At 44.1% G+C, this 57072-nt stretch carries 58 protein-coding genes (1 of these 58 running past the window's edge); 7 read left to right on the top strand and 51 right to left on the bottom strand.

The annotated features are described in order from the left end of the window. Positions 1–40: 40 nt before the first annotated feature. From HMPREF1150_RS04650 to HMPREF1150_RS04770, 26 genes are all read right to left on the bottom strand, one after another. Positions 41–1585, bottom strand: coding sequence for a peptide chain release factor 3 (locus HMPREF1150_RS04650; protein WP_002915665.1), 1545 nt, complete (start codon positions 1583–1585; stop codon positions 41–43). A 529-nt stretch (positions 1586–2114) separates the two neighbouring features. After that, positions 2115–2801 carry a TIGR02206 family membrane protein gene (locus HMPREF1150_RS04655; RefSeq protein ID WP_009659869.1) on the bottom strand — a complete coding sequence of 229 codons (687 nt, stop codon included), beginning with the start codon at positions 2799–2801 and terminating at the stop codon, positions 2115–2117. Between the two features lie 18 nt (positions 2802–2819). Further along, on the bottom strand, positions 2820–3506 hold the full coding sequence (locus HMPREF1150_RS04660; protein WP_032905505.1) for a TIGR02206 family membrane protein: 687 nt from the start codon (positions 3504–3506) through the stop codon (positions 2820–2822). Positions 3507–3613: 107 nt separating this feature from the next. Continuing rightward, positions 3614–4225: an NUDIX hydrolase N-terminal domain-containing protein gene (locus HMPREF1150_RS04665; protein ID WP_009659904.1), complete on the bottom strand. Its 612-nt coding sequence runs from the start codon at positions 4223–4225 to the stop codon at positions 3614–3616. Further along, the gene (gene murF, locus HMPREF1150_RS04670; protein WP_009659973.1) at positions 4215–5585 is read right to left on the bottom strand and encodes a UDP-N-acetylmuramoyl-tripeptide--D-alanyl-D-alanine ligase; all 1371 of its coding nucleotides are present in this window, start codon (positions 5583–5585) and stop codon (positions 4215–4217) included. Before murF ends, HMPREF1150_RS04665 begins: the two co-directional genes overlap by 11 nt. A gap of 75 nt (positions 5586–5660) precedes the next feature. Further along, positions 5661–6707, bottom strand: coding sequence for a D-alanine--D-alanine ligase (locus HMPREF1150_RS04675; RefSeq protein WP_009659926.1), 1047 nt, complete (start codon positions 6705–6707; stop codon positions 5661–5663). 218 nt (positions 6708–6925) lie between these two features. Further along, positions 6926–7522, bottom strand: a complete 597-nt coding sequence (gene recR, locus HMPREF1150_RS04680; RefSeq protein ID WP_002897999.1) for a recombination mediator RecR — start codon at positions 7520–7522, stop codon at positions 6926–6928. A gap of 104 nt (positions 7523–7626) precedes the next feature. Next, entirely contained in the window at positions 7627–9693 is a 2067-nt protein-coding gene (pbp2b, locus tag HMPREF1150_RS04685) for a penicillin-binding protein PBP2B (RefSeq protein WP_032905503.1), read from the bottom strand. 209 nt (positions 9694–9902) lie between these two features. Continuing rightward, a complete protein-coding gene (locus tag HMPREF1150_RS04690) occupies positions 9903–10595 on the bottom strand; it encodes a phosphoglycerate mutase (RefSeq protein WP_002896114.1) in 693 nt (230 codons plus the stop codon). A 149-nt stretch (positions 10596–10744) separates the two neighbouring features. Continuing rightward, positions 10745–11488 carry a hypothetical protein gene (locus HMPREF1150_RS04695; protein WP_009659913.1) on the bottom strand — a complete coding sequence of 248 codons (744 nt, stop codon included), beginning with the start codon at positions 11486–11488 and terminating at the stop codon, positions 10745–10747. Between the two features lie 473 nt (positions 11489–11961). Further along, the gene (locus HMPREF1150_RS04700; protein ID WP_002896119.1) at positions 11962–12405 is read right to left on the bottom strand and encodes a Fur family transcriptional regulator; all 444 of its coding nucleotides are present in this window, start codon (positions 12403–12405) and stop codon (positions 11962–11964) included. A 223-nt stretch (positions 12406–12628) separates the two neighbouring features. Then, the gene (locus HMPREF1150_RS04705) at positions 12629–16450 is read right to left on the bottom strand and encodes an LPXTG-anchored SHIRT domain periscope protein (protein ID WP_009659934.1); all 3822 of its coding nucleotides are present in this window, start codon (positions 16448–16450) and stop codon (positions 12629–12631) included. A gap of 332 nt (positions 16451–16782) precedes the next feature. Continuing rightward, complete coding sequence (locus HMPREF1150_RS04710) at positions 16783–17058, bottom strand: HU family DNA-binding protein (RefSeq protein WP_002896125.1); 276 nt, start codon at positions 17056–17058, stop codon at positions 16783–16785. A 112-nt stretch (positions 17059–17170) separates the two neighbouring features. Further along, entirely contained in the window at positions 17171–18004 is an 834-nt protein-coding gene (locus tag HMPREF1150_RS04715) for a DegV family protein (protein WP_002907029.1), read from the bottom strand. A gap of 283 nt (positions 18005–18287) precedes the next feature. Beyond that, positions 18288–19016 (bottom strand): metallophosphoesterase, encoded by a 729-nt coding sequence (locus tag HMPREF1150_RS04720; RefSeq protein WP_002907030.1) that lies wholly within the window; start codon positions 19014–19016, stop codon positions 18288–18290. Positions 19017–19068: 52 nt separating this feature from the next. Then, the gene (gene recN, locus HMPREF1150_RS04725; RefSeq protein WP_002900883.1) at positions 19069–20727 is read right to left on the bottom strand and encodes a DNA repair protein RecN; all 1659 of its coding nucleotides are present in this window, start codon (positions 20725–20727) and stop codon (positions 19069–19071) included. An 8-nt stretch (positions 20728–20735) separates the two neighbouring features. Beyond that, positions 20736–21167 (bottom strand): arginine repressor, encoded by a 432-nt coding sequence (locus tag HMPREF1150_RS04730; protein WP_002902614.1) that lies wholly within the window; start codon positions 21165–21167, stop codon positions 20736–20738. Then, entirely contained in the window at positions 21160–21975 is an 816-nt protein-coding gene (locus HMPREF1150_RS04735) for a TlyA family RNA methyltransferase (protein WP_002907031.1), read from the bottom strand. The genes HMPREF1150_RS04730 and HMPREF1150_RS04735 overlap by 8 nt, the downstream gene beginning before the upstream one ends. After that, complete coding sequence (locus HMPREF1150_RS04740) at positions 21968–22843, bottom strand: polyprenyl synthetase family protein (protein WP_002907032.1); 876 nt, start codon at positions 22841–22843, stop codon at positions 21968–21970. Before HMPREF1150_RS04740 ends, HMPREF1150_RS04735 begins: the two co-directional genes overlap by 8 nt. Then, a complete protein-coding gene (locus HMPREF1150_RS04745) occupies positions 22840–23052 on the bottom strand; it encodes an exodeoxyribonuclease VII small subunit (protein ID WP_002896137.1) in 213 nt (70 codons plus the stop codon). The genes HMPREF1150_RS04740 and HMPREF1150_RS04745 overlap by 4 nt, the downstream gene beginning before the upstream one ends. Beyond that, complete coding sequence (gene xseA, locus HMPREF1150_RS04750) at positions 23030–24370, bottom strand: exodeoxyribonuclease VII large subunit (RefSeq protein WP_002907033.1); 1341 nt, start codon at positions 24368–24370, stop codon at positions 23030–23032. The genes HMPREF1150_RS04745 and xseA overlap by 23 nt, the downstream gene beginning before the upstream one ends. After that, the gene (locus HMPREF1150_RS12285) at positions 24315–24551 is read right to left on the bottom strand and encodes a hypothetical protein (protein WP_002896141.1); all 237 of its coding nucleotides are present in this window, start codon (positions 24549–24551) and stop codon (positions 24315–24317) included. Before HMPREF1150_RS12285 ends, xseA begins: the two co-directional genes overlap by 56 nt. Continuing rightward, entirely contained in the window at positions 24527–25369 is an 843-nt protein-coding gene (locus tag HMPREF1150_RS04755) for an NAD(P)H-hydrate dehydratase (protein WP_002907034.1), read from the bottom strand. Before HMPREF1150_RS04755 ends, HMPREF1150_RS12285 begins: the two co-directional genes overlap by 25 nt. 94 nt (positions 25370–25463) lie before the next feature. After that, positions 25464–26237, bottom strand: a complete 774-nt coding sequence (locus HMPREF1150_RS04760) for an HAD hydrolase family protein (protein ID WP_002907035.1) — start codon at positions 26235–26237, stop codon at positions 25464–25466. After that, positions 26234–27088 carry a bifunctional methylenetetrahydrofolate dehydrogenase/methenyltetrahydrofolate cyclohydrolase gene (locus HMPREF1150_RS04765; protein ID WP_009659972.1) on the bottom strand — a complete coding sequence of 285 codons (855 nt, stop codon included), beginning with the start codon at positions 27086–27088 and terminating at the stop codon, positions 26234–26236. Before HMPREF1150_RS04765 ends, HMPREF1150_RS04760 begins: the two co-directional genes overlap by 4 nt. Before the next feature lie 198 nt (positions 27089–27286). Continuing rightward, positions 27287–27517 carry a DUF1797 family protein gene (locus HMPREF1150_RS04770; RefSeq protein WP_002896146.1) on the bottom strand — a complete coding sequence of 77 codons (231 nt, stop codon included), beginning with the start codon at positions 27515–27517 and terminating at the stop codon, positions 27287–27289. A gap of 249 nt (positions 27518–27766) precedes the next feature. Between HMPREF1150_RS04770 and HMPREF1150_RS04775 the strand changes: the two genes are divergently transcribed. After that, on the top strand, positions 27767–30037 hold the full coding sequence (locus HMPREF1150_RS04775; RefSeq protein ID WP_032905501.1) for an ATP-dependent Clp protease ATP-binding subunit: 2271 nt from the start codon (positions 27767–27769) through the stop codon (positions 30035–30037). A 48-nt stretch (positions 30038–30085) separates the two neighbouring features. Here HMPREF1150_RS04775 and HMPREF1150_RS04780 read toward each other — a convergent pair whose 3' ends face one another. Next, positions 30086–30700: a GyrI-like domain-containing protein gene (locus tag HMPREF1150_RS04780; protein WP_009659879.1), complete on the bottom strand. Its 615-nt coding sequence runs from the start codon at positions 30698–30700 to the stop codon at positions 30086–30088. A gap of 59 nt (positions 30701–30759) precedes the next feature. Next, positions 30760–31659: a YafY family protein gene (locus HMPREF1150_RS04785; protein WP_009659884.1), complete on the bottom strand. Its 900-nt coding sequence runs from the start codon at positions 31657–31659 to the stop codon at positions 30760–30762. Between the two features lie 224 nt (positions 31660–31883). Between HMPREF1150_RS04785 and HMPREF1150_RS04790 the strand changes: the two genes are divergently transcribed. Both HMPREF1150_RS04790 and HMPREF1150_RS04795 read left to right on the top strand, forming a co-directional pair. Beyond that, the gene (locus HMPREF1150_RS04790; protein ID WP_002900905.1) at positions 31884–32333 is read left to right on the top strand and encodes an NUDIX hydrolase; all 450 of its coding nucleotides are present in this window, start codon (positions 31884–31886) and stop codon (positions 32331–32333) included. A 67-nt stretch (positions 32334–32400) separates the two neighbouring features. Continuing rightward, positions 32401–32703, top strand: a complete 303-nt coding sequence (locus HMPREF1150_RS04795; RefSeq protein WP_002898025.1) for a DUF1827 family protein — start codon at positions 32401–32403, stop codon at positions 32701–32703. Between the two features lie 25 nt (positions 32704–32728). On the opposite strand, the gene HMPREF1150_RS04800 is transcribed toward HMPREF1150_RS04795, so the two are convergent. Then, positions 32729–33163, bottom strand: a complete 435-nt coding sequence (locus tag HMPREF1150_RS04800) for a GNAT family N-acetyltransferase (RefSeq protein ID WP_009659940.1) — start codon at positions 33161–33163, stop codon at positions 32729–32731. Between the two features lie 22 nt (positions 33164–33185). Here HMPREF1150_RS04800 and HMPREF1150_RS04805 point away from each other — a divergent pair, with 22 nt between their 5' ends. Next, a complete protein-coding gene (locus tag HMPREF1150_RS04805) occupies positions 33186–33641 on the top strand; it encodes a MarR family winged helix-turn-helix transcriptional regulator (protein ID WP_002900910.1) in 456 nt (151 codons plus the stop codon). Positions 33642–33778: 137 nt separating this feature from the next. On the opposite strand, the gene ileS is transcribed toward HMPREF1150_RS04805, so the two are convergent. The 13 genes from ileS to typA all read right to left on the bottom strand — a co-directional run bounded on the left by ileS (position 33779) and on the right by typA (position 48776). Next, positions 33779–36571 (bottom strand): isoleucine--tRNA ligase, encoded by a 2793-nt coding sequence (ileS, locus tag HMPREF1150_RS04810; protein WP_009659876.1) that lies wholly within the window; start codon positions 36569–36571, stop codon positions 33779–33781. A 283-nt stretch (positions 36572–36854) separates the two neighbouring features. Continuing rightward, positions 36855–37649 carry a DivIVA domain-containing protein gene (locus tag HMPREF1150_RS04815; protein WP_004187864.1) on the bottom strand — a complete coding sequence of 265 codons (795 nt, stop codon included), beginning with the start codon at positions 37647–37649 and terminating at the stop codon, positions 36855–36857. A gap of 9 nt (positions 37650–37658) precedes the next feature. Next, the gene (locus HMPREF1150_RS04820) at positions 37659–38444 is read right to left on the bottom strand and encodes an RNA-binding protein (protein ID WP_009659860.1); all 786 of its coding nucleotides are present in this window, start codon (positions 38442–38444) and stop codon (positions 37659–37661) included. Beyond that, positions 38441–38716 carry a YggT family protein gene (locus HMPREF1150_RS0111225; protein ID WP_032905498.1) on the bottom strand — a complete coding sequence of 92 codons (276 nt, stop codon included), beginning with the start codon at positions 38714–38716 and terminating at the stop codon, positions 38441–38443. The genes HMPREF1150_RS04820 and HMPREF1150_RS0111225 overlap by 4 nt, the downstream gene beginning before the upstream one ends. A 5-nt stretch (positions 38717–38721) precedes the next feature. Further along, on the bottom strand, positions 38722–39309 hold the full coding sequence (locus HMPREF1150_RS04825) for a cell division protein SepF (protein ID WP_002896164.1): 588 nt from the start codon (positions 39307–39309) through the stop codon (positions 38722–38724). 9 nt (positions 39310–39318) lie between these two features. Beyond that, positions 39319–39990 carry a YggS family pyridoxal phosphate-dependent enzyme gene (locus HMPREF1150_RS04830; protein WP_009659853.1) on the bottom strand — a complete coding sequence of 224 codons (672 nt, stop codon included), beginning with the start codon at positions 39988–39990 and terminating at the stop codon, positions 39319–39321. Between the two features lie 8 nt (positions 39991–39998). Then, positions 39999–41276 carry a cell division protein FtsZ gene (gene ftsZ, locus HMPREF1150_RS04835; RefSeq protein ID WP_002900919.1) on the bottom strand — a complete coding sequence of 426 codons (1278 nt, stop codon included), beginning with the start codon at positions 41274–41276 and terminating at the stop codon, positions 39999–40001. A 16-nt stretch (positions 41277–41292) separates the two neighbouring features. Continuing rightward, positions 41293–42651, bottom strand: a complete 1359-nt coding sequence (gene ftsA, locus HMPREF1150_RS04840; protein ID WP_009659888.1) for a cell division protein FtsA — start codon at positions 42649–42651, stop codon at positions 41293–41295. Between the two features lie 121 nt (positions 42652–42772). Further along, the gene (locus tag HMPREF1150_RS04845; protein WP_009659968.1) at positions 42773–43984 is read right to left on the bottom strand and encodes a cell division protein FtsQ/DivIB; all 1212 of its coding nucleotides are present in this window, start codon (positions 43982–43984) and stop codon (positions 42773–42775) included. Further along, positions 43981–45051 carry a UDP-N-acetylglucosamine--N-acetylmuramyl-(pentapeptide) pyrophosphoryl-undecaprenol N-acetylglucosamine transferase gene (locus HMPREF1150_RS04850; protein WP_009659874.1) on the bottom strand — a complete coding sequence of 357 codons (1071 nt, stop codon included), beginning with the start codon at positions 45049–45051 and terminating at the stop codon, positions 43981–43983. Before HMPREF1150_RS04850 ends, HMPREF1150_RS04845 begins: the two co-directional genes overlap by 4 nt. Before the next feature lies 1 nt (position 45052). Beyond that, positions 45053–46405 (bottom strand): UDP-N-acetylmuramoyl-L-alanine--D-glutamate ligase, encoded by a 1353-nt coding sequence (murD, locus tag HMPREF1150_RS04855; RefSeq protein ID WP_009659859.1) that lies wholly within the window; start codon positions 46403–46405, stop codon positions 45053–45055. Positions 46406–46635: 230 nt separating this feature from the next. Next, positions 46636–46905 carry a DUF3165 family protein gene (locus HMPREF1150_RS04860; protein WP_002898040.1) on the bottom strand — a complete coding sequence of 90 codons (270 nt, stop codon included), beginning with the start codon at positions 46903–46905 and terminating at the stop codon, positions 46636–46638. Between the two features lie 23 nt (positions 46906–46928). Further along, complete coding sequence (gene typA / locus HMPREF1150_RS04865) at positions 46929–48776, bottom strand: translational GTPase TypA (protein ID WP_002932699.1); 1848 nt, start codon at positions 48774–48776, stop codon at positions 46929–46931. A gap of 180 nt (positions 48777–48956) precedes the next feature. Between typA and HMPREF1150_RS04870 the strand changes: the two genes are divergently transcribed. Then, positions 48957–49682 carry a pseudouridine synthase gene (locus HMPREF1150_RS04870; protein ID WP_009659933.1) on the top strand — a complete coding sequence of 242 codons (726 nt, stop codon included), beginning with the start codon at positions 48957–48959 and terminating at the stop codon, positions 49680–49682. A gap of 61 nt (positions 49683–49743) precedes the next feature. Here HMPREF1150_RS04870 and HMPREF1150_RS04875 read toward each other — a convergent pair whose 3' ends face one another. From HMPREF1150_RS04875 to HMPREF1150_RS04885, 3 genes are all read right to left on the bottom strand, one after another. Then, positions 49744–50124, bottom strand: coding sequence for a rhodanese-like domain-containing protein (locus tag HMPREF1150_RS04875; protein WP_002900929.1), 381 nt, complete (start codon positions 50122–50124; stop codon positions 49744–49746). Between the two features lies 1 nt (position 50125). Further along, positions 50126–50344 carry a YqgQ family protein gene (locus HMPREF1150_RS04880; protein WP_009659925.1) on the bottom strand — a complete coding sequence of 73 codons (219 nt, stop codon included), beginning with the start codon at positions 50342–50344 and terminating at the stop codon, positions 50126–50128. Between the two features lie 92 nt (positions 50345–50436). Next, on the bottom strand, positions 50437–50952 hold the full coding sequence (locus HMPREF1150_RS04885; RefSeq protein ID WP_009659868.1) for a DNA starvation/stationary phase protection protein: 516 nt from the start codon (positions 50950–50952) through the stop codon (positions 50437–50439). 166 nt (positions 50953–51118) lie between these two features. On the opposite strand from HMPREF1150_RS04885, the gene HMPREF1150_RS04890 reads away from it, so the two are divergent. Then, positions 51119–51775, top strand: a complete 657-nt coding sequence (locus tag HMPREF1150_RS04890; protein ID WP_009659873.1) for an A24 family peptidase — start codon at positions 51119–51121, stop codon at positions 51773–51775. A gap of 53 nt (positions 51776–51828) precedes the next feature. After that, positions 51829–52521: an EcsC family protein gene (locus HMPREF1150_RS04895; RefSeq protein WP_002907054.1), complete on the top strand. Its 693-nt coding sequence runs from the start codon at positions 51829–51831 to the stop codon at positions 52519–52521. A gap of 39 nt (positions 52522–52560) precedes the next feature. On the opposite strand, the gene trpA is transcribed toward HMPREF1150_RS04895, so the two are convergent. The 6 genes in view from trpA to HMPREF1150_RS04925 are tightly spaced (at most 10 nt apart) and all read right to left on the bottom strand, a layout consistent with a single transcriptional unit that may run on beyond the window. Then, the gene (trpA, locus tag HMPREF1150_RS04900; RefSeq protein ID WP_002907055.1) at positions 52561–53340 is read right to left on the bottom strand and encodes a tryptophan synthase subunit alpha; all 780 of its coding nucleotides are present in this window, start codon (positions 53338–53340) and stop codon (positions 52561–52563) included. Further along, entirely contained in the window at positions 53333–54556 is a 1224-nt protein-coding gene (gene trpB / locus HMPREF1150_RS04905) for a tryptophan synthase subunit beta (protein WP_002907056.1), read from the bottom strand. The genes trpA and trpB overlap by 8 nt, the downstream gene beginning before the upstream one ends. Then, a complete protein-coding gene (locus tag HMPREF1150_RS04910; protein ID WP_009659854.1) occupies positions 54546–55133 on the bottom strand; it encodes a phosphoribosylanthranilate isomerase in 588 nt (195 codons plus the stop codon). Before HMPREF1150_RS04910 ends, trpB begins: the two co-directional genes overlap by 11 nt. Further along, positions 55120–55887 (bottom strand): indole-3-glycerol phosphate synthase TrpC, encoded by a 768-nt coding sequence (trpC, locus tag HMPREF1150_RS04915; RefSeq protein WP_002910344.1) that lies wholly within the window; start codon positions 55885–55887, stop codon positions 55120–55122. Before trpC ends, HMPREF1150_RS04910 begins: the two co-directional genes overlap by 14 nt. Continuing rightward, entirely contained in the window at positions 55884–56888 is a 1005-nt protein-coding gene (trpD, locus tag HMPREF1150_RS04920) for an anthranilate phosphoribosyltransferase (protein WP_009659935.1), read from the bottom strand. Before trpD ends, trpC begins: the two co-directional genes overlap by 4 nt. A 10-nt stretch (positions 56889–56898) precedes the next feature. After that, on the bottom strand, positions 56899–57072 hold the 3' portion of the coding sequence (locus HMPREF1150_RS04925) for an aminodeoxychorismate/anthranilate synthase component II (protein ID WP_002900940.1). 390 nt of this gene lie beyond the right edge of the window; the window shows 174 of its 564 coding nt (coding positions 391–564); its start codon lies beyond the right edge, outside the window; its stop codon occupies positions 56899–56901.

Raw genomic sequence — 57072 nt, 5'->3', positions numbered from 1 at the left:
ACTATCATGATATTACAAAGCAAACTATTTCCTATTAGAATCACATCTTCTCTTCCAATTTAACATCTGGATATTTGTCCGCGAACCAGCGCAAGGCAAAGTCATTTTCAAAGAGGAAGACAGGCTGATCAAAGCGGTCTTTGGCTAGGATGTTACGGCTAGAAGACATACGCTCGTCCAGGTCATCTGGTGAAATCCAACGGACAGTCTTTTTGCCCATAGGATTCATGACCACTTCAGCATTGTATTCATTTTCCATGCGGTGCTTGAAGACCTCAAACTGAAGTTGACCGACAGCGCCCAGCATGTACTCGCCCGTCTGGTAGTTGGTATAAAGCTGGATGGCTCCCTCTTGCACCAGCTGTTCAATCCCCTTGTGGAAGGATTTTTGCTTCATGACATTCTTAGCTGAAACCTTCATAAAGATCTCTGGAGTAAAGGTTGGCAGAGGCTCAAATTCAAACTTATTCTTGCCTACAGTCAAGGTATCACCGACCTGATAAGTCCCCGTATCATAAACCCCGATAATATCACCAGCCACAGCATTGGTCACATTCTCACGACTCTCAGCCATAAACTGGGTAACATTAGATAGCTTGGCAGACTTGCCAGTGCGAGGCAGGTTGACACTCATACCGCGCTCGAACTCGCCAGAAACGATACGGACAAAGGCGATACGGTCGCGGTGGCGCGGGTCCATATTAGCCTGAATTTTAAAGACAAAGCCTGAAAAGTCTGGGCTGAGTGGCTCGACTACCTCGCCATCAGTCTTCTTATGGCCATGCGGTTCCGGAGCAAACTTAAGGAAGGTTTCCAGGAAAGTCTGGACGCCAAAGTTGGTCAGGGCTGAGCCAAAGAAAACAGGTGTCAGCTTGCCAGCCAAAATTGCTTCTTCTGAGAATTCATTTCCAGCTTCGCTCAAGAGCTCAATATCTTCTTTGACCTGCTCATAAAAAGGATTGGAAGCAAAAAGTTGGTCACCTTCTGCCAGAGTTGCAAAGCGCTCCTCACCCTTATAAAGCTCCAGCCGCTCATTGTAGAGGTCATAAAGACCTTCAAAGCTCTTCCCCATCCCAATCGGCCAATTCATCGGGTAGCTGGCAATACCCAAAATCTCTTCCAGTTCTTCTAGCAAGTCCAAGGGCTCGCGACCGTCACGATCCAGCTTGTTCATAAAAGTGAAGACTGGAATGCCACGATGCTTGACAACCTCAAAGAGCTTCTTGGTCTGGGCCTCAATACCCTTAGCAGAGTCAATAACCATAACCGCAGCATCCACCGCCATCAAGGTCCGATAAGTATCTTCTGAGAAGTCCTCGTGCCCTGGTGTATCCAGGATATTGACCCGCTTGCCATCGTAGTCAAACTGCATGACAGAGGAAGTCACTGAAATCCCCCGCTGTTTCTCGATATCCATCCAGTCAGACTTGGCAAAATTACCCGTCTTTTTCCCCTTGACTGTCCCAGCTTCACGAATCTCGCCTCCGAAGTAGAGCAACTGCTCCGTGATGGTCGTCTTCCCCGCGTCCGGGTGGGAGATAATGGCAAAGGTCCGGCGTTTCTTAATTTCTTCTTGTAAAGTCATTTTCTTCTCTTTCTTTTATTTAGGATAATGGTGAATCTTAGTATTTTTTTATTTTACATCGGAGTATTCCAATCCTTTCAACCTACCTATTATAGCGGATTTAGCGCTTTTTTTCAATGATCTAAAGAAGATAAAAATCGCCCTTTCGAGCGATTCTATTCTCCTATGTCAATGAAATTTCCTTTAAAATCTTACAATGACACTGTTAAAGAGGAAAATTGTAAAGATGAAGATTAAACCCAGTAAATAGAGCAGGCGTTTTTCTGATTTCCAGTTCTTCTTTCTCTTCAGCTGTCATGGAAAAAATGGCCTTATTCCGTTTCAAGAGATAGAGGATCAAGCCATCCGCCAGTTGTTAAGAAAGCCTAAAATTTGGGATGTTTCATTCCGCTAATAAAATCGTCTAGTTGAACTAGCTTAAAGAGTTGATAGACAAACCGTCCATTTGTTACTAGAAGCAAGGCAAGTCATGATAAAACTGAAAACTCCTGCCACATTAAATTGACAGGAGCTACAAATTCGAAGTGAACTAACTGCGGACCAGACTCAACTGCTTTTTCCACCGTTTCTTAAACAATATATCAAAAAGAACCAGAGCCAGAGAAAGGATGACCGACACAAGAAGATACTTTATCCATAGGGGGGCATCAGGGATGAAAGGCGGACTTTTTAGCAGACCGTAATTACCTCCCGTCACTTGATTAACGCCGACTAGGAAAAGATTGAGCCCAAAGGTGTAGGCTACAATCATGTATTTCTTGAGCAGGCTCTTGTCGTAGTGATTCATCAGATAAATCAAGGAATTAACCAAGAGGGCATAGTGGCCAATCAGGAAAGAAAAGCTGGTAATATGTGGGAAATCATAGGGGTCAAAGACTGGATAGCCCAAGGCAAAGACCGCTCCGCTGGCTCCTAATAGAGCAAAATACTGCTTACTGCGCCATTTGTCTGGCAGAAAGACCACCGCAAACATAGCTAGGCGGCAATGATAAAAAGGCAAGCTGTTGGTAAAGGGAATCCGAAAACCAAAATACCAGCTATAAAGCATCAGCAGCTGAGCAATCTGAATCCACTTAAAAGCCTTGACAAAACGCGGATTATCATGGTATTTGAGCGAGCTCCAAATAGACAGCAAGACCAGAGCAATCATCACAGCATACCATAAAATCGAGATAGGCGGTGCCACCGTTTTTGTCGTAGTTAAAAAATCTTCCATAAATCCTCCATGAGATAATTAAGTTAGGGTGACTGTCTTGGTTTGCTCCACGCGCTTAAAAATTTCAGAAACCAAGCTGACTGCTGCACTTAAGACGATTGATACAAGCAGATAATTGAGCAGGAGTCCGTGATTGCCAACAAGCGGCGGATCTGTAAGAAATCCATAAGAACCCTTTGTCAACATATTGATAACGAGCAAAAAAGCATTCATCAGAAAGGTCGTCCACACCACTCGCTTCCAGCTCATAGAGAAAGTATGATAATATCTGAAAAGATAAATCAAACAATTTCCCAAGAGCGCTAGATGTCCAATGATAAAGGACAAAATAGTGATATGGGGAAAAGGATAGGGATCAAAAATCGGATAGATAAAGGCTACAATCGAGCCAAAAGTCCCCAAAAGTGCAAAATAAAATTTATACACTGAGCGATTAGGCAGAAACATCAAGGCAAACATAGCCATTCTGCAATGATAAAAAGGCAGACTCTCAGACAGCGGGGCAGCAGTCAGCATATACCAAGAGTAGAGGCCTATCAGCTGACAAGCTTGCATCCCGACAAATAGCTGCTGGTAAGGCTTCCGATTGTAGTAGCGATAGGAAAGCCAGATAATCGCAAAGACCAGCCCCAAAAGAACAAAATACCAAAGTCCCAGTTGAGGCGGTTCGGTTTTATAGGTTGTAAACATATCTCTTATTCCCATCTCCTAGGCTCCCATTCTAATATAAGGTTTGAACAAGGCTGAGTTTGCCTGTTTTTGCAATAATTTCTAGCTTTTTCAGACAAAAAGTATCCCAGAAACTTACTTCACTAATCCAAATACTGTTCTCTATCTCCTTGATAAATCTCCCAAAGGATTTCCAACTGTTCTTTTGTCGTCCGCTTAGAGGATAATTCTGGTAAAGATTGGATATCAAAGAAAGCTAACTCTTCTATTTCTGTATTAGGCTGAAAATCTCCATCCTCTATCTGACACTCGAAGACTAGTTTAGCATATTGCTTACTCTGAAATTGAAATTTATTAGTATCAAAGATTGCAAGCAGACGAGAAACTGAAGCATTAAATCCCGTTTCTTCTTGGACTTCCTTGACGATATTTGCCTTAGGAGATAGTCCGACTTCACAAAAGCCGCCAGGTAAAGCCCAAGTTTTCTCATTTTTACCCTTGACCAAACAGATTTTTCCGTCTCGAACCAGTACAGCTCGGACATCAATCAAAGGAGTGGCATAAAAATCCGTTGGGCGCAACAGCTCTGCCAATTCTTTCCCATCCAAATCTGACCAATCAGCCAGGAGGTGTCCCAAAAGCTGACGGAGTTCTAAGTAACGTTCTCGATCAAATTCATCACAACTAAATGCTAGACCTGTCTCTGTAATAGAAAGGAGACGTTGAATGGTTTTTGCAATTTCTTTAGTTTCCATCTTCCAAGTCCTCTACCAGCTTAGCCAGATTCATAGAATTGCTGCCTTTAAGAAGGATTTGGTCGGCAGGAGTCAGCTTGTCTCTGACCGCTTTGGTCAGCTGTTCAAACTGGTCTTTCTCGTCATTTTTGCTAAAGTAATGGACCTTGCCTGGCGGGTAGATTTCCTTGGCATAGTCATAGAGGGCTTCCATGTCCTGTCCATAGAGGAAAAGGTCGGTCACAATTTCTGGATTGAGACTGGTAATCATAGAGCCGTGCATGGACTTAGAGTCCGCTCCCAGCTCTTTCATATCCGCCAGCACTGCCAATTTTCGTCCGCCTGGATTAGCCGGAATGGTCGAGAAAGTCTCAAGAATCAAGCGCATGGCTGTTGGATTGGCATTGTAGACATCCGATAGGATATCTGCGCCATTGCCAGCTTTCTTCCACTCCGTTCGATTGCGGGTCAGCTCCAGCTCAGAAAAGGCTTGAGCAATAGCCGCCTCAGATACACCCTCCTGCAGAGCTGCATAGGCTGCAATCATGGCATTGGTCGCATTGTACTTACCGGTCACAGGCAGATCAATCCTTTGCCCTAAAAAGTTACATTTAAAGCTCAAGCTGTCCTTGCGCTCTTCCAGACGCGTCAGGAAGATATCCGCATCAGGACCAAAGCGAACCAGTTTGCAGTCTGCTGGCAGAAATTCATTGACAATCTTATCCGCCGGCACGATCAAGAGACCATCTTTTCTCAAACCGTCCGCAATCTGCATCTTGCCTTGGGCAATCTCAGCTCGGCTGCCGAAAAATTCCAGATGGGCTTCTCCGACCAGAGTTACAATGCCTGTCTTAGGTTTGGCAAGTTCAGACAGGAGATGGATATCGCCCAAGTGGTCCTGCCCCATTTCTAAGACAAGTTTCTCTGTGTCCTCAGGCATGTGAAGAACCGTGTAAGGCAGACCGATTTCGTTATTGTAATTACCTTGTGTCTTATAGGTCTTGTAGCTGGTTGCTAGTAGCTGAGCCAGCATATCCTTAGTTGTCGTTTTACCGTTGGAGCCTGTCACCGCCAGCACATCCACCTGCATCTTTTCCAGATAATACTGAGCCAAGCGCTGAAAGTCCGTCAGGACATCATCGACCAAGATATAAGCCCCCTCTGCCACTGGACGCTCAGATAGGGTGGCAGCAGCTCTCTGGGCAAAGGCTGTTGGGATAAATTCGTGGCCATCACGCGCCCCCTTGAGTGGCACAAAAAGGTCACCCGACTCAATCAAACGGCTGTCAAACTCAGCATTTCTAATCGCAACATTTTCAAACTGAGTCACATCATTTTTCGCAGATAGGACTTCTGCTATTTCATATAAATCTAATTTCATACTTCTTCCTCGTTTTTCGGTTTGCTCACAAAAAGAAAGGACCGAAAATTTTCAGCCCCTCTATTATATCATATTTTAGAGAAGATGCGCCTCTCTCTTGGCAAATGCCTCTTCAGCTAGGCCAACTAGTTTCTCAATCAAGTCAGGATAGGCCAGCCCCATATTTTCCCAAAGCAATGGATACATAGACCACTGGGTAAAACCTGGCATGGTATTGAGCTCATTAAGGAAGACCTGACCATCTTCTGCATAGAAGAAATCACAGCGGGACAGCCCCAGACCGCCCAGAGCTCGGAAAGCGGCCTCTGCATTTTGACGCATCAGGCTCACCACTTCTTCTGGAATCTTGGCCGGAATATCCATAGTAATTTTATTATCAATGTATTTGGCTTCGTAGTCATAAAAGGCTACGTCCTTGACGACTTCTCCGGGCAGGGTACTCTTGACATCAACATTGCCCAGAAGCCCAACCTCAATCTCGCGAGCCGTCACTCCTTGTTCGACCAGTACCCGGCTGTCATATTTGAAAGCCAGGTCCAGAGAAGCACGCAGTTCTGCTCGGTTCTCCGATTTAGAAATGCCGACACTGGAGCCCATATTGGAAGGTTTGGTGAAGACTGGATAGGTCAATTTCTCCTCGATTTCCTGGATTTTTTGCTCTAGATCCTCTCCATCGACCAGCGCCACATAAGGCACTTGGGCAATGCCTGCCGATTCCAGCACTCGCTTGGTCGTAATTTTATCCATAGCCAGGCCAGAAGATAAAATATTACAGCCGACATAAGGCATTTTGAGCACTTCTAGGAAGCCTTGAATAGAACCATCTTCGCCCATGGGACCATGCAGGACCGGAAAGACCACTGCTCCATCTTCGTAAATATCGCTGGGCTTGATCTTCTGAGATATATCAACTGTGGCATTAGTCATCAACTTCTCATCAGCCGCCGGCTTTGCTTCAAATTCCTGAGTTTGGATAAAATCTCCGTTCTTGGTGATGAAGTAAGTCTTCACCGAGAATCTATCATAATTGACAGCCCGCATGACGCTCTCAGCTGATAAAACTGAAACTTCCCGCTCTGCACTGCGTCCGCCATACAATAAAATCAATCTTTGTTTTGCCATGATTTTTCCTATCATTTTCTAAAAATAGTACGATTTACAAAAGCTGCCAGCCCGAGAAGAATCAGGCTCAAAAGCTTGGTTTTGCATCTACCTAGCCGGTCAATTCTTTCAAGCAGAAGCTTCTGTATCAGTCCGTTTTAGTATATCACAATTCCCAGCATTTTTGAACAGAAAAAAGGACTCTTCCAGCCAGCTAGAGCCAGAAAAATCCTTGACGTTTACAATTCCGTTCGATTTTCGATAGCGCGAATCAGCGTAACCTCATCCGCATACTCAATATCGGAGCCAACCGCCAAACCACGCGCTAGGCGAGTCACCTTAATCCCAGCAGGTTTCAAGACCCGTGAAATATACATGGAAGTCGCTTCGCCATCCGCTGTCGCATTGGTCGCGACGATAACCTCCGTCACCTCACTATCCATCAGACGAGTGATTAGACTCTTGAGATTGATATCATCCGGTCCAACGCCGTTCATAGGTGAAATCAAGCCATGCAAGACATGATAAAGTCCATGGTATTCCTGGATATTTTCCATGGCTGACACATCCCGGCTGTCCTCAACAATCAAAATAGTTGATTGATCGCGCGACTGGTCTTGGCAGATTGCACAAGGGTCTTCGTCCGTCAGGTTGCCGCAGACAGAGCAGTAGCTCAGTTCACGCTTAGCAGCCAGCAGGTTCTTGGCAAATTCATTGACATCATCATCACTCATGCCAATAGTGTAAAAAGCCAGTCGAGTGGCTGTTTTGATGCCAATGCCGGGCAGCTTTGAAAAACTGTCAATCAGCTTGGCAATAGGGGTTGGGTAAAGCATAAAATCCTTTCTCTATTCTCAAAAAATCTCCTCAAACCAGATTGCTCTACTTGAGCACTGACAGCTCTTAGCTTTCTCCGTTTGCTGATGATTTTCATTGAGCACTAATTCATAGGGTGTTGTTGATTGTAAAGATTAATAATATCGCGAGTGATACTGTGGCTGACAGTAGAAGATAGGTCCGTATTGTGAGGGAACACCACCGCCACCGCAATCTGCGGCTTCTCACTCGGTGCATAGGACACGACATTGGTATTGATGGCTTCTTTCTTGCCCTTGTCCACAAAGGTCTCAGCCGTACCAGTCTTGGCACTGATTGGCACGCTCTCTCCCTGAGAAATGGTCCGGCCAGTCGTAAAGCCACTGCTGCCATGAACCACTTGATAGAAGCCTTGCTTGATAATGCTCATATCCTCGTCAGAGATATTAACCTGGTTCAGCTCCTTGGTGTCAATTTTCTGCACCAAATCACCGAGTCCTCCTTGGTCACTGTTGCCGTAAATGCCTTCAACAATATGCGGAGCTATACGCTTGCCGTTATTAGCTACTGTTGAGGCATACTGAGCCAGCTGAAGCGTCGTATAGTTGTCAAACTGGCCGAAAGAATTGGTCAGATAGTTGGCAAAGGTAAACTTGTCTGGAAGATAGCCTGTGGACTCATTTGGCAGGTCAATCCCTGTCGAAGTGCCCAGACCATATTCTGCAAAAGTCGACCGCAGCTTTTTCATGGACGGATCTAGCTCATCAAAATCCAGTTTCATATCCGCTGAGTAAGGCGTTCCCATCATCTTCAGCGCCACCTGCACCATATAGGTATTGGAAGAGTATTCCAAAGCCTCTTGTGCTGTGATAGCACGTGAACCATACTGGGTGAACCAAGAAGTGATACTGTCCGTACCCCCAAAGCTAATCGGCTGGTCTGTCAGGACTTGGTTGCCGCTAATGGCGTTATTCTCCCAGCCCGAGGTCAATGTTGCAGCCTTGACCACAGATCCCGGAACAAAGACATTAGTCATGGTCCCCAGAGCATCGACTGAGCTTTCTCCCGTTTCCAGATCGTGCCGGATGCCTGCCATAGCCAAGACAGCGCCGGTATTTGGATCCATAGCTACAGCATAGACACCCTCAGAATAAGTCGCATTGCCACTAGCCAACTCTGCATTAAAGGCGTTTTTGAGAATGTCCTCCACTCCCTGCTGGAAGCTCAAATCCACCGTCAGCTTGAGATTGTCGCCCTTGCTGCCGTCAGAGATATTTTCCACACTCTCCATATTACCATTTTTGTCCAGATGAATCTCTTTCTCAGCTCGCTTGCCTTGCAGGACTGACTCATACTGCTTTTCCAGATAGGAGGTCCCCACCCGGTCATTGAGGGAGTAGCCTTTTTTCAGGTAATCATCCACTTCCTCAGCCGGAAGTCCAGTCTTTTCTGTCGAGATATTACCCACGATAGAAGCCAGTGAGGTATCCAAGACCTTGCGATCCCAGCCCGTTGAGACACTGATACCTGGCAGCTCCTTGCTGCTGGAAGCCAATACAGCCACCTGCTCTGTTGTCAGTGCATCTGTCTGGATGGTCCCCGTTGCAAAGTTGGAAATTGCATTCATCTGACTAAAGAGAACGATGGCCTTCTTTTCCTCATCCGTATAGCCCAGCTGCTTAGGGTCAATGCTCTCAGCTGCCGCCTTATAGATTTTGGATTCAGGCAGGCGGTTGCCATCTGTATCAAATTTCTTGTCCTTGGGCAGCTTTTCTACTACTTCCTGATAGACTGCGCTGTCCGCCAAATAATAATCCACCTCTTGGCGGTCTGTCACCTCTGTATCGCTGACACTGACATAGGTCAGGAGCTTTTGAGCTGTGGCCCGAATCTCCCCAGCTGTCAGCCGGTTATCCCGTGTATAGGTCACCACCTGCTTGGTCGTATTTTCCACCAAGGGCTTGCCAGTAGCATCATAAATCTGCCCACGCACTGAGCTAGTGGTAATCTTGGTCTTGCTGGCCTTGGCCAACTTATCCGTGTAAAAGTCCTGATTGACCACCTGCATATAGCCTAGACGGGCAATCAAGGCTAAAAACAAAAGCATCACGATTCCAAACAGCAGATAAAGCCTTCTGGTGATGGAATGACTGTCAAATTTTCTCTTCTTCCTTGCCATTTTCTCTCTCATTCTAGTAAAAGTTCTGACCTTTATTTTACCATAAATCCAGCTCGATGAATGTTTCAAAACTGATAGAAAATCTGAAAATATGGACGAGTTAAAAGAAAGTCTGTCAGACCACTGAACCGACAAGACTTGCTAGCCAAGCTTACAGAAAGTCTTGTTCTTCCTCTCTGGAAAAGCAAAGAACCTGAGAATAATCTCAGATTCCTTTAAGCTTATTTTCCAAGGTAGTATTCTTTTACTACGTTCAATTTTTCGTCAAATTCGAATACCAATGGTGGGAAGTTTGGAATTTCCACATCCATGATTTCATCGTCAGACAATTGTTTGATGTGCTTCACAAGGGCACGGATAGAGTTACCGTGTGCACCTACAAAGACATTTTTGCCATCTTTCAAAGCTGGAGCAATCTTGTCTTCCCAGAATGGAAGGGCACGCTCAAGCGTAACTTTCAAGTTTTCAGCATCTGGAATTACTGAGTCGTCAAGTGAAGCATAACGACGGTCAGTGTGTGCTGAGTATTCATCATCACGTGGCATTGCTGGAGGCAATACATCGTATGAACGACGCCAGATATGCACTTGCTCATCACCAAATTGCTCAGCTGCTTCTGCCTTGTTTTTACCAGTCAGACCGCCATAGTGACGCTCGTTCAAACGCCATGATTTTTCAACTGGTACCCAAAGCTGATCAGCCGCTTCCAAAGCAAGGTTAGTTGTCTTAATCGCACGCTTCAAAACTGAAGTGTAAGCTTGGTCAAACTCGATACCAGCTTCCTTAATCAGTTTACCAGCGTCGATTGCTTGCTGTGTACCTTTTTCAGACAAGTCAACATCAGCCCAACCAGTGAAAAGGTTAGCTTTGTTCCATTCAGACTCACCGTGGCGAGCAAAAACTAATTTTACCATTAGATGGATTCTCCTTTTATTTTCCGAGGCAGTCCCCGTTTATCTATTCTATTTTACAAAATTTTCGCCTAAAAAGCTAGCCTATTTCGTCAAATCAGACGTTTTTCAGCAAGAAAGCGCTTTTGTATTTCCTAGCAGAAACCTTTGCCTTAGCACCCGCCAGACAGATAAGCCTCATTAGCTTCCTTAAGCCACCAAGTCCGTCTCCTGTCTATCAGTTGATGAATGGCCAACAAGCCTGCTACTATCCAGTTACAAAGCATATTGACAAAGACAAAGAGCTCTACTCCCTTAGTCTGCTGGGCGGGAGTTAGCTGAATTTGCTTGACAATCAACGATTCTCCTTCCATTTCGTAAAACTTAGGCATATAAGCACTTAATAAGATGATAACAAAGATAAAGAGAGTAAGCTGAACTGGCCAAGAATAAAGAATTTTATGAAAATGCTCAATCCTCAAAGAGAAGGTAAAAAATCGCTTAACACGCTCTCTTGCTACAAAAAGGATAAATAAGGGAATGTAGCCAAAAAGTGTCACACTAAATAAGGTGGGATTATGAGAACTAGAAGGAATAAATCTACTAAATCCATAGTCGCCTGTCCATAGAAACCAGCCACCTATAACCTGTGGCAACCAATAAGATAGAATGATAATAAGCAGTGTTGAAGTAATCCCAATTTTGACACTCCATACTCGCTTCACTTTTTGATAAATCAGATAAAGACGTGAGCGATCCACACTGTTTTGAGGAAGATTTTTCTTTATTAGCTTGCTGCAAGAGGGACAAATGGGATAGCCAGCCTCATCCTCAAAGAGAAGATGTCGGCATTCAAAAAAAGGAGATTCTTCGCCGTCTGGCAATTCATCCAACCATTTCTTTCTCCACCAGAACATAAGACCTCCTAAAAATCTAACCTACCCACAAAGTAATACTCCTTAAAGATTTCAATACTACAGACTTATGACAAATTTATCTATATTGTAAATCCTTCAGAACTCTTTGAATCTCTTTGTACAAGGCTTTATTCTGCTTTCATTATATCAAAAGAGAATTGGCCTGTAAAATAATAGCATAAGTATATAAGGGGTTGTGCTCCAAATATCTGATCTTGCTAAGTGCTATACTTGACTAGATACCAATGTCTCTAAGCTCAGATGATATCCTTGTCCTGCGAACATGACTTGCTAAAACACATAGAAAAAGGCTAAGAGACATAAGTTCTAGCCTTGCTTTTTATTAGAAATAGAATCTTAGCGCAGTAGCCGATGGCTCAAAGCACTGCTTTGAAGTTGCAGATTGAATTTGCGAAGCGAGTCACAACTTTGTTCGTCTTTAGACTCCAAAAAGCTGCTAATCATCCTCACAGTCACACCGCCTCTTGCTGGCATTGGGGGCATAGTCCATAGACAGTCGTTTGGCTTTGGGTGATGTGGTAGCCAGTCTGCACTTCAGCCTCATGCTTCACATCTGGAAGTTCCAGCTCCATATCAGCGATACGGCCGCATTTTTCACAGATGACATTGAGATGCTGATGGCCCATAAAGTCAAAGTAGGTCGTCGTATCATTGCGAACCTTGAGCTCAGCGACAAAACCCTCATCAATCAGAACCTTGAGATTATTATAGACTGTTGCCAGACTCATATTAGGAAAATTCGGCTTCAAGTCCTGATATATCATTTCAGCGCTAGGATGGTCATGACTTTGGATAATATAGTCAATCACCGCCTTCCGCGTTTCTGTAATGCGCACGCCCTTAGCGCGCAAATGGCCAATTACTTGGTCAAAGTCATGCTGATGTTCTTGTTTCATTATTTACTCCGTTATAGCCTCTCATCTAAGTCATTACCATTATACCATGACTAGGCTTACTTGGCTATTAAGAATGATTGTAAATAAGACCTAAAATTTTTTAATTCTATCAGTGCCTTGATTTTCCTGCCAAAAATAAAAAGCCTGCTATTTCCAACAAAAGTTGAGATAACAGACTTTTCATATATTCTAGATTTTCAAAGCTTTTTACTAACGCTTGGTCTTAGTCACACTGACGTTTGGTCAAGCCAACTGCTCCTCCAAGAGTCAAGAATCCAAGAATCAGCATCCAGATAGATGTATCTTGGCCGGTCTTAGGCAGAATTCGTTTCTTGCCAATCTCTTTAACTTGAGCATCTACAAGCAAGCGGTTGGTTACATTCATGCCTTCAGCTTGATTGCTGTAGCCTTCCACTTCGTCCTCGCGGACACTATAGATGATTTCTTTTCCATCCTTGAAGCGTGGCAGATTTTCAAAGCTGTATTTCCAGCCCATCGCCTCATCAACAGTTACGCTGATGCCTGTATCCTGTCCATCTGCGAGTAAGTGAACAAGGACACTCTTTGGTCGGCGACCTGCAGCGTTATCATTGTCAATCCAGATCACACTGCCAGTAAGCGTAGTTGAGTCAGATGCGAAAGTCCAAGTACCGACAAAGTGAACATCTGCACCATTAATAGTTGCTTCGTTCTTGTCATATGACTGGAAGCTCCAGCTGCCATCGGCTGTCTTCACTTCCGTCTTGACTGGCTGTGTTGGAGTAGCTTTAGTACCATCTGACAAGTTTGCTTGGTCGCTTGGAAGTATATCTTTCACTGCTTGCGGCAATTCTTTACCTGCTGTTCCACTAACGAACTCGTGAGTAGCCTTATAAGTTGGCGCTGGAGTAAAGTCCCATGTTCCAACAAAGCGAGCGTCCGCTCCATTGATAGTCTCTTCTGCCTTATCGTAAGACTTAAAGGTCCATGTACCTTCGGTTGTTTTCACTTCTGTCTTTGATGGCTGGGTTGGAGTGGCCTTAGTGCCGTCTGCCAAATCAGATTTATCGCTTGGAAGCAAAGCTTTCACTTCTTGTGGCAATTCTTTACCTGCTGTACCGCTGACAAATTCATGTGTAGCCTTGTAGGTTGGTGCCGGACTAGGCTTCGCCACAAACGTCCAAGTTCCAACAAATTTAGCATCTGCACCATTAATAGTTGCTTCGTTCTTGTCATATGACTGGAAGCTCCAAGTGCCATCAGATGTTTCAACTTCTGTCTTGACTGGTTGTGTCGGAGTGGTCTTAGTGCCGTCGGCCAAATCAGACTTGTCGGCCGGAAGTAAATCTTTCACTGCTTGTGGCAATTCCTTACCTGCTGTTCCACTGACAAATTCATGTGTAGACTTGTAAGTTGGTACTGGACTAGGCTTCGCCGCAAACGTCCAAGTGCCAACAAATTTAGCGTCTGCACCATTAATGGTTGCTTCGTTCTTGTCATATGATTGGAAGCTCCAGCTGCCATCAGATGTTTCAACTTCTATCTTCACTGGCTGTGTTGGAGTGGTCTTAGTGCCATCTGCTAAATCAGGCTTGTCGGATGGAAGCAAGGATTTCACTTCTTGTGGCAATTCCTTACCTGCTGTGCCACTAACGAACTCGTGAGTTGCCTTATAGGTTGGAGCTGGAGTAAAGTCCCATGTACCAACAAAATGCGCATCTGCTCCATTAATGGTCTCTTCGTTCTTATCGTATGACTTAAAGGTCCAAGTGCCATCAGCGGCCTTCACTTCTGTCTTCACTGGCTGCGTTGAAGTAGCTCTCGTACCGTCGGCCAAATCAGGCTTGTCTGCTGGAAGCAAATCCTTCACTGCTTGTGGTAAGTCTTTACCAGCTGTACCACTAACAAACTCGTGGGTAGCCTTATAGGTTGGCGCTGGAGTAAAGTCCCAAGTGCCGACAAAGTGAGCGTCCGCTCCATTGATAGTTTCTTCAGCCTTATCGTAAGACTTGAAGATCCAAGTGCCATCAGCGGTCTTCACTTCCGTCTTGACTGGTTGTGTTGGAGTAGCCTTGGTGCCATCTGCCAAATCAGATTTATCGCTTGGAAGCAAATCTTTCACTGCTTGTGGCAATTCCTTACCTGCTGTACCACTGACGAACTCATGGGTCACCTTATAAGTTGGCGCTGGTGTAAAGTCCCAAGTGCCGACAAAGTGAGCGTCCGCTCCATTGATAGTTTCTTCTGCCTTGTCGTAAGACTTGAAGGTCCAAGTACCATCAGCGGTCTTCACTTCTGTCTTCATCGGCTGGGTTGGAGTGGCCTTAGTGCCATCTGCTAAATCAGGCTTTTCGGATGGAAGCAAGGATTTCACTTCTTGTGGCAATTCCTTACCTGCTGTACCACTAACGAACTCGTGTGTCGTCTTATAAGTTGGATTTGGGGTGAATTCCCAGGTACCAACAAAGTGCGCATCTGCTCCGTTAATCGTCTCTTCTGCCTTGTCGTAAGACTTAAAGGTCCAAGTGCCATCGGCGGTCTGCACTTCCGTCTTAGCCGGTTGTGTCGGCGTGGCCTTAGTGCCATTCTCCAGATTCTTTTCTGTTTCTGGTGTTAGGTCTTTGATTTCCTGCGGGAGTTCCTTACCAGCAGTGCCACTGACAAATTCATGTTTCTTTTCATAGAGCAAGTCAGTAGTAACTTGATTAGATGGTGCTGAAAGATTATCTACTTTTAAAGTCACGGTATTTGCAATCGTTGCAGCACCCTTTTCTGCTACCTTTTGATTGGTTGCAGTCTTGTAGGTAATGACAATATCCTGAGAAGAATTTGCTTTAACATACTCCGGTGTCATCTTGACCATAACGGTCTGACCTTTCTTTTCAATCGTGTAATCACGACCTTCCTGCAAGGCATTACCGCCAGCCTCAACCTTGAGCTCCTTGTAATCCAGACGCTCGTCAAAGGTTTCAGTCATCTCAATAGTAGTCGGGGTAGCCAAAATATCCTTACCAGGAACTGGAATCTTGAAGGTTCCCTTATAAGTCACCTCTTGACCTTCCTTAGCTGGAATCTTAACTGGATCCACTTCTAAGACTGGCTTGGGATCAACTTTTTCAATATAAAGACCAAAGACTGCCGAGCAAGCTTCTGTTGATAAATAACCGAAATTCAACGTGTTATCTGCAGAACGAACGGCCAAACCAGAGATGTTGTTTTCATTAGCAGCACCGCTAGTTGAAGTCGTCGCTTCCCAAATTGTCCGACCGCTCTGATCTGTTTGATTCAAAGCATTGGCATTGTTCATCAAGCGCTTATCAACAGCATTTTTATAATCATTAATATAGAAAGACTCTTTTAGACCAAAGCCGTCAACCACATCAATGTCTGTCGGTTTCATAACCAACTTCAAATCTGTATCCGAACCATCCGCATAACGTAGCTCTGCTGTAACATCAGCCTCCACCCAGAAAGCTTTGTTCATAATGTTATTATGGGCAGCATCCACATATGGGATATTCCCAATCTCAAAAGCGCTTCTCTCCCACAACTCTGAAATAGAGAAAAATTCAACTGCATTTTTTTGAGCATCATTCATCTGAGCTTCTGCTGTAGATGAGTTCAGATAGTGGAGTGTTACCTTATTAAAAGTCAGATAGGCATCTACTTGTTTTCCATAAGCCGTTCCAACATTAGAGAACTTAAGAGAAAGCGGCTTATTAAAGACCTGATCTGCTTTTTGAGACTTGTCTACTTTGATGGTGAAATTTTCCATTTCTCCAGGATAAACTGCTCCCAGATACTCATAATTTGGATTAGTCAAATGAACCTGTTCAATCGCCTCTGACTTAGAAAGAACACTGACATTGTTAACATTCAAATCAAACTTATGAATATTCAACTTGGACAAATCCGTTCCATCCTTCAGCTCCTCCAAGGCAGACAAGGTCTGCATGGGGAGTAGAAAGATTGAAAAAAGCACGACAAACAATCCCATCAGCAGGCGAAATTTGCTGCCATAAGGATTAACAGGGCGCAGTGAGCCCTGAAGTGGTTTCCATTTCATTTCTTACCTCCTAAACTTTTTCAATGATCTCGCAATCATTACACAAAAAGAAATGTTCCCTTCATTTTATCATAAACACCTATGATTTAAAAGCACTTTTGCTAAAATTTTAAACTTTTTATTTTAAGTCTTTAAAAATGTTTGTCCTTTATCATTCTCTTTTGATTAGAGACAATTTCCTTCACTTTACTGCAAAATAAAAACTCCAAGAAAGTTCATAAATCAACTTTCTAGAAGCACCTAAATATTTTATTGAGCTCAAGAATTGAGAGCAAAAAGAAAAACCTGACATACTCGCCAGAGGCAAGTGTATCAGGCTTTATTAATCAAAATTATTTTACAGCGTCTTTAAGAGCTTTACCTGCTTTGAAAGCTGGTACCTTAGAAGCTGCGATTTTGATTTCTTTACCAGTTTGAGGGTTGCGACCTTTACGTGCTGCACGCTCACGAACTTCAAAGTTACCAAAACCGATAAGTTGAACTTTTTCACCTTTTGAAAGGTACTCAGTTACAGCTGCGAATACAGCGTCAACTGCTGCTGCTGAATCTTTTTTAGTCAATTCTGTAGCTTCTGCTACTTTTGCGATCAAATCTTGTTTGTTAGCCATTTAACAAATCCTCCAAATTTTTTCTGGGTTAATAACCCTAACAAATATTATCATATCTAAAAAAAGCATTCAGGTCAAGTACTAAACCGCTATTTTCTAAATTATTATGGTTTTATTCGTAACGAATCAGCACAGCCCAAGCATTTTCCCCAGTATGCGTCTGAATAATAGACCCTGTTTCCAGCACTGAAATAGGTTTCTTGACATACGGCTGTAAACTTTCCTTCATTTCTAGCGCCAATTCTGGACTGCCTGCATAGGAAATTCCAATTTCAGCCACTTGCTTGTTTTGCAGACTTACTGTCAAATCATCCAGCCATTTCTTAAAAGTCTTAGCGCCCCTTCCCTTGACAATGGGCTCCAGCTGATGGTCCTTCATTTGCATGATAACTCGGATATTGAGCAGGGAGCTAATCAGACCAGAAACTCGGCCTATACGGCCCCCTTTAACCAGATTTTCTAAGGTAGAGAGACCGATATAGAGCTCTGTCTTTTCCTTTACTTCCTCAATTTTAGCTAAAATCTCCTCCAGGCTAGCTCCTTCCTTGGCCAGTTTAGCTGCTTCGGTGACTTGGAACTTCATAGCCTGATCAGTAAAAGAGCTGTCAACAACCGTCACATCAGCATTAGCCAAAGTCGCTCCTTGACGGGCTGCTTCGACAGTCCCTGACAAGGCGTGAGACATGTGAATGGAGATAATCTGCGCTCCATCCCCTGCCAAGTGCTCAAAAACATCAGCAAAGACTCCGACGGGCGGCTGGCTGGTTTTAGGAAGATTGCGACTAGACTGCATAAGACGAAGGAACTCACCTTCCTCTAGGTCTGCATCCGAATAGACCACCCCGTCCACCATAACAGAGAGAGGCACAATTGTAATGTCTAATTCCTTAGCAACCTCCGGTTCAATGGTTACGGATGAGTCAGTTACGATTTTTATTTTTGTCATAGATTTCCTACTCTGTATCTAAATTTTAACTTGTTATTACACTACATTATACCAAATTTTTATGGTTTTGTGGGGGAATATTCGCTAAAATCACAGCTCAGGCCAAGCGTTTCCTAAATTTAATCTGCCTGTTTTAGATTTTTAATCCTTTTGCGCTTCTTTAAAATTAGATGAAAAAGTGTTTACATGCAGCTTTTTTAGCTTTATTGGGGAAAATTTTGGGAAAAAGCTGGTTTTCAAAGAGAAACTCAGCAAAAAAAGATTGGGAAAATCCAATCTTTTTTCAGTCTTCAGCTACAAAACCATCATTTTTTATGGCATACTGCTCTATGATGCCATTATGGCCAAAGAGAACTCCGTGGAGGACTCCGCCATAGACAGCTCCGCCATCCATGCCAATCTTGCCATCCTCAGTCATCCATAGCTGATCAGTTCCCGGTGCCTCATGCAAGAGGTAAAATGTCGGTGTATGGCCAAAGACAATCGTTTTGCCAGTCTGATTACTGCCTTCGTGAAAAGGAGCGCGAATCCAAACTTTTTGATAATCACTGGTCTCTCGCCAGTCTTTCAGCTCCAAATCTAGACCAGCATGAACAAAAATGTACTGTTCCGTCTCCAATAGGAAAGGCATCTGGCGAATAAAATCTACTAAATTGGCCGCCTCCGTCTTGACACGTTCCGCGTCTGCTACTCCATCTACAGGAGCATTGAGAGGTCGACCTAAAAGCGAATTAATCGTCGTATCTCCGCCATTACGCCGGTAGTGGTCATAAGACTTTTCAGGATTGTCCAGCCAGGTCAGAAACATATACTCATGATTGCCAGACAGACAAACAGCTCCTTTCTGATCTACTAAATTCTTGACCCGCTCCAAAACTGCTCGGCTGTCCTCGCCTCGATCGATCAAGTCGCCTAGAAAGACTAGTTGGCTGCGACCGTCCCAGTGCTGGAGCAGCTCATCTAGCATACTAGCCTTACCATGGACATCACCGATTGTAAAATATTCTGTCATATGCGCCACCTCCTAAAGGAGACCGAAACACTAGTGTCTCAGCCTCGCTTGTTTATTTTTTTAATAATTCTCTGGCTTGAGTCAAAGCAGCCTCCGTCACATCTTCACCAGCCAGCATCTTAGCGACTTCCTGAACACGCTCGTCAGCCGTCAGCAGGCGAACCGTTGAGACGGTCGAATTCTCATCCGAAATCTTCTCAATAAAGAACTGATAATCGGCAATCGCAATGACCTGCGGAAGATGGGAAATTGCCAAGACTTGGCCATTGGAGCCAATCTTGTGAATCTTCTGAGCAATAGCTTGGGCCACTCGGCCAGAAACGCCCGTATCCACTTCATCAAAGACAATGCTGGTCTTGCCTTCCTTACGAGAAAAGGCCGACTTGATAGCCAACATGAGACGGGAGAGCTCGCCACCAGACGCAACCTTCACCAGAGGTTTGAAATCCTCGCCCGGATTGGCTGAGATGTAGAACTCTACTTGCTCATTGCCTTCACGGTTGAACTTGCCCTTACTGAACTGCACTTTAAAGCGCGCCTTTTCCATGTAGAGGTCCTGCAACTCTTGCTTGATTTCTGCTTCCAGCTGGGCTGCTAGGCCATGACGAGCCTGACTCAGCTCCTGGGCCAGCTCTACCAGCTCTCTCTCCAAGGCCTTCAGCTCTCGGTCCATATCCTCTGAGGACAAGTTACTTCCAGTTAAAAGGCTGTATTCTTTAGAAATCTGAGCAAAGTAATCTAGCACATCATCTACTTGGCCGCCGTATTTACGTGTGATGCTGTTAATCAAGTCTAGGCGACTCTCCACCTGCAGCAGCCGATCTCCGTCAAAGTCCAGTCCATCTAAAATATCCTCTAAGCGCTTGCTGACATCTTCCAAGACATAATAAGTCTCCGACAAACTGCCGGAAAGCTCCTTGTAGGCTGGATCGTAATCTTCAATAGACTCAAGATCATTCATAGCTGAGCGGACATTGGTCAGACTGGAAAAGTCTTCATTATCCAGCATGGTATAGGCGTTCGTCAGCGTATCGGCAATAAGCTTGTGGTTGAGCAGACGATCTCGTTCCTGATGTAGGGCAGTATCTTCACCACTTTTGAGGGCTGCGCTCTCAATCTCCGCCATCTGAAACTCCAGCATCTCAATTCTGGCCTTATGCTCCTGCTGATTTTTCTGCAAAGTCAGGACTTGCTTGCGTAGGCTTCGATAGCGGTCAAAGGTTTCCTGATAGCGGCCTTTGAGATGCAAAAAGTCTGCTGTTCCGAACTCATCTAGCATGGCAATATGAAGCTGGGGTCTCATCAGTTCTTCCTGATCATGCTGACCATGGATATCCACCAAGTGCTGGCCAACAGCCTTTAGAACAGACAAATTAACCATCTGGCCATTGATACGGCTGACACTGCGGCCGTTTTGCAGAATTTCTCGACGGATAATCAGCTCGTCGGTCAACTCCCAGCCCTGCTCCTCAAAAATCTCTCGCAAAGCTCTGCTATTTTCCAGCGAAAAAAGTCCCTCTATCTCGGCTTTGGGTGCCCCATGACGAATAACATCCGTCGTAGCACGGCTGCCCAGCATCATGTTCATCGCATCAATAATAATAGACTTGCCAGCTCCGGTTTCCCCGGTCAACACGGTCATACCTTGCTCAAAATTAAGGGAAATCTCCTCAATAATGGCAAAATTTTTAATCGAAATTTCTAATAACATAGGCTTTCCTACCAATGGTGAATGATGGTTGCAACCCTTGCAGCTGCTTCCTCTGTCATCATAACCATCAAAATACTGTCGTTGTCTGCCAAGATACTGAAAATATCTTCAGCAAATTCATTTCTAAGATGGCGCTTGACCAGTGCTGTGCTCCCCGGCACCAGACTGAGATTGATCATATTTCCCAAGACCTGACAGGACAGGACGTTATTTTCAGCCAAGCCCAGACTGCTGGTCATGGTCTTAGGCAGCTCGTAGATATAGGTGTTATCCTTGAGCGGTATCTTAACAATCCCCAGCTCCTTGATATCCCTAGAGACCGTAGCCTGCGTCGCTGTAATCCCAGATTCCCTGAGATATTCTACAATTTCCTCCTGTGTGCCAATGTCATAGTCACTGACAAAGCGTCTAATCTTTTCTAATCTATCCTTCTTATTCATCCTTAAATTCCTTGTGTGCTGCCTCTACGACAGCTATCATCATAGCTGAATCAAGAGACTGCGGCTCTGTGCTCTTTTCTAAATAGGCCAGAAATTCCACATTGCCCTGACCTCCCTGAATAGGCGAAAAATCCAGTCCCCTAACAGAAAATCCAGCTTCCATCATAAATGCTATGACCTTTTCCAGAACTGCCAGATGGACCTTTTTATCCTTGACAATTCCTTTTTTCCCAATCTGCTCGCGGCCCGCTTCGAACTGGGGCTTGATCAATGCAACCACTTGGCCATCCCGAGCCAAAATCTCATGCAGAGCCGGCAAAATCAAACTCAGCGATATAAAGCTGACGTCAATACTGGCAAAGCTCGGCTCCTGCTCAAAGTCAGTCCTTTGGGCATAGCGAAAATTATACTGCTCCATGCTGACAACCCGCTCATCCTGTCTGAGCTTCCAAGCCAGTTGATTGGTTCCTACATCTACCGCATAGACCAGCTTAGCTCCGTATTGCAGCATGACATCTGTAAAACCGCCGGTTGAAGCTCCGATATCCAAGGTCACTCGGTCAGTGACCGAAATATCAAAGACTTGCAAAGCCTTTTCTAGCTTGAGGCCGCCTCGGCTGACATATCTGAGTTTCTCACCTTTTAAGCGCAGCTCTGTGGCCGTGTCAATCTTTTCACCCGGCTTGTCAAAGCGCTGGCCATTGGCCGCAGCAATGACCAGTCCAGCCATTACACCACGCTTAGCCTGCTCTCTTGTCTCAAAAAGCCCTTGTCTGTAGGCCAGCACATCCACTCTTTCCTTAGCCATTCAATCTCAAACTTTCTATTATCTTTTGAATTTCTCCGCCTGAAAACTCTGTCTTTTCTTCCAAGCCTGTCAGAATGTCCACAGCTTCATCAAGGGTCTGATTGAAAAAGTTCTTAGCTCCGTCCAGTCCCAGAAAAGCTGGATAAGTCGACTTGGCCGCAGCTAAATCTTTCTGCGGGGTTTTACCCAGCTCTTCAAAGCTGGCTGTCACATCCAAAATATCATCCCGCACTTGAAAGGCCAGCCCTAAGAGCTCTCCAATCCTACGAAGTTTGTCCTGAACAAAATACTCGACCTCCGCAATCAAACCAGCTGCGACAAAAGGATAGGTCAGTAGCTTACCAGTCTTATTGGCATGGATGGTTTTTAAATCTTCTAAACTAATTGCTTGGCCTTCGCCTTGCATGTCCAGCACTTGTCCTGCGACCATACCGAAGCTCCCTGCCGCCAGAGACAACTCAGAAATCAAGTCCACCTTGACCTGACTAGGCAGCTCGGCCCTTGCCAATAGTCCATAGGGGTCCAAAAAGAGAGAATCGCCCGCTAAAATAGCCATATCCTCTCCAAACTTCTTATGGCTAGTCAAGCGACCGCGACGATAGTCGTCATCATCCATAGCCGGCAAATCATCATGGATAAGGCTGCCAGTGTGAATCATCTCAAGAGCAGAGGCGACCTGATAGTGAGCCTCAGTCAGCTCAAGATCAAAAGCTTGAATCAATTCCAATAGCAGTAAGGGACGAATCCGCTTGCCGCCTGCCTGCACCGAGTACAAAATAACTTCTGATAAATCCGACGACACTTGCTGAGATTTATAAAAATCCGCAATCATCAGACCAATCTTTTCCAGTTTCTCGTTTCTTGTCATTCCATTTCCGTTTCTGTGCCGTCTGCCTGCATGACCTTAACTAAGGTCTTTTCTGCCTTGTCTAGACTAGCCTGGAGTTCCTTTGAAAGCTTCATTCCCTTTTGAAATTCCGCAATCGCCTCTTCCAGCGCTACATCACCATTTTCCAGCTTTTGGACAATGACTTCCAAGTCTGCTAAGTTTTCTTCAAATTTCTTTTCTTTGGACATGTTTTACCTCTACTTCCAGCTGCCCATCCCGCATAAGCAGGGTCAGCTCATCTTTTTCTTCAATGCATGCACTTGATTCGACAACCTTTTGATTCTTTTGGACAATAGCATAGCCACGCGCCACGATTCGACTGGTATCCAGCATAAGCAAGGCCTCAGACAATCTCCTGACTTGAGCCACCTTGTTATCATAAATGACCGCCATGTTGCTGCGCAGCAAACGCTCCAGCTGGGCAGTCTGCTCTTGAAAACGCTGAACGCGACTGAGCGGATTCAATGCCTCCAAACGATGCTGTAAGATTTTGACCCGCTGTTGCTCTTCACTATAATATTCGCGAATTTTTTGCTTAAGTTGCAGGTTGAGCTGGTCTAACTTCTGCAGATGGCCATCGTAAAGCCGCTCTGGCTGTCGGAAGATAACCGACTGGGTTAGCTTATTCAGGCGCTCGCGATAATAGGTCAGGCGATTGGACATCGCTCGTGACATGCGGTTTTCCTGCTGCTGCAAATGTCCCAGCAGGTCCAGCTTGGTGACCGGTGTTGCTAGCTCAGCCGCAGCTGTCGGAGTCGCAGCCCTGCGATCTGCTACAAAGTCCGCCAAAGTCGTATCTGTCTCATGGCCGACACTAGAAATAACAGGAATCCGAGACTCAAAAATAGCCCGAACTGTTTCCTCTTCGTTGAAAGCCCAGAGATCTTCGATAGAACCGCCGCCTCGACCAATAATCAGCACATCCAAATCGGACCGCTCATTGGCCAGTCTAATGTGGTCAGCAACCTGAGCTGCAGCCCCAACTCCCTGCACTTTTGTCGGATAAAGGACAATCTCCACTCCCGGAAAGCGACGGCTGACCGTCGTGATAATATCCCGAATGACCGCTCCGCTGGGACTGGTTACAACACCGATTTTCTTAGGAAATTGGGGCAAGGCTTGCTTGAATTTATCTTGAAAAAGCCCTTCTTCTCCCAGTTTTTTCTTGAGCTGTTCAAACTGGATAGCCAAGGCACCGATACCATCCGGCTCTGCCTTTTCAATGATAATAGAATAGGAACCGCTCGGCTCATAGAGCTGCACCCGGCCGATGACATTGATTTTCATGCCTTCTTCCAGCTCAAAGCCTAGCTTCTGGTAGACACCAGACCAAATCGTGACCTGAATGACGGCCTTCTCATCTTTCAATGAAAAATACTGATGATTAGGACGCCGGCGGAAATTGGACACTTGGCCAGTCAGATAGACCCGCTCCAAATAAGGATCCCGCTCAAACTTCATCTTCAGATACTTGGTCAAGGTCGAAACCGACAAATACTCTGGCATGTCCTTTTCCTTTCATTTCTAGTTTTTCCGTAACTTTTATTATAACAAAAAACTGCATAAAAAACCGATTACAAAGTCTAAAAATCCCCTGAAAAGCTAGAAAAAAACTGGGCTTCCACAAAAGAAACCCAGCTGACTTAAAACCTAAGAAAAAGTCTACTGACTCATCTCCTTCATCCACCTTGGAATAGCTCTGCTGATTGCCGTTGGTAGGACGACATAAGCTTCCTGACCCAATTTATCAGCGATAAGGGAATGAAGAAGGGTTGCAGCCGCCACTCGCTCAAAGAGACTGCTTGACTTGAACTGTCCAGCAAAAGCAGCAATCATACCAGCCAGCGTATCCCCCATGCCGCCAGTTGCCTGATAAGCTCCGCCTACTGTCAGCTCAAAGACCTGCTCTTGTCCGCTTTGATAGATGGTCGTTCCATGCTTTTTCTGCACGACAATACTGCCTAGAGGCAGCTGATTGACCGCCGCCTGATTGGCTGCTGCTGTCTGATCTGACAAGCTCAAACCCGATAAGCCTTCCCACTCCTTTTGGTGAGGAGTAAAAACTGTTTGGGATTTTGGAAATGGCAAAGCTGCTTTGCTAAAGAGAGAAATGGCTCCGCCATCCATTATTAGTATCTGCTGTTCTGCCACAGTCTGTACTACCTTTTGTAGGATATCTAGACCTAGTTGATTCTCTGCTAGGCCTGGACCAATCAAGACTAGATCTGATTTAGCCAACTGCTCTGTCAATCGGTCTTGCTCCTCTATGTCAAAGGCCATAGCCTCTGGTAAATGACTGTGCAGAGGGGCGATATTTTCTCTGTCTGTAGCAACAGTCACCAGACCGGCCCCACTATTGACTGCTGCCAAAGCTGCCATGATAATGGCGCCCCCATAAGGATAGGTCCCCCCAATCAATAAGAGACGGCCGTAGTCGCCCTTGTGACTATCCAAGGGACGTTCCCTAATGACCCTTTTTAAAACATTTTCAGCATTTTTTACCATGATATTCTCCTAGACCAACTTTATCCTGCACTTCAAACCTATCTTCATTATACACCAAAAGGCACCTAAACAGATGCCCCGTATCATAAGAAAGTTATTTTTCCCGAAAATCTGCAAATTTTTGTAAGATTCTTGCTGCAACTGCCTTGGGTAAATTTTCCTGAAAAGCGACCTGCTCATCCGCATAATCGCTCAAGCCTGGGAAATCACCAACCTGCACAGCGTAGAGAGAATTCTTAAAGAGCTGGATATCATTTTGATCATTACCAAAAGCTACATAATCCGAACCGCAGAGTTCCTTTACAGTTGAAGCTTTATTGGTTTCAGCCGGATTGACATAAAAACATTTCTCATGCTCATGATAGTCTAGACTTAGATTAGGCAAGCTTGCAAAACGAGCCTGTACATCATCTAAGAGCTGCTCATGATTCCCCATGTAAATAACGACCTTAATAGGATGCTGGAGTTCAGTCAGTTCCAGCCGTCTTGCCCGCTTGAGAGGATCTACACTGGCAATAAAAGGGATTTTTTCTAAAATCTGGCCGCTGTAGTCAAAAGTATTATCAACGAAAAAAGGCAAATTATAGGTCAAACAAGTATCTAGAATGGCTTGATAACTCGACTGATGCAGCTGACGCTCAAACATCAGCTGTCCATTCTGATAAGCTACTCCGCCGTTCAGGCCAATCACTATCTGCTGACTCAATTCCGGACCTAATAGTCCCAGACAATCTCGATAGGAACGCGCCGAAGCAAACAGAACTTCATGCCCAAACTGAGGAGCCGTCAGCAGGACCTGCTTAATCTCCTCATCAATCGTCATATAATCAAAGGACAAGGTCCCATCCAAATCAAAAACAAATTTCATGATTCAAGACTCCGTTTAAAGGCCTGGTAGGTCTGCTCCATCAGCATGGTAATAGTCATAGGCCCAACGCCTCCAGGTACAGGGGTAATCAGGCTGGCAAGTTCAGACACTTCATCAAACTTAACATCGCCAATCAGCTTGCCATTTTCATCTCGGTTCATACCGACGTCAATGACGACAGCCCCTTCCTTGACAAAGTCCTTGGTCACAAAATGTCCACGTCCGATAGCCACCACCAAAATATCTGCCCGCTTAGCAGTCTTGGCTAGATTGTGGGTCCGCGAATGTGTCAGAGTTACCGTCGCATTCTTAGCTAAAAGGAGCTGAGCCATGGGCTTACCGACAATATTACTCCGCCCGATGACGACCGCTCGCTTGCCTTCCAGTTCAATGCCATATTCATGGAACATTGCCATAATGCCTGCAGGAGTAGCCGGAATCATAACCGGATGGCCGCTCCATAGCTTGCCCATATTAAGGGGATGAAAGCCATCAACATCCTTGTCTGGATCAATAGCCAGCAGCACAGCTTCATCATCGATATGCTCAGGCAAGGGCAGCTGGACCAAAATGCCATGCCAATCAGGATTTTGATTATAAGTTTCAATCAAGCTCAAGAGCTCTTCTTGGCTAGTTTCTTCTGGCAGACGTTCTACCTTACTCCGAAAGCCAGCAGCCAAGGCTGAGCGCTCTTTATTACGCACGTAGATTTGACTGGCTGGATTATTTCCCACTAGAATCACTACCAAGCCCGGTACCTGACCTGTCTTTTCTTTGAGGCGAGCCGTTTTTTCGGCTAATTTTTTCTGAAGCTTCCCTGCCAAACCTCTACCATCAATAATCTGCGCCATGTCATTCTCATTTCTTTTTCATTATCTTTTTCATTATACCAAAAAAATTTGTGCCCAGCCTATAACTTTTTCTTATATAAGGTTATAAGGTAGGGATTCATTGGCAGCTAGTGGTAAAATTTTCAGCCCTACTGAATCATTTCTATCTCTTTTAAAATAAGATAAAAAGGGTAAAAATAAAAAGCAGCTAAGTGCTTTTTAGTAGAGTAATTCATAAATTTCCATTGCAATCAAATCGATGCTGTCGAAAGTATAGGTTTCACGCGCTGCGACATCACGCAAGGTGAATACAGAGCCGTTTTCTTCATCGTAACTGTAAGCTACTTCTGCTACAACAACTCCTTCACGCTCAAAATTACGTTTCAAATTTCCGCCATCCTTAGCCATAGCTTCTAAGCGGTTGATAATTCTAACTAAATGTGATTCCATTTTGTTTCTCCTATTTACTTAGTTCCCTCTTATTTTACCATAAATAGCGACCGAAATACCACTAAAAGCCAATTTTTTGTAATTTTTCAAGAATTTGTTTTCATTCTGCTCGGTCTAAGGGAGGATTTTGTAGTAAATTCTTGCAAAGTTCGAGAATACTGATATAATGAAACTATAAAACTTTGACTATTTTTGACCTTTAATTATTTCTATAAATAGCTTGCACACTAAAAGAAAAGAGGTATCTGCATGCTTTGTCAAAATTGTAAAATCAATGAATCTACGATTCACCTTTATACCAATGTAAATGGCCATAAACAGCAGGTGGATTTGTGCCAAAACTGCTACCAAATCATGAAAACAGACCCCGAACATTCCTTGTTCGGTGGAATTGCTAATGCCAACAATCACGGAACAGATCCTATCGATGACTTCTTCAATAGCCTCAGCAATTTTCAACAGCCTCAGGAACCAACTACTCCTCCTACCCAATCTGGCGGAGCCTATGGAGGCAGTGGCGGCTACGGTTCCAATCCCAGCAAGGGAGGCCAGCCTCAGCCAGCTCCGCAAAAACCAAAAGGTTTGCTGGAAGAATATGGTATCAATGTGACTGAATTGGCTCGCCAAGGCGAGATTGATCCTGTTATTGGCCGTGATGAAGAAATCGTCCGTGTCATTGAAATCCTCAACCGCCGCACCAAAAACAATCCTGTTCTCATAGGAGAGCCAGGAGTCGGAAAAACTGCCGTGGTGGAAGGTCTGGCCCAGAAAATTGTCGATGGTGATGTGCCTCATAAACTCCAAGGCAAGGAAGTTATCCGCCTAGACGTTGTCAGCTTAGTACAGGGAACTGGTATCCGTGGCCAATTTGAGGAGAGAATGCAGAAGCTCATTGATGAGATTCGTTCTCGTCAGGATGTCATTCTCTTCATTGATGAAATCCATGAAATTGTCGGAGCAGGCTCTGCTGGCGATGGCAATATGGACGCTGGGAACATCCTCAAACCAGCTCTGGCTCGCGGAGAACTCCAGATGGTCGGAGCAACCACTCTCAATGAATACCGTATCATCGAGAAGGATGCTGCGCTGGAGCGCCGTATGCAGCCCGTTAAGGTAGACGAGCCGACGGTTGAAGAAACCATTACCATCCTCAAAGGGATTCAGAAAAAATACGAAGACTACCATCATGTCAAGTACACAGATGCGGCTATTGAAGCTGCTGCCCTTCTCTCCAACCGCTACATCCAAGACCGCTTCCTACCAGACAAGGCTATTGACCTTTTGGATGAGGCTGGTTCTAAGATGAATCTGACCCTCAACTTCGTTGATCCCAAGGTCATTGACCAACGTCTGATTGAGGCCGAAAACCTCAAGGCTCAGGCAACCCGCGACGAAGACTTCGAGAAGGCGGCTTACTTCCGCGACCAGATTGCTAAGTACAAGGAACTCCAGCAGACAAGTGTACTAGACAAGGATACTCCGATTATCAGTGAGAAAACGATTGAGCACATCGTTGAGCAAAAGACAAATATTCCAGTTGGCGACCTCAAAGAAAAGGAACAGTCTCAACTAGTCAATCTCGCCAGCGACCTAAAGGCCCATGTCATCGGTCAAGACGATGCCGTGGATAAGATTGCCAAGGCTATCCGCCGCAACCGGGTCGGACTAGGAAGTCCTAATCGCCCAATCGGTAGCTTCCTCTTTGTCGGACCTACTGGTGTCGGTAAGACTGAGCTGTCTAAGCAACTAGCCATTGAGCTCTTTGGCTCGGCTGACAGTATGATTCGCTTTGATATGAGTGAATACATGGAGAAACACAGCGTGGCCAAGCTGGTCGGTGCCCCTCCGGGCTATGTTGGTTATGATGAAGCTGGTCAATTGACTGAGCGCGTCCGCCGCAATCCATACTCACTCATTCTGCTGGATGAGGGGGAAAAGGCCCATCCCGATGTTATGCACATGTTCCTGCAGGTTCTGGATGATGGCCGCCTGACTGATGGCCAAGGCCGGACTGTCAGCTTCAAGGACACCATTATCATCATGACATCTAATGCCGGTACTGGCAAAGCTGAAGCCAGCGTTGGCTTTGGAGCAGCGCGTGAAGGCCGCACCAACTCCGTTTTGGGTGAATTGGGCAACTTCTTCAGTCCTGAGTTTATGAACCGCTTTGATGGCATTATCGAATTCCAGGCGCTCAGCAAGGACAACCTGCTGCAAATCGTCAACCTTATGCTGGACGATGTCAATCAACGTTTGGCAACCAACGACATTCATCTGGATGTTACGGAGAAGGTCAAGGAAAAATTGGTTGATTTGGGCTACGATCCGAAAATGGGGGCTCGCCCACTGCGCCGTACCATTCAGGACCATATCGAAGATGCTATTACTGACTTCTATCTGGAAAATCCAAGCGAAAAAGATCTCAAAGCTATCATGACCAGCAATGGCAAGATTCTCATCAAGTCAGCCAAGAAAAAAGAAAGCACAGAGTCAGTTAATTCATCACAAGAAGAAAAATAAATGTCGACAAAATAGAGCAGAAAACAGTTAGTTTTCTGCTCTATTTCTTTATTGATCCTTCTGAACCCTATAGCGCAGAATTGTTTTCAGCTTGCTAGGGTCTGTCCGATTCAGATTATTGAGATAGATTTCTCTATGAGTGTTTGAAATCCGTGTCAGCTGGTGATTCTGGCAAAAGGTATCCATTTTAGCGAAGGAGTGAGGTTCTTCGTCAAAAGGTCCTAGGTGCAGCATGGCGACACACACTCCTTCCGTCATTTCTTCAAAGCGAATCTCATCATAGAGAGGATTAGGCTTTTTGACACGGACTTGTTCTAGGGCCTTTTTCACCATCTCTCCAGTGATAAAGTCTGGCTGCCCAATCATAATAGTATAGATCAATTCTTCTTTAATGAGTTCTCCTGCTCGCTCTTGCTGCCAAAGTCCTTCCAAGGGATAGACTGTAAAATCAGTAAATTCTTTCTCGGCCGCTGTCTTTTTGTAGTTCATCTTGATAGCATAGGCTAAACTGTACAGAGCACCAACTCGTTCCGAAAAGTCAGCAGCATTAGGATCGCCCTTGCCGTCAATCATGATAAAAGACTGGGCAGGAACATCTATGAGACATGGTTCAGACTTGATTTGATAGATTTCTCGATTGGCTTTTCTCCATTCATATTTCATGAGAGAGCCCTCCTTTCTTTACTACAAACAGTATAGCAAAGAAAAGCTGACAACCTCTGTCAGCTTTTATAAATATCGGCAATTGCTTTTAACTTTTCTTTGAATTCTTCCCTTAACCGAGGCGGCTCCAAAATTTCAACTCCATCCAAAAAGGATAGCAAGTAGGTATAAAGACTATCGTGACTCGGCAAATGCGTTTGGACATAAAGGCTCCCATCACTTTCCTCTATCTCTGCTTCTGAAAACTCCTCGTACACCCGAAAGGCATGTTTCTTGTCAAATTTCAAAATGACTTTCACAGCATCTCCTAGCCACTCCTCGGGGCTAAATTTCTCATCCAAGACTCTCTGCTTAAATCGTTCCTCTAACATCTGACAGTCTCTCATTCTGCTGAGTTTAAAAAAGCGCGGAGCTTGTCTTAAGCGACAAAAGCCAGCAACATACCAGTTTTGGCTTTTAAATACTAACTTCAGCGCCTCTATCTTGCGCTGCTCTCTTTCTCCACGCCCATTCAAATAAGAAAAAGACAAGACTCTTCTTTGCAAGATTGCCTGCTTAATAGTATCAAACAGTTCTTTCTGATCTGCTTTTTTGCGCCAGTCAGTGAAATCCACCTCCAGCCAGGAAGTTGCCTGAACTTGAAACAAGGACTGTAGCTTAGACAGGGTCTCTACTTGCTCGCCATCTGTTAAAATCTGCAAGCCTTGAAGAGCAGCTAATAGCTCATCCCTCTCAGACTCTGAAAATAAGGCCTTGTCTAAGACAAAATCCTTCATCAGAAAAATACCCCCGCCCTTGCCTGGGTTGCAATAGATAGGGATTCCTACCAAACTCAGCTTGTCCACATCTCGATAGATGGTCCGAATGGATACTTCAAATAGTGAGGCCAATTCGGGAGCTGTTGTGCGGCCCTGCTCTAAAAGAAGATATAGGATTTTAAAAAGTCTGCTTTCTGTCATAAAACCACCTCGCTCCTATTATAACAATTTCTTCTAAAAATGTTTTACCATTCCTATAAAGAAGAGTTTTCTAAACGGTCGGAGGAAGGAATTTATTATTTGAAGGGGATTTCTTTCAAGGACTATCATTCTTTTTCTGTCCAATAAACCGAGTAAATTCTTGACAGCTGGGCCTTAGTCCATTATGATAGATAGTAAACTGACTAGAGATTGAGGATATTAGAATGACAAATCCAACCTTTGGTGAAAAGGAAGCAAATGTAGAATATGTGACCCGTTACGGAGTCTATGCCGTTATCCCAGACGAGAAGAAAGAAAAGATTATTTTGATTCAGGCGCCTAACGGGGCTTGGTTTCTGCCCGGTGGAGAGATTGAAGAGGGGGAAAACCATCAGACTGCCCTTGAACGCGAGCTGATGGAAGAACTTGGATTCACAGCCCAGCTTGGACGCTATCTTGGACAGGCTGATGAATATTTTTACTCTCGCCATCGCGACACCCATTTCTACAACCCGGCATACCTGTATGAGGTCACCTCTTTCCAAGAAGTCCAAAAACCGTTGGAAGATTTCAATCAGTTGGCCTGGTTCCCCGTCGATGAAGCTATCGAAACACTCAAACGTGGCAGCCATAAATGGGGTATCCAAACTTGGAAAAATGCGCTTAAAGCTTAAAGAAATCATTCACAATTCATAGCAAACATGTTATAATAATAGCAGGTATAAAGCAGGAGGAAATCGTATGAAGCTTATTAATACAACAAACAGTCATGCTGACCTTGTCAAAAGCCAATTGGAAAGCACCGATGCGATATTAGTCGAAGTTTATTCTGCTGGAAACAGCGATGTTGTTTTTACACAAGCTCCTCTTCACTATGAAATTTTGATTTCAAACATGCACCGTGCTGTACGCGAACAGGAAATCGAAAAAATCAGAGAATTTTTCTTGAAGAGAAAAATTGATGCAAATACTATTGATAGAGCTGCTATCCGCACGATTTACGCTAATAATCTAATCGAAATTTCCATTCCTGTTAAACAGTAAAACTAAGGCTATTGCCTTAGTTTTTTTATTGTTTATAGATCATGGTAATATGAGGTGTCGATTCAAAAATAAAGGGTTGGCCAACTGATTTGAAGCCATACTTTTCATAGAGAGCAGCCACCTGAACCTGAGACTCTATTTCAATTTCCTTTCCTGGCCATTTTTCAGCACATAATTGCAGGATTTCTCTGATAAGCTGTCCTCCTAAGCCCTGTCCTCGTGCAGACTGAGCTGTGACTACTCGACCAAAGACTAAATGCTCTCCCTCTTCAAAGACACGGGCATAAGCATCAATTTCCCCTTGTTTATTAGCATGGTAAACATGCACTGCTTCTAGGTCCTTCTCATCCAGCTCATGATAAATGCGCTCCTGCTCCACCACAAAGGTGTCAATGCGCAATTTTAAGATTTGATAAAATTCTATCGAGTTCAGCTCTGTTAATTTTTTCCTAGACCACATACTTGTTTCCTCTATCTTTTTAATGTATAATAAATGCAAATGCAACTATCAAGGAGTTCCTATGGATTACCGTCAACTTTTCCGGCAAATGGGCTTTATTTCTAGACAAGCCATGATGAAAATGAATCAAAAAGCCAGTAACTACGGCCTAGACAATAATTTGTTTCTACTGCTCATTCGTATCGTCGAAAATGAAGGTCTCAGCCAGTCACAACTGGCAGAACTGGTGCAGATTGACAAGACTACTCTCAGCCGTTCTCTAGGAAAGCTGGAAGATAGAGGCTTAATTATCAAAAAGACCAAAGCTCAAAATAAGAAGTTCAAAGAGCTCTATCCTAGCAGTCAGGCTCTCAAACTCTACGACCAACTGATTGGCTTTGAAAATACCTACGCCAGTCAGGCGCTGCAGCAACTGACTTCCTCTGAGCTCTTTCAGCTTCAAAACATTTTGGCTAAAATAAGCACTCCTAAGTTATAAGTAGTATAACAGAAAACAGTTGCAAACGCAACTGTTTGTTTTTGCTAATTTAGTTTTAAATTAACAAATTTTCAAATCAATCTATCTAAAAAACGGCTTACCACTAAAGGGCAAAGCCATTTTTTATTTTGGAAAACTTACTTGCTCTCAAAGCCTTCTGCGACAGCTTGAACAAAGTTTTCTTCTAAAATTTCTGCACAGTGGTCACAGACAAGAGCTTGATAGCTGCGCTCTTTAACTGTGGTATCAATGCGACGGCAGCGATCACAGACTTGCCCCTGCGCATGCTCTACAACAAAAGCTACATCTTCAAAGACTAGAGCGCCTTCTGGAGCAGGTCCTTCAGCAATCGTTAATTGTGAAACAATAAGAAGCTGTGCCACATCGCTGTTAACTGCTTCCAGCAAGGTCTTGATGACTTCATTCGGATAGACAGTCAGATGTGCTTCCAACGATTTCCCAATAACCTTCTCATTGCGGGCTTCTTCCAAGGCTTTCTGAGCCTGACTGCGGAAGTCCATAAAGGCAGACCAAGTGTCCAAGATTTCTTCTTGATTTGGGAAAGTCTGAGCTTCTGGCAATTCGGATAACTGAATAAATTCTTCACCTTCATGCTCCAAATAAGACCAGATTTCTTCTGCCGTGTGCGGCAAGATTGGAGTCAACAGCTTGGTGATTTTAACCAAAATATCATAGAAGACAGTCTGCATCTGACGACGTTCCAATGATTTAGCTGCTTCGATATAGACGACATCTTTGGCAAAGTCCAGATAGAAAGCAGACAAGTCAACGGTCACAAAGTTAACAATCGCTTTATAAATAGTTAGAAACTCAAAGTCTGCGTAAGCCTTGCGAATAGCCTCTACTAATTGATTGAAGCGGATAGTCATGTATTTATCAACAGAGCGAAGTTCTTCGTAAGCTACAGCATCCTCAGCTGGATTAAAGTCAGAGGTATTGGCAATCAAGAAACGCAAGGTATTCCGAATCTTACGGTAGGTTTCAGAAACTTGACCCAAGATATCCATAGAGATACGAACGTCGTTGCTAGAGTCTACACTGGTTACCCAGAGACGCAAGATTTCCGCACCAAATTGTTTTTCCACATCACTTGGAGCAATTGTATTTCCAAGGGATTTAGACATCTTTTCACCCTTACCATCTAAGGCAAATCCTTGTGACAAGATTTGTTTGTAAGGAGCCACGCCATGGTTAGCAACTGATGTGATAAGAGATGAGTTAAACCAACCACGGTATTGGTCAGAGCCTTCTAGGTAAAGATCAGCCGGATAAGTCAATTCTGGACGGTTAACCAAAACCCCATTCCATGATGAACCTGAGTCAAACCAAACGTCCATGATGTCCGTTTCCTTGGTAAATTCGCCGTTTGGAGAACCTGGATGAGTAAATCCTTCTGGTAAGAGGTCTTTGGCTTCACGCTTCCACCAGACGATAGAGCCGTGCTCCTCAAAGAGCTGAGCTACGTGCTCGATGGTTTCGGCCGTCATGATTGGTGTTCCGTCTTCGGCATAGAAGATTGGCAACGGCACACCCCAAGCCCGCTGACGAGAGATAACCCAGTCACCACGGTCACGAATCATATTGTAGAGACGTACTTTACCCCATTCAGAATGGAATTTAACCTTGTCAATTTCATCTAAAATTTCTTGACGGAATTTAGAAACAGATGCAAACCACTGTGGTACTGCCCGCCAGATGATTGGCTTCTTAGTACGCCAGTCAAATGGATAAGAGTGAGAAATTTCTTCCTGAGCAAGGAGCAAATCACCAAGCTTTTCAATAACCGTCGGCACAACCTTATCATAGAACTGGCCTTCAAAGTCAGGACCAGCATTTTCCATCATGATACCGCGCTCATTGACTGTCACAGCAACTTCCAGTCCATTGGCTACACCGACATGGTAGTCGTCCTCACCAAAACCAGGCGCTGTATGAACGATACCGGTACCAGAGTCAGTCGTAACGTGGTCACCCAGGATAACAAGTTCATCTACAGCAGTATCCCATGGGTGAACTGTCACGATCTGGTTTAATTCTTGACCACGGTAGGTAGCTAAAACTTGAACATCGGCCCAGCTAAATTTCTCAGACAGACTATTCAACAATTCTGAAGCAACCACAAACTTACGAGATTCACCAGCTGGTTGAACGACTACGTAATCAATATCTGCTCCAACAGTCAAACCACGAGAAGCTGTAATAGTAAACGGAGTTGTTGTCCATACGACGATGTAAGTATCTGTGTCCAGTACCCCTTTTCCGTCTTTAACTCGGTTGGCATAGTAAAGAGATGTGGAAACCAACTCATGGTATTCAATTTCCGCTTCAGCCAAAGCTGACTCAGAAGACCAAGACCAGTAAACGGGCTTAGCGCCACGATAGATATAACCTTTTTTAGCCATTTCGCCAAAGACGCGGATCTGAGCGGCTTCATAATCGGGAGTTAAGGTCACATATAGATTTTCCCAATCACCTGACATACCTAAGCGCTTGAAATCATCACGTTGTTTGTACACTTGAGAAAGAGCGTATTCATGGCAAAGTTTCAAGTACTCAACCAAGTCCATTTCTTTACGTTTGACACCTTGTTTTGCCAAGACTTGCTCGATTGGCAAACCATGTGTATCCCAACCTGGAATATACGGTGCATAAAAACCAGTCATGGATTTTGAACGAATGATAATATCTTTAGAAATATGGTTCATGGCGTGGCCAACGTGAATATTCCCGTTAGCGTATGGCGGGCCATCATGTAGGATAAAGTGCGGCTTGCCTTCGTTCAGTTCCTGACGGCGTTGATACAGCTTAGCTTGATCCCATTCCTTCTGCCAGAGAGGCTCCTTATTTGGAAGACCGGCCCGCATAGGGAAAGCAGTTTTTCCAAGGTTAAGTGTTTCTTTCAGTTTCATTCTATTCCTCTTTATTTTTAAAATTACAAATTAAAAACCGCAAACTTCTCCAAAAAGGACGAAAATTCGCGGTACCACCTTTGTTTAGGCAAGACAATTGCATGATGCTCCTCTTGCCCCTCTTTGTCCGTAACGTGGACTGCCGTCTCATCCTACTGATTTCAGACGAAAGTTCTGTAAAATGATAGCCCAAGCAAGATGGACTGCAGATCTTTCACCATCATCTGCTCGCTGAAAGTATTTTGCTTGGTCTGTGTTTTTACAATCTTAATTTCTTTAAAAATTATAAAATATTTACTGGAACTTTTTGTTCCCCATTTGTATCATCATCGTGATGATCAGCTTCTGAGTTCTCCCCAGCTGCGTGAGCTTCTATATCTTCATCGCTGAGCGGAGAAAAAGCTTGGGTCGCAGCTAATTCACGGTTAGCAGCTTCAATGCGCTCTTGCAACTCAGCCATTTCCTCTGGAGAAAATTGACGAGTAACATCCACTTCTTCCTCACGAACAACTGCTTCTTCTCCCAGAACCTCCGATACAACCTCCTTGAAAGCTTCATCGCTGGTTTGCAGATAAGTAGCTGTCGGACGAAGGATTTCTTCCCATTCAGACGAATCCACAATGCTGAGTTGGCTCTCAATGGTTGATTTCAAACGTTGATGGAAGACACGTGTTTTGTTTTTCAGTTCTTCTGTTTCAATGGCTACTTTCTTAGCATTGTCCGCTGCCTGACGCAAAATTTCATCAGCCTTATACTTAGCTCCATCCAACAAATGCTGTGCATCCTGCTCTGCCTGACGAACAATATTTGTAGATCGCTCATTGGCAGCAACCTTAACGCGCTCAGCCGTATCTTGAGCAATCAAAACAGACTGGCTGAGAGAGTCTTTCATCTCATCAAAATATGTCAGACGCTCTTCAAGATTGCGAATTTTTGCTTCTTTTTCGTGGTTTTCACGAACCAAGTCCTCATAATCGCGGACAACGATGTCAAGGAATTCATCTACCTCTTCAACATCATAGCCTCTAAACTTGGTTCCAAAGGATTTATCTTTAATTTCTAATGCTGTAAGTGTCATAGTTCCTCCTCATTTACTAGCTAATAATTCAACAGTTAACTTATGTTTTCCATTCTTGGAAAGGCCATTTTCTCTTAAAACCTTAAATCTTCCAAATCGTCTAACGCTAATCAAGTCTTCAAGCCCGACCTGCTGGCTGGGATTGTCATTAACAGCATAGTTCATTTTCACATGCTTGCCAGAAATCAGCTGAGCAGCCTGACTCCTTGATAACTTAAAGGTACTAGCTACCAACTTGTCCAAGCGAAGGCTAGATGCTAAAATTTCTCTGGTGACAGACTGCTTCTGCTCTTTCAACTGCTCTGCAAAGGATACTTCCTTTAATTTGACAGGCATCTTTGCAACTTTGGTGACATGATCTATAAAATACTGGGCCAGTCTTTTATCTACAAAGAGCTGAGCACGGTCTCCAACTACAAGAATATCGCCAAAGGTCCGTCTTTCAATCCCTAAATGATTGAGCAAGGTTCCCATAATCTGCGAATGAATGATTTTATAAAATTTGCTTGCATAGGAAATTTCCAGCAAGCTCAATTCAAAATCATCCATATTCAGTTGGTAATAAGAAGGCGCCACAAGAACTCTTGCCAGTTCACTTGGAAAATAATCCGAACTAGCAAAGACTTGCACATCATATTGCTTGCCAATATTCTTCAGGATTGAGACCTGATGGGGATTCAGAAAAGACGTTGTTTCAAAGGCATAGGTATCTTGAACACGCTGAAGCAGCTCCAAACTCCTATCAATAAACTCTCGATCCTCATGCGAAAAGTGTTGATATAAATCTTTCATCATAATAACATTAGTAAGACGCTTATTAAATAAAAGACCACACGATTTAAAAGGTTTAAAGCCAGAATTGCAACCCAAACGGTAAAATCCAGCCCTGCAAACTGCAAGGGAAGACGGCGGAAAAGTTTTAAATACGGTTCTACAATGAGTGTTAGAAACTCTCCGAATTTGGTTTGATAGGCTCCTGGAAACCAAGATAGAAGTGCATAGACAATCAAGGCAATGCTATAAAGATCGAAAAGATTAGAGATGGCACGAATTACAAAATATAACATATCTCTTATCTACTACGCTTCATATCAAAGTCGAATTCGCTGATTTCAACATCGTTTGGCAGGCGGATATCTTCCACATTTACCACTACATTAATCGGAGTCAGCAAATACATAGTGCTTGCAACTTTTTTCAAATTCCCAGCCAAGACATAACGAGCACCATCTAAGTAGTCTAAACAGCGACGAGCCTGTACCTCAGTCATATACTGGAAGTCAATCAGAATGCTTTCATTGGCCAAAAGCAGATCAACAATTTCAGTCGCTTCCTCATATCTCCTCGGATAACGAACATCAATCGTAATCTTCTCATCCGCATTTGCACGGTGCTGAGCCAATTCCTGCTGACGTGCATGCAGTCTGGTAATATTCTCTGTCGAAGATTTCTGTTGTGGCTGTGGTTTAGGCTGTGGCTTGGCCGCAGCAACCGGACGAGGAGCTGGCTTGCTCTCTCTGACTGGCTTAGGCTGAACCAATTCAGGCTTCTGCTTAACAGGCGCCGCAGGTCTGCTGACAGTCTGCTCCTGAACCTCAGTCTCATCTCCATCTTCTGTAAAATAATCTATAAATTTATCAAATCTATCTTTTAATGACATATTTCTTTCCTATTTAAAAAATGCTGTACCGATTCTGACATAGGTCGAGCCATGGACAATTGCTTCTGGATAATCACGGCTCATTCCCATGCTTAATTCAGAAAAGGGCATATTATTTAACTGTTTCTTTTTTAATTCTTTTTGTAGTTGATGAGCCTTTTCAAAAATTTGGTTCAGCTCCTCATGACTAGCTTCAAACGGAGCCATAGTCATCAATCCCACAATTTGAACATTCTCTAATTTTTCAAGTTCAGGCAGGACAACTTCAAGTTCTTCAATCAAAAAGCCATGCTTGCTCTCTTCTTTAGAAATATTCACCTGCAGAAAACATTTAATCACATGTTCAGCCCGTTTGTCAATCTCCTTGGCCAATTTCACAGAATCTAAAGCGTGAAAGTAATCAACATAGTTAATCACATCCTTGACTTTTCTCCTCTGCAAACTGCCGATCAGGTGCCAGGTCAGATTCTCATCTTTCAGAGCATGGTATTTATCTAGAAATTTATCTACCCGATTTTCTCCGACATGCTGAATACCTGTACGAACAAGCTCCTGAGTTGTTTCGCAGTCAACATATTTGGTAACTGCAATGATATTTACTGAATCTTTCAAACGCTGGGCTTGCTCCGCCGCTTGAGCGACGGACTGAAAGACCAACTCTTTATTATTCTGCAAATTCATGATCTAGATTAACGATTTCTGAAGAACGGAGGTGTTTCCAATTCATCATCATCTTCATTAGTTTCTGCATAGCGCTCCACGCGGGCTGACGAACTTGGTTCAGCCTGACGAACAATCGCTTCGCGGCGAAGATCCCAATCACCAAAGGCTGAACCTTTAGGCGCATCCGTTCTTTGACGGCTTGGAGCAGGAATATCAACCGTTTCGGTCATATCAAAGTTTCGTTCAAACTGCCCTGAGCGAACTTCGCGGTTTGGCTCAACTTGCTGCGGACGGCTTGGGCCAGTAGGCTGCTGTGTCTGACGAATACCGCTGACCTTTTCAACCTTGTCCTGACGGACACCAGTAGCCACAACAGTCACGCGGATTTCATCCTTCATGGACTCATCAATAGCAGTACCGAGCCAGATGTTCACACCATGACCTGCTGCTTGGTTGACAATTTCTGAAGCTTCTTCTGCTTCAATCAGAGTCATATCTAAGCCACCAGTAACGTTGACAATTACGTCCTCTGCACCATCAATGGTTGTTTCCAAAAGAGGTGAGTAGATGGCTTTGCGAGCAGCTTCGATGACGCGTTCTTCACCACTACCAACACCAATCCCCATCAGAGCATTACCCTTGTCTGCCATAACTGTTTTTACATCGGCAAAGTCAAGGTTAATCAGCCCTGGGCTGGTAATTAAGTCGGTAATCCCTTGGACACCTTGGCGAAGAACATTATCTGCTTCACTGAGTGCTTCAAGGAGTGGAGTCTTCTTGTCTACAATTTCAAGCAAGTTGTTATTTGAGATAATCAAGAGTGTGTCAACATGCTCGCGAAGTTCGTTGATTCCCTCTACCGCAAAAGTTCCACGCTTGCTTCCTTCAAAACCAAAAGGACGTGTAACTACAGCAACAGTCAGAGCACCAACATTTTTGGCGATACGAGCGATTACTGGAGCAGCACCTGTCCCAGATCCACCACCCATACCAGCAGTGATGAAGACCATATCTGCTCCTTGCAGAGCTTCAGTCAGGACTTCTTCGCTTTCTTCAGCAGCCTTGCGGCCAACTTCAGGCTGACCTCCAGCACCGAGTCCGCGAGTCAGCTTAGGACCGAGCTGAATAACTGTTTCAGCTTTGGCACTGCTAAGAGCTTGAACATCTGTATTTGCTGCGATGAATTCAACACCAGCAACACCTTCATCAATCATTCGGTTGATGGCATTGCCGCCACCTCCACCGACACCAATAACTTTAATTACTGCGCCTTGTGCAGCAGCAGCGTCAAATGAAAATGTCATATTCTCTGTATTCTCCTTAATCAAACATTTTGCCAATTAGGTTGCGCATCCGATCTGTAATACCGGTTTTTGGTTCTTGGTTTGGCACATCAGTACTGGCAACTGGAACTTCTTGGACCGGTTCCTCAGGAATCTCATCAGCTGGTTGAGGTTCAAAGCGCGGTACTGACTGAGCAGGACGCTCAAAGGATACAGGTCGATGGCGCAGTTGCTCATCACCATGAACAGCAACCTGAGCCAGCATATCCACATCTGTTAAGTTTCCAGCATACTCTGACAGACTGATAACATGTGCAAAGGCTGGATTGCGAATGCCGATTTGATTTGGCACATAAAGCTTCACATTCACGCCAAACACTTCCTGAGCCAGCTCAACCACTCCTGGAAGAATAGCTGCTCCACCAATAATCACAATACCACCTGGCAACTCGAGAAGATGCCTTCTATCCAAATCGCGTTTGATTTGCTCAAAAATGTGTTGGATACGAGCAGAAATAATTTCAGCCAGATACTTTTCAGTTACTTCAACCGGCTCAATCTCGCCAATCACTTCTACTTGGAAGGACTCTGTGCCAGCTTCAGGAACATAAGCAGAACCATAGTTAAACTTGAGACTTTCAGCCAACTTCTGTGAAGTCTTCAAAACCTTGGAGATATCCTTAGTTACGTAGTCGCCGCCTTCTTGGTATATATTCGTATATTGAAGTTCTTGACCTCTAACAGAAGCCACTGTAGTTTGGCCGCCACCCATATCAATAACAGTTGCCCCAAACTCACGTTCCCCTTCGTTCAAGATTGACTTAGTCATCGCCAATGGGGAGATAATAACGTTCTCAAGCTGAACTCCCGCGCGCTCCACTGTCTTGCGGAGGTTGTGGAGAATAGTCCGTGGTCCAGTATAGAGAAGACCACGCATTTCTAAGCGAATCCCCATCATGCCGCGTGGGTCACGAATCCCTTGGAAACCATCCACTACAAACTCTTCTGGGATGAAAGTAATCACTTCGCGGTCAGGAGTCATACTCTTAGTCAGAGCAGATCTAACAACATTCTCTACATCTGTATCTGTGATTTCCTTAGAATCACTAGTCACAGGAATCATACCCTGAGTAGGCTCAATCTGTAAGAGATTAGCCGGAAGTCCGACATTAACTAAACCAATTGAAATGCCTGCCTTTTCTTCTGCTTGAGAAATAGCTGTCTTAATGGCAGCAGCAGCAGCCTCAATATCAACAATAATTCCATCTTTAACGCCAGCGCTTTTTGCATTGCTGACCCCAATAACATTCATTTCATCGTTGATGTGCTCTGCCACCAACACTTTAATTGAGCTAGTTCCTATATCTAATCCAGTAAAAAAGCCGTCTCTAGCCATTACACCAGTCCTCTCTATCTTCCATGTTTCCGGTCTATACTAATAACGCTAAAAATTAGAGTTACCCAAACTTTATTATAACATAAAGAAAATGAAATTGCGCAGTTTTTCTACATATAATTTAGCGATTTTCGGTATTTCCCGGGTTTTCTGTTGAATTTTGCGGCTCTGCAGGTTCTTGTTCCTGACTTTCTGTCACCTGCCCAGCCGCTTGCTCTGTTTGCTGTCCAGTCGGGTCCTCTTCTGTTTTCTGCTTTTCTTCGTCAGAAGAAGACGGCTCGTTTTGAGCTCCTTCAACATAACTAAAAATCCCTGCTTCCATATCTACAACACTAGGTACCCCCTCTTCCAGCTGCGATTGGATTCCCTTGTAATATGGCAGTTTTTTGGCAATATGTGAAATTGGTACCAAAATTTTATTGCCATCATGCATGGTCAGCGTAACCAAGTCCGGTGTCACCTTGCTTGGAGTCAACTGAACTGTCTTAATATTTTTCTTGACCGAAGCCGGTACCTTTTCAATTTGAAGAGCAAATTCTTTAATCAATTTTTTATCTGAAAACTCTATCGAAATATGGGTTTCTGGCAAAGAATCTGCAGCAGTCGGGTCCGAAATAATCTCCCCATTTGTCAGAATAGGATAATACTGACCACCCTCATGCAGATAGGCCAGAACTCCGTACTCCTTGACCTTTACCTGAAAAGTAATCGGAAACTGATAAGCCATCTCCAGGTTGTTAATCCAAGGACTAGACGCTTTCATATTGCGGATATGATTACCGCCATTGATAAAGGTTGTTAAAGTATAGTCCTTCTCATCAATCTTACTGCTTTTGAGCAGTTCTTCCTGACTGACCATTTGGTTCCCTGAAAATTTGATAGTCTTCATGGTCGCCAGTGGCGTCAAAAAATAGACTGACAAGAGAAAAATCAAACCACTGCCCAGCAAAACCGGCAGCGCTCGATAAATATGAATCCTCGAGATATGCACCTTAGCAGCTTCTTTTTCTGCCTTTTTCTGAAGTTTCTCCAGTTTTTTGCGCTCTTTCTCGCTCAATTCGGTCTCTAGCTCAGATTCGGATGATTCATCTTCCAAATATTCTGTTTCTTCCTCTTCATAAGTTGAGTCGTCTTCTTCCGTCTCTTCAGCTATTTCTCCGCCTTCGATTGAGTCCTCAGCTTCAGCTTCTTTTACTTCCTCTTCTTCCAGCTCCTTCTGCTTACTTGCTTCTTCCTGAGCCTTCTTTTCAAGATATTCTTTGTTTCGTTTCTGCCATTCAGAGAGGTGCTCACTTACCTCTTCCTTTGGCTCATCGTGGTTTTTCTTGCTCATTTCTTTCCCTTGTCAATATCCGCTTTCAATAAAGCATAAAATTCATCTACAGACTTGATTTCCTGAGAATTTTTCATAGCTTGATGATAAGAAGCCTGGTTTGCCAAAAGGTCATCAAGTGCTGCCTGTAAATTGCTCATATCCAGCTGTTCCTCTGCCAATTGCTTGGCATATCCCTTTTTCACAAAATAATCCGCATTTTCAATCTGATCGCCGCGGCTGGCTTCGCGTCCCAGAGGAACGATAATGTGCAGCTTAGCCATGGCCAAGAGCTCAAAGATTGTATTGGAACCGCCGCGAGTCACCACTACATCTGCCAAGTCCATCAAAGGCTGGTAGAGGTCAGTCACATAGGCTCTGCGAAAGAGACGTTCAGACAGAGCATCCAAACTTGCATCGCCTGTCAGATTGATGATGTTATAATGCTCGGTCAGTGCAGCTTGATTCTGGCTGACAAAGTCATTAAAGACCTTGGCACCAGCAGAACCACCAACAAAAAGCAGGGTTGGCAGTTCTTTATCAAAATACTGACGAATTTCTTCCAGTTCCTGCGGTAGGACTGACTCTTGGTTACCGACCTTGGTCACAGCTCCCACATGCTCAATCTTGGTCAGACTGGAAGGTTGCTCAAAGGTTGCATACATCTTGGTCGCACACTTATAAGCGATTTTATTGGCCAAGCCAATGGATAGATCCGACTCATGAACATAAACAGGAACTCCTGACAGCCGGGCTGCAATCACGGGTGGAACGGACACAAAACCTCCCTTAGAAAAGAGAGCCTGCGGCCGCACCTTGAGCATGATGCCCAGCGACTGGAAAATGCCCCAGACGACCTTAAAGCCATCCAGCAGATTCTGCCAAGAAAAGTAGCGGCGAAGCTTGCCCGTAGCTACCGAATGGAAGGTTACATCCAGTCCTGACTTTTGGATTTCTTGATACTCAATACCATGCTTATCGCCAATATAGTGGACCTGCCAGCCTTCTTTGATAAATTTCGGAATCAGGAGAAGGTTGAGGGTTACATGCCCGACCGTTCCTCCGCCTGTAAATACAATCTTTTTCATTTTAACCTTTTAATTCTTCAAATGCAGCGAGAAATTCATCGCCACGAACTTCAAAATTACTATACATATCCCAGCTAGCATTGGCAGGACTAAGCAAGACAATGTCTCCTGGCTCCGCTTGCGCAAAGGCCTTATGAGCTGCATCCCGGACATCAGTCGCATCTAGATAAGAAACACCAGCCTGATCAGCTGCCCTCTTTACACGCGCAGCTGATTGTCCTAAGATTACCATTTTCTTGAGTCCTTTAATATCAGGCACCAACTCGTCAAATTCATTGCCACGGTCCAAGCCACCTGCAATCAGAATCACCTTGCTATTGTCAAAACCAGACAAGGCTTTCTGGGTTGCCAAGATATTGGTAGACTTACTGTCATTATAAAAAGCAACCTCATTTACACGCCCCACATACTGGAGTCGGTGCTTAACACCCCCAAAAGCTGACAAGACTTCTTTGATCGTCTGATTGTCAATGCCACGAAGTTTGGCTACTGCAATCGTAGCCAGAGCATTTTCGACATTATGACTGCCAGGAACGCCGATTTCAGCCGCCTGCATAATCGCTTCTCCACGGAAGGTCAAGACATCACCCTCTAAATAGGCACCATCCACCTTTTCAGTTGTTGAAAAAGGGACAACAGTAGCCTGAGTTTGACTAGCCATTTCCTTTGCCCAATCTTGATTGAAATTCAAAACCAGATAATTATCAGCTGTCATGTTTTTCTGGATATTCCACTTGGCAGCTGCATAGTCCTCAACAGAACCGTGATAATCCAAATGAGTCGGCATGAGGTTAGTAATAACAGCTATTTGCGGATGAAAAGCCTCAATCCCCATCAATTGGAAGGAAGACAATTCCATGACCAGCGTATCTTTGCTGCTGGCTGTTTGGGCTACTTGACTAGCAGGAAAACCGATATTACCAGACAATAAACCGTTTTGACCGCCAGCCGTCAAGACTTGCGCAATCATGGTTGTGGTCGTCGTCTTACCATTTGAACCCGTAATACCAATAATCGGTGCTTCCGAAATGAGATAAGCCAACTCGACTTCAGTAATGACTGGAATCTTCTTCTCCAGAGCTCGAACGACCATGGCATTGTCATAAGGAATACCTGGATTTTTCACCATCAATTCAAAGTCTTCGTCCAGCAACTCCAAGGGATGACCTCCTGTCACCACTTTAATGCCTTCTTCTAGCAAAGATTGGGCAGCAGGATTTTCCTCGAAAGGTTTCCCGTCGTTAACTGTCACGATGGCTCCTAATTTATCTAAAAGGCGAGCTGCTGACTCACCCGACTTGGCCAAACCCAGAACCAAGACCTTCTTATTGGCAAAATTTGCTATATTTTTCATAAGCAACCTCTTCCATTCATACTTCATTCTATTTTACCTTTTTTTGTGAAAATAAAAAAGTCATAGGAGTCTTTTATTTTCGACTGTAAGCAAGTTTTGAAAAAAATGATATGTTTTCATCTATTTGAAATATTTTGTAACATAAACCTATTATTTTTGTAAAAATATAGATCAACAAAAAAGCAAGATCTCAAAAAGTCTATCTAGCTTTCTAAGTTCTTGCTCATTTATTATTCTTCATCAAAATTCTTTTTTGATTTCTTAGGTGGCTTGAGGCGATTGATATCCCGCAAAGCCAAGACAGTCACTACGGATAGGCCGAAACCTACAAAATATTCAGCCGGCAACTGGAAAATTTTAAAAATGCCTAAGCCAAATAAGATAATTAAGGCTACAATCAGTAGCACCATGGTCACTGCATTAACAGTCCCTTTAATGCTTGATGGAACAGCAAAAATGTAGAAAAAGAGGATTAAAATCCCAATGATAAGATAAACCATCTTGCTGCTCCTTTCCTTTTTGCTTATTCAGCTGCAGCTGATTTTTTCTTTTTATTGGCTTTTTCGCGTTCTTGTTTGTTCAAAATTTGCTTACGCAGACGAATAGATTCTGGCGTTACTTCCATGTACTCATCATCGTTCAAGAACTCCAGCGATTCTTCCAAGGTCAAGATACGTGGTGTCTTGATAACTGCTGTCTGATCCTTGGTTGCAGAACGAACGTTGGTCATCTGCTTGGCTTTAGTGATATTAACAGTTAAGTCATTTTCACGAGAGTTTTCACCGATGATCATTCCTTCATAAACCTCAGTACCTGGGTTAACAAAAATAGTTCCGCGCTCTTCGATAGACATGATAGAGTAGGTCGTTGCCTTACCGGCATCGATGGAAACAAGCGCACCACGGTGACGTCCACCAATTTCACCTGGAATCAATGGCAAGTATTGGTCGAAGGTATGGTTCATGATACCGTAACCACGAGTCATGGATAAGAACTCAGTTGAGTAACCAATCAAACCACGTGCTGGAACTAGGAAGACCAAACGAGTTTGACCATTACCAGTTGAGATCATATCCAACATTTCACCCTTACGTTCAGAAAGGCTTTGGATAACAGATCCTTGGTACTCTTCTGGAGTATCGATTTGGACGCGCTCAAATGGCTCACATTTGACACCGTCAATTTCTTTCACGATAACTTCTGGACGAGATACTTGCAGCTCATATCCCTCACGACGCATGGTTTCGATCAGGATTGACAAGTGCAATTCTCCACGACCTGAAACTGTCCACTTATCTGGTGAATCTGTTGGGTCAACTCGAAGGGATACATCTGTTTGCAGTTCTGCCTGCAGACGTTCTTCGACCTTACGAGAAGTCACCCATTTTCCTTCACGACCTGCAAATGGTGAGTTGTTAACCAAGAAGGTCATTTGAAGTGTTGGTTCATCAATGTGAAGGATTGGAAGAGGTTCAATGGCATCTGTCGGTGTAATGGTTTCACCAACAAAGATATCTTCCATGCCTGATACCGCAATCAGGTCACCCGCTTTTGCTTCGTTGATTTCACGACGTTCCAAACCAAAGAAACCAAATAGTTTTGTAACACGGAAGTTCTTGGTAGTGCCGTCTAATTTAGACAGGGTTACTTGGTCACCAACCTTAACAGTACCACGGAAGACACGGCCGATACCGATACGGCCAACGAAGTCATTGTAGTCCAAGAGTGAGACTTGGAACTGCAAAGGCTCATCTGAGTTGTCCACTGGAGCAGGGATATGGTCGATAATGGTATCAAAGATTGGTGCCATTGTTTTTTCTTGATCAGCTGGATCGTCTGACAATGAAGAAGTTCCGTTGATAGCTGAAGCATAAACAACTGGGAAATCAAGCTGGTCATCGTCTGCACCAAGCTCAATGAAGAGCTCCAATACTTCGTCTACTACTTCTGCTGGACGAGCTGATGGTTTGTCGATTTTGTTGACAACAACGATTGGGACAAGATCCTGTTCCAGGGCTTTTTTCAATACGAAACGAGTTTGTGGCATGGTTCCTTCGTAGGCATCTACCACCAAAACAACACCGTCAACCATTTTCATGATACGCTCAACTTCTCCACCAAAGTCCGCGTGTCCTGGTGTATCCATGATGTTGATACGAGTCCCGTTGTAAGCAACGGCTGTATTTTTAGCAAGGATCGTAATACCGCGCTCTTTTTCGATATCGTTTGAGTCCATAGCACGCTCTGCCAACTCTGTACGTGCATCAAGAGTTTCAGATTGCTTCAATAATTCGTCAACGAGGGTTGTTTTCCCGTGGTCAACGTGGGCGATAATCGCAATGTTACGGATATCTTCTCTTAATTTTGTCATGATTTCCTCTGAATTTTTAAATTTTATTTCTAACTGAACAATTATACCACAGACGCAGGCAAAAAACACGGCTTTGATAAGTGTAAATGTTTTCATTAAAAAATATGGGAGCTGCATGAGGATTTGCATTTCCCATCCTGAAAATTTATGATATGATTTAGAAAAAAACAAGGAAAACAGATGCGCCTCGACCAACTGCTGGCTGCCAATCATATCAGCCGAAAAAAGATGAAACAAAGCCTTTTGCAAAAACAGATTTTAGTGGATGGTAAGCCCGCCTGCAAACTCAGCCAAAACGTTGATACCGGCCTGCAGCAGATTACTTTTCAAGGAAAACAGGTCAGCGGTCCTGCCCACCATTACTACATGCTGAATAAACCTGAAGGTGCGGTCACTGCCAATCGCGACGCTGAAAAATTGACTGTTCTGGATTTGCTGGACAAGGAGGTAGAGAAAGAAAATCTTTACTCTATCGGACGGCTGGATAGAGATACCGAAGGGCTTCTTCTGATTACCGATAATGGTCCTTTGGGATTTCAGCTTCTGCACCCTCAATACCATGTTGAAAAAACCTACTATGTGGAAGTCAACGGACGTTTAACTCCTAAGGACAAATCTTCCTTTCAGGAAGGCATTCGCTTTTTGGATAGCACCATCTGCCAACCCGCCCAGCTCTCTATCCTCTCTAGCAACTCCAGGATGAGCTGTGCTACCGTCAAGATTTCCGAGGGGAAATTCCACCAGATCAAAAAGATGTTTCTGGCAGTTGGTGTTAAAGTCACCTATCTCAAACGAATTCAATTTGGAGATTTTACATTAGACCCAGACCTAGCAAAAGGTGATTGCCGTCCTTTAAACCAAGAAGAATTAGGAATTATTAAAAAATATTTGGAGAAAAGTTGGTAAAAAAAAGCTTTAAAAAATAAAGCTTTTTCTTAATTCCTAAAACCGTTCATGAATTGTTTTATCAGCTAGCTTTCACCTTGCCATTCCAAGAATCCAACCCATAAGAAAGAATATAAATTTCTTTAAAACCTTGTTTTTTCAGATACAGAGCCGCATTGGTTACGCGCTGACCACGACTATTTTCATAGAGGAGAACAGCCTTGTCCTTGCGAAGTGCACCGACACTATCCTTGAGCTGCTGAGATGGAATATTGCGAGCGCCTAAGATATGCTTCCGGTGAAAATCTGATGGATCCCGCAGATCAACCAACTGACCTTGGCGAATCAAATCTTCAAATTCCCCGTTATCCACGATTTTTGCTGCCTGACGAAGGCGCAAATAATTAAAGCCCATCCAGCCAATTATTCCTAAAAGTACCGCCCACAAAATCCAAATTGTCATCTCAAGTCTCCTTTTTCTTTTCTAAATATTCTAACTCTAAGCGATGTTCTCGTCGCAAGACTGACTCCGCCTCAAAATAAGCTAGCTTATCCATTAGACCGGCATCGTAAATCCTCTTCAGCTCGATTTTCATCATCTCAATATCGTAAAGGCGCTTGCCCATATAGATAATGATTCCGAAACTTTTAAGAAATTGCTGAACATCATACAGGGTTTTCATGAGCTATATTTTATCAGATTTTCTAGCGCTTTTCAAGATGAAAAAAGCAGAAAGGAAAGCCTGTTTCCTTTCTGCTTGGCATGGATTATTTTTTATAAACCTGGCGCTTGACCAATTTCAGCTGTCAACATCCAGATAGTCTTTTCAAGGTCTGCCTTGGCACCGACAAAGATATCATTGGTTACATCGTCCCCTTCTTGGTCTGTTACATCCAAAGCTTCCTGGTAAAGACCTGTCAGATAACGGAAAATCTCAATCACTCGCGCCAGACTTTCTTCTACATTCTTGCTGAATTCACCAGCTTTTTCTTCAATCTTACTGTGTTGGATAAACTCGGTCAACGTAGAATAAGGCTTGCCTCCCAGTGTAATCAAGCGCTCGCTAACTTCATCCAAAGTTGTATCCAAAGTTTCCATGTATTCATCCATTTTTGGATGCCAAACCATGAAGCCTGCGCCACGCATATACCAGTGAACTTGGTGAAGAGCAATATGAGCTGTATAAAGGTTTGCCACTACTTGATTAAGAATAGCCTTTGTCTTTGGCAAAGCCTTTTGATTGCTGAAAGTTGCTACGTCAGTTGCTGCACCATTTTTTACTTGTGTCATTGTATTTACCTCGTTTTTATTTATAATGATTCTAATCTTTTTAGATTATGGTTTAATTATAATGCTTCTAAATAAGAAAGTCAAGACAAAAGATTCAAAAAAAGACTTTATTAGAAAAGTTGCAAAATTTCAGAATTTTTCTGTTTAAAATTACGAATAAATAAGTATGATTCACCTATACTTTTTTATCGTTGGTACTGTCTTTGCCTCATTCCTAGGCTTGGTCATCGACCGCTTCCCAGAGCATTCTATCATTGCTCCCGCTAGCCATTGCAATGCCTGCGGGAAAAGATTGGCACCGCGTGATTTGATTCCTATTTTTTCTCAAATCTTAAATCTTCTTCGTTGCCGCTTCTGTGGAGACAAGATTCCCTTACGCTATTTATTTTTTGAATCTATCTTGGGCGGTCTTTTTCTGGCAACCTCCCTGGGCATTCTTTCCATTAGTCAATTATTGGTAGTCACCATGGGCTTAACCTTAGCTATCTACGACCAAAGAGAGCAGCAATATCCCCTGATGGTATGGCTGATTTTTCAGCTCTTGCTAATAGTGACAGCGAGCATCAACCTTCTCATGCTCTTCTTTTTAGCCCTAGGACTTCTGGCCTTCTTTTGTAATCTTCGTATTGGAGCTGGCGACTTTCTATTCCTTGCTTCCTGCTCAGCCATTTTCAGTCTGACGGAAATTCTCATTCTTATCCAAATCGCTAGCTTCGCTGGTCTCGCCTGTTTTTGCTTTAAAAAGAAAAAAGACAGGCTGGCATTTGTACCCTGTCTTTTGTTTGGTGTATTTGCTGTTTTAATTTTTAAATGTATTGTGTAATTCGTAAAAGTACTATATAATGAAAGCAGATTATTTATTAAGGGGATTTTATTATGAAATTAGAATTACCAAAATCAAAATTAAAAATGCCTAACATTGATGAAAAATCGATGTTAAAAGTTCTTGACTGGACTTATGAAACTACAATTAATGGTATCCCTGGTCAAAAGACTATAGAAGAACTAGCTGCTGATTATTTGAAGCATGATGATATAGAAACTGCAATTTCAAAGATGATTACTTATCAAACTTCAAAAGCTGGAATATCTGGTTTCGTTACTGGATTTGGGGGAATATTAACAATGCCGGTAACTATTCCAGCCAATATAACTTCTGTTATTTTAGTTCAAATGAGAATGATTGCCACTATAGCTTATATGAGAGGATACGATTTAAAGAGCGATCAAGTTCAAACATTTGTTTATGCCTCATTAACTGGAACATCTGTTGCTGATATTGCAAAGAAAGCCGGGATTATTATTGCAAATAAAATGGCAACTGGAGTAATTAAAAAAATCCCTGGAAAAGTACTAACAAAAATTAATCAAGCGGTTGGTTTTAGATTGGTAACCAAATTTGGCACTAAAGGAGCTGTGAATTTAGGAAAAATGGTTCCTATTGCTGGTGCTCTTATAGGCGGAGTTGTGGATACCGCATCAACTCAAATCATTGCGAAAAATGCTTTAAAAACCTTTACTTCTAAAGGAATTAATATAGGAGACGGTACAATTATTGATATCAAATAAAGAAAATAATGAGGTTCGATAGAAAGAACCTCATTTTATTTATTTCTTATAGGCTGCTGCTTCTTGGATAAAGGTTGCTATGCTGGCGTCCTTTTCATGAAGAGCTTTGACAATCTTAGATCCGACAATGACTCCGTCTGAGACTTGATTGAAGCGATCAACATCCCCTAAAGTTGAAACACCAAAGCCCGTCAGTACTGGAATCTCAGCAATACCATGGAGCTTGCTCAAATGCTGGTCCAAATCATTGCGGTAGCTTCCGCTCTTACCCGTCACACCGTTGATGGCTACAGCGTAGATAAAACCTTCAGCTTCCTTGATCAGCTCCTGCTGACGTTCTAGGCCAGTCGTCAGGCTCACTAAAGGAACTAGAGCGATATCTGAATCTTCCAGCAGAGGCAAGATAAAGTTCCTATGCTCGTAGGGCAGATCCGGAATAATCAATCCTTTAACCGGTGTCGTAGCCAAATCCTTGACAAAATCTTTGAGCCCGTACTGGAAAATAGGATTAAAGTAGGTCATAATGATGAGAGGCAGCTGAGTGTCCAAATTCTGCAAGCTTGCCACTAAAGACTTGGCCGAAGTATGGTGACCCAGACTTCTCAGACCGGCTTCTTCAATAACCGGCCCATCTGCAACAGGGTCTGAAAATGGCAGGCCGATTTCAATAGCTGACACACCCAAGTTTTCCAAAAACGAGATGGTTTCTGCTAATCCTGCTAAACCTTTCTCGTGATCACCAGCCATAATATAAGGAAGGAAAATTCCCTTGCCTTCTCTTTTGATGGTTTCTAAATGCTGAGTGAGTGTTTTAGTCATGGGTACCTCCTTTTTGAGCCGCTTCTTTTTCCAAGCGTTCCTTTACCTGAACGACATCCTTGTCACCACGGCCGGATAGGCAGACGATCATTGATTTATCTGGTCCCAACACCTTAGCCAACTTAACTGCGTAAGCAATAGCGTGGCTAGACTCTAGAGCAGGGATAATCCCTTCGATACGAGACAGGAGCTGGAAGGCTTCCAAAGCTTCTTCATCTGTGACTGGGACATAAGTGGCGCGCTTGATAGCATTAAAATGAGAATGTTCAGGACCGATGCCCGGATAGTCTAGCCCGGCAGAGATAGAGAAAGCTTCCAGAATCTGCCCTTGCTCATCCTGCAAGACATCCATCAAGGCACCGTGTAAAACCCCCGGGCGGCCCTTGGTTAAGGTCGCAGCATGTTCATCTGTATCCACGCCCCGTCCAGCTGCTTCTGTTCCATACATAGCCACTGTGCTATCCTCTACAAAGGGATAAAAGAGCCCAATAGCATTGGAACCACCGCCAACGCAGGCGACTAAAGCATCGGGTAAGGCACCTGCATTTTGCTCAGCAAACTGGCGCTTGGCCTCACGCCCAATCACGCTCTGATAGTCGCGGACAATCTCTGGGAAGGGATGAGGTCCCAAGGCCGACCCCATAATATAGTGAGTATCATCGACCTGAGCCACCCAAGCTCGCAAGGCAGCATTGACTGCATCCTTGAGAACTCGAGAGCCATCGGTCACAGACTCTACCTTGGCTCCCAGAAGTTCCATACGAAAGACATTGAGTGCTTGGCGCTTGACATCTTCTTCGCCCATATAGATAGTGCAGTCCATGTTGAAAAGGGCTGCAGCTGTGGCGGTGGCTACTCCGTGCTGGCCCGCACCAGTCTCCGCAATAATTTTCTTCTTGCCCATTCGCTTGGCTAATAGGACCTGACCTAGGGCATTATTGATTTTATGTGCCCCGGTATGGTTGAGGTCTTCCCGCTTCAGATAAATCTTAGCACCGCCAGCATAGGCTGTCAGATTTTTAGCAAAATAGAGAGGATTTTCTCGCCCTACATACTGCTTCAGCAACTCGTCCAGCTCAGCCTGAAAGGCTGGGTCTTTTTTACTCTCACGGTAGGCTTTGTCTAGCTCCAAAACTGCTGTCATCAGCGTTTCGGGAACAAAGCGCCCACCAAACTCACCGTAAAATCCTTCTTGATTGGGTTGATTATATGCCATCTTTCACTCTTTCTATAAATTCTTTTATCTTTTCTAAGTCCTTCTGGCCGTCAGTCTCGACCCCGCTTGAGACATCAACTGCGTAAGGGGCGAAGTGCTGAATCGCTTCTCGGACATTTCCTGCATTCAAACCACCGGCGATAAAGAAGGGCTGGTGGATTTGATTCTTGTCAAAAGCTTGCCAGTCAAAGGTCCGACCACTACCGGCAAGAGGGGCATCAAAGAGCAGGTAGTCCGCTTGTTGGCTGACTCCTTTTAACGCTCCCTTGACCTGATAAGCTCGAATAACCGGCCGGCCGATCTCAGACAGAAGATCTTCATTAAAATCGCCATGAATCTGCACCAAATCCAGATTTGCCACCGAAATAGCTTCCTGCAGCTCTGCTAAACTCGGAGAGACGAAAACTCCTACCTTTCGGACAGTAGGCGGCACCAAGGCAGCTAGCTCCTGAGCTTGCTCCAAACTAACCCTCCGACGGCTCTCAGCAAAGACAAATCCAATATAATCTGCACCAGCCTGGCATGCCGTTTCCACAGCGCTGGCCGTTGATAAGCCGCAAATCTTAACCTTTGTCAATTTTCAGCTCCTTGATTTTTTCTGCCACATCCTCTGCCTGCATCAGGGCTGTTCCGACTAGAACCGCATGGAAATAAGGAGCTACTAGCTCAGCATCTTCCTTGCTGAAAATAGCGGACTCAGACACGTAAACCCTGTCATCTTTGAAATGGGCAGATAGCTGAAGACTTGTATTGATATCAGTCTCAAAAGTAACTAGATTGCGGTTATTGACACCGATTATCTGTGCTCCTATTCTATGGGCAATTTCCAGCTCCGCCAGATTATGGGTTTCGACCAGAACTTCCAAGCCTAAACCTGTCGCAAAATCATAGAGTTCTTGCAGCCGCTTTTCAGACAAAGCAGCTACAATCAGAAGAATAACTGTCGCTCCTGCATTGCGGGCGCGAACAATCTGCTTTTCATCAATGATAAAGTCCTTATTGAGGGTTGGAATGGTCACTTGACTGGAAATCTCTCTCAGGTAATCCAGATGTCCTTTGAAGAAAATCTCATCTGTCAGGACCGAAATCATGGCTGCACCGCATCGTTCATAGGTGCGAGCCTGCTCCACAATATCCACACCGAGATTAATATCTCCCAGACTGGGGCTGGCTTTTTTAACCTCAGCAATCAGCTGCAGCTCTTGAGGACGACTTTTGAGATATTCATAGAGGGAATAGGTCGAGCGCAGAGGTTGCAGCTCTTCATAAGACATAGCCGCCACTTCCTGCTCTTTTTGCTTTAGAATGGTTGGGAGAAATTCTTTACTCATTTCTGATACTCCTGTAGTTGCTTGAGTTTTTCATAGGCTGCACCGCTTGCAATTACTTGGCGGGCCAAAGCTATTCCTTCTTCTATGCTGTCTGATTTCCCATTAGCATAGAAGCCCAATCCCGCATTCAGCACTGTCGTTTCTAGATAGGGGCTGGCTTGATTTTGCAGGACAGATAGCAGAATTTCTGCATTTTCCTTGGCATTGCCTCCGCGAATCGCTTCAAGAGCTATCTCTTCCATGCCAACATCTGACGGCAGAAAGCTGTGCAGGCTGATTTGCCCATCTTCCAGCAGAGCATACTGGGTACGGCCATGAAGGCCGGCCTCGTCAAGACCATCCGGCCCCGACACGACTACTGCACGCTTACGGCCCATATTTTTTAAAACCTCTGCTGTGCTCTCTAACATATCCGGCCGGCTGGTCCCCAAAAGCTGAGTTTCTAGACTCATGGGATGGATAAGGGGGCCAGTTAGATTCATGATTGTGGGAATGCCTAAGCTAAGACGTGCTGGCATGATGTATTTCATGGCTGGGTGCATATTCTTTGCAAAGAGAAAGACGATACCTGTCTGCTCAAAAACCTTGCCCAAGCTAGCAGCGTCCAAGTCTAGATTGATACCCAGAGCTTCTAACACATCAGCTGAGCCTGACTTAGAAGAAATGGAGCGATTGCCGTGCTTGGCCATCTTAATCCCGCCACCTGCCAGTATAAAAGCTGCCGTAGTCGAAATATTGAAGCTGAAAGACTTGTCTCCACCGGTACCGCAATTGTCCATTGCAGTGCGAATAGTGGTTGGAATCTGCTTAGCATGGCCTCGCATTACCTGAGCCAAAGCAGTTCGTTCCTCAATCGTCTCCCCCTTCATCTTAAGCCCCAGCAAGAAAGCTACAATTTGAGACTCTGTCACCCGTCCAGTGACAATACGCTCAATAACATCTGTCATCTCAGCGCTGCTTAAATCCTTAAAATCAGCTAGTTTTGCAATTATCTCTTTCATACATCCTCCTTTATTTTACTAAATCGATGAAATTCTTGATAGACGACAAGCCGTCCGGCGTGCCAATACTTTCTGGATGATACTGAAAACCATAAATGGGCAGACTCTTGTGCTGGATAGCCATGATCGAGTTATCATCAGCCGCCCGAGCCGTCACTTCAAAATCCTCCGGCATCTCCTCAAT

The sequence above is a fragment of the Streptococcus sp. AS14 genome (assembly GCF_000286495.1).
GTDB classification, from domain to species: domain Bacteria; phylum Bacillota; class Bacilli; order Lactobacillales; family Streptococcaceae; genus Streptococcus; species Streptococcus sanguinis_P.
The sequence above is the reverse complement of the archived record's forward strand: the minus strand, read 5'-3'. Positions and strand labels throughout refer to the sequence as shown.

Bases quoted from the DNA above. Each gene is read 5' to 3' on its own strand.
- HMPREF1150_RS04720 (WP_002907030.1), bottom strand. From the start codon at position 19,016: ATGACAGAATATTTTACAATCGGTGATGTCCATGGTAAGGCTAGTATG.
- trpD (WP_009659935.1), bottom strand. From the start codon at position 56,888: ATGAAAGAGATAATTGCAAAACTAGCTGATTTTAAGGATTTAAGCAGC.
- HMPREF1150_RS04860 (WP_002898040.1), bottom strand. From the start codon at position 46,905: ATGGTTTATCTTATCATTGGGATTTTAATCCTCTTTTTCTACATTTTT.
- typA (WP_002932699.1), bottom strand. From the start codon at position 48,776: ATGACAAAATTAAGAGAAGATATCCGTAACATTGCGATTATCGCCCAC.
- HMPREF1150_RS04690 (WP_002896114.1), bottom strand. From the start codon at position 10,595: ATGGTAAAATTAGTTTTTGCTCGCCACGGTGAGTCTGAATGGAACAAA.
- HMPREF1150_RS04745 (WP_002896137.1), bottom strand. From the start codon at position 23,052: ATGTCCAAAGAAAAGAAATTTGAAGAAAACTTAGCAGACTTGGAAGTC.
- recN (WP_002900883.1), bottom strand. From the start codon at position 20,727: ATGTTATTAGAAATTTCGATTAAAAATTTTGCCATTATTGAGGAGATT.
- HMPREF1150_RS04775 (WP_032905501.1), top strand. From the start codon at position 27,767: ATGCTTTGTCAAAATTGTAAAATCAATGAATCTACGATTCACCTTTAT.
- HMPREF1150_RS04870 (WP_009659933.1), top strand. From the start codon at position 48,957: ATGCGCCTCGACCAACTGCTGGCTGCCAATCATATCAGCCGAAAAAAG.
- trpC (WP_002910344.1), bottom strand. From the start codon at position 55,887: ATGAGTAAAGAATTTCTCCCAACCATTCTAAAGCAAAAAGAGCAGGAA.
- HMPREF1150_RS04770 (WP_002896146.1), bottom strand. From the start codon at position 27,517: ATGGAATCACATTTAGTTAGAATTATCAACCGCTTAGAAGCTATGGCT.
- HMPREF1150_RS04815 (WP_004187864.1), bottom strand. From the start codon at position 37,649: ATGACACTTACAGCATTAGAAATTAAAGATAAATCCTTTGGAACCAAG.
- HMPREF1150_RS04710 (WP_002896125.1), bottom strand. From the start codon at position 17,058: ATGGCTAACAAACAAGATTTGATCGCAAAAGTAGCAGAAGCTACAGAA.
- HMPREF1150_RS04765 (WP_009659972.1), bottom strand. From the start codon at position 27,088: ATGGCGCAGATTATTGATGGTAGAGGTTTGGCAGGGAAGCTTCAGAAA.
- murD (WP_009659859.1), bottom strand. From the start codon at position 46,405: ATGAAAAATATAGCAAATTTTGCCAATAAGAAGGTCTTGGTTCTGGGT.
- xseA (WP_002907033.1), bottom strand. From the start codon at position 24,370: ATGCCAGAGTATTTGTCGGTTTCGACCTTGACCAAGTATCTGAAGATG.
- recR (WP_002897999.1), bottom strand. From the start codon at position 7,522: ATGCTTTACCCAACCCCTATTGCCAAGCTGATTGACAGTTTTTCAAAG.
- HMPREF1150_RS04700 (WP_002896119.1), bottom strand. From the start codon at position 12,405: ATGAAACAAGAACATCAGCATGACTTTGACCAAGTAATTGGCCATTTG.
- HMPREF1150_RS04660 (WP_032905505.1), bottom strand. From the start codon at position 3,506: ATGGGAATAAGAGATATGTTTACAACCTATAAAACCGAACCGCCTCAA.
- HMPREF1150_RS04715 (WP_002907029.1), bottom strand. From the start codon at position 18,004: ATGACAAAAATAAAAATCGTAACTGACTCATCCGTAACCATTGAACCG.
- HMPREF1150_RS04885 (WP_009659868.1), bottom strand. From the start codon at position 50,952: ATGACACAAGTAAAAAATGGTGCAGCAACTGACGTAGCAACTTTCAGC.
- murF (WP_009659973.1), bottom strand. From the start codon at position 5,585: ATGAAATTAGATTTATATGAAATAGCAGAAGTCCTATCTGCGAAAAAT.
- HMPREF1150_RS04655 (WP_009659869.1), bottom strand. From the start codon at position 2,801: ATGGAAGATTTTTTAACTACGACAAAAACGGTGGCACCGCCTATCTCG.
- HMPREF1150_RS04735 (WP_002907031.1), bottom strand. From the start codon at position 21,975: ATGGCTAAGGAAAGAGTGGATGTGCTGGCCTACAGACAAGGGCTTTTT.
- HMPREF1150_RS04890 (WP_009659873.1), top strand. From the start codon at position 51,119: ATGATTCACCTATACTTTTTTATCGTTGGTACTGTCTTTGCCTCATTC.
- HMPREF1150_RS04650 (WP_002915665.1), bottom strand. From the start codon at position 1,585: ATGACTTTACAAGAAGAAATTAAGAAACGCCGGACCTTTGCCATTATC.
- HMPREF1150_RS04705 (WP_009659934.1), bottom strand. From the start codon at position 16,450: ATGAAATGGAAACCACTTCAGGGCTCACTGCGCCCTGTTAATCCTTAT.
- HMPREF1150_RS04695 (WP_009659913.1), bottom strand. From the start codon at position 11,488: ATGTTCTGGTGGAGAAAGAAATGGTTGGATGAATTGCCAGACGGCGAA.
- trpA (WP_002907055.1), bottom strand. From the start codon at position 53,340: ATGACTAAAACACTCACTCAGCATTTAGAAACCATCAAAAGAGAAGGC.
- HMPREF1150_RS04730 (WP_002902614.1), bottom strand. From the start codon at position 21,167: ATGAATAAGAAGGATAGATTAGAAAAGATTAGACGCTTTGTCAGTGAC.
- HMPREF1150_RS04760 (WP_002907035.1), bottom strand. From the start codon at position 26,237: ATGAAATTTGTTTTTGATTTGGATGGGACCTTGTCCTTTGATTATATG.
- HMPREF1150_RS0111225 (WP_032905498.1), bottom strand. From the start codon at position 38,716: ATGTTATATTTTGTAATTCGTGCCATCTCTAATCTTTTCGATCTTTAT.
- HMPREF1150_RS04790 (WP_002900905.1), top strand. From the start codon at position 31,884: ATGACAAATCCAACCTTTGGTGAAAAGGAAGCAAATGTAGAATATGTG.
- HMPREF1150_RS04895 (WP_002907054.1), top strand. From the start codon at position 51,829: ATGAAATTAGAATTACCAAAATCAAAATTAAAAATGCCTAACATTGAT.
- HMPREF1150_RS04780 (WP_009659879.1), bottom strand. From the start codon at position 30,700: ATGAAATATGAATGGAGAAAAGCCAATCGAGAAATCTATCAAATCAAG.
- HMPREF1150_RS04665 (WP_009659904.1), bottom strand. From the start codon at position 4,225: ATGGAAACTAAAGAAATTGCAAAAACCATTCAACGTCTCCTTTCTATT.
- HMPREF1150_RS04740 (WP_002907032.1), bottom strand. From the start codon at position 22,843: ATGACAAGAAACGAGAAACTGGAAAAGATTGGTCTGATGATTGCGGAT.
- HMPREF1150_RS04875 (WP_002900929.1), bottom strand. From the start codon at position 50,124: ATGACAATTTGGATTTTGTGGGCGGTACTTTTAGGAATAATTGGCTGG.
- HMPREF1150_RS04845 (WP_009659968.1), bottom strand. From the start codon at position 43,984: ATGAGCAAGAAAAACCACGATGAGCCAAAGGAAGAGGTAAGTGAGCAC.
- HMPREF1150_RS04795 (WP_002898025.1), top strand. From the start codon at position 32,401: ATGAAGCTTATTAATACAACAAACAGTCATGCTGACCTTGTCAAAAGC.
- HMPREF1150_RS04675 (WP_009659926.1), bottom strand. From the start codon at position 6,707: ATGGCAAAACAAAGATTGATTTTATTGTATGGCGGACGCAGTGCAGAG.
- pbp2b (WP_032905503.1), bottom strand. From the start codon at position 9,693: ATGAGAGAGAAAATGGCAAGGAAGAAGAGAAAATTTGACAGTCATTCC.
- HMPREF1150_RS04800 (WP_009659940.1), bottom strand. From the start codon at position 33,163: ATGTGGTCTAGGAAAAAATTAACAGAGCTGAACTCGATAGAATTTTAT.
- HMPREF1150_RS04825 (WP_002896164.1), bottom strand. From the start codon at position 39,309: ATGTCATTAAAAGATAGATTTGATAAATTTATAGATTATTTTACAGAA.
- HMPREF1150_RS04785 (WP_009659884.1), bottom strand. From the start codon at position 31,659: ATGACAGAAAGCAGACTTTTTAAAATCCTATATCTTCTTTTAGAGCAG.
- HMPREF1150_RS04820 (WP_009659860.1), bottom strand. From the start codon at position 38,444: ATGATGAAAGATTTATATCAACACTTTTCGCATGAGGATCGAGAGTTT.
- ftsA (WP_009659888.1), bottom strand. From the start codon at position 42,651: ATGGCTAGAGACGGCTTTTTTACTGGATTAGATATAGGAACTAGCTCA.
- ftsZ (WP_002900919.1), bottom strand. From the start codon at position 41,276: ATGACATTTTCATTTGACGCTGCTGCTGCACAAGGCGCAGTAATTAAA.
- ileS (WP_009659876.1), bottom strand. From the start codon at position 36,571: ATGAAACTGAAAGAAACACTTAACCTTGGAAAAACTGCTTTCCCTATG.
- HMPREF1150_RS04830 (WP_009659853.1), bottom strand. From the start codon at position 39,990: ATGAATTTGCAGAATAATAAAGAGTTGGTCTTTCAGTCCGTCGCTCAA.
- HMPREF1150_RS04850 (WP_009659874.1), bottom strand. From the start codon at position 45,051: ATGAAAAAGATTGTATTTACAGGCGGAGGAACGGTCGGGCATGTAACC.
- trpB (WP_002907056.1), bottom strand. From the start codon at position 54,556: ATGGCATATAATCAACCCAATCAAGAAGGATTTTACGGTGAGTTTGGT.
- HMPREF1150_RS04805 (WP_002900910.1), top strand. From the start codon at position 33,186: ATGTATAATAAATGCAAATGCAACTATCAAGGAGTTCCTATGGATTAC.
- HMPREF1150_RS04755 (WP_002907034.1), bottom strand. From the start codon at position 25,369: ATGGTAAAAAATGCTGAAAATGTTTTAAAAAGGGTCATTAGGGAACGT.
- HMPREF1150_RS04880 (WP_009659925.1), bottom strand. From the start codon at position 50,344: ATGAAAACCCTGTATGATGTTCAGCAATTTCTTAAAAGTTTCGGAATC.